General features: G+C 54.9%; 47 protein-coding genes, 1 tRNA gene and 3 pseudogenes (2 of these 51 only partly in view). 19 read left to right on the forward strand and 32 right to left on the reverse strand.

What is annotated here, in order from left to right; all coding sequences use genetic code 11:
* A protein-coding gene (locus tag L881_RS0102270) for a glycoside hydrolase family 13 protein (RefSeq protein ID WP_025732106.1) crosses the window boundary here: on the reverse strand, positions 1-388 show its start. The gene continues 1,310 nt to the left of window position 1, outside the view; 388 of the gene's 1,698 nt are visible here — the first part of the coding sequence; it begins with the start codon at positions 386-388; its stop codon lies beyond the left edge, outside the window.
* Between the two features lie 310 nt (positions 389-698).
* Here L881_RS0102270 and L881_RS0102275 point away from each other — a divergent pair, with 310 nt between their 5' ends.
* Positions 699-1,052, forward strand: a complete 354-nt coding sequence (locus tag L881_RS0102275; protein ID WP_051464763.1) for a YnfA family protein — start codon at positions 699-701, stop codon at positions 1,050-1,052.
* Positions 1,053-1,191: 139 nt separating this feature from the next.
* Positions 1,192-2,478 carry an MFS transporter gene (locus L881_RS0102280; protein ID WP_025732108.1) on the forward strand — a complete coding sequence of 429 codons (1,287 nt, stop codon included), beginning with the start codon at positions 1,192-1,194 and terminating at the stop codon, positions 2,476-2,478.
* Between the two features lie 66 nt (positions 2,479-2,544).
* On the opposite strand, the gene L881_RS0102285 is transcribed toward L881_RS0102280, so the two are convergent.
* Both L881_RS0102285 and L881_RS0102290 read right to left on the reverse strand, forming a co-directional pair.
* Entirely contained in the window at positions 2,545-2,856 is a 312-nt protein-coding gene (locus L881_RS0102285) for a hypothetical protein (RefSeq protein ID WP_025732109.1), read from the reverse strand.
* A 91-nt stretch (positions 2,857-2,947) separates the two neighbouring features.
* Positions 2,948-4,273, reverse strand: a complete 1,326-nt coding sequence (locus L881_RS0102290; protein WP_025732110.1) for an NCS2 family permease — start codon at positions 4,271-4,273, stop codon at positions 2,948-2,950.
* A 245-nt stretch (positions 4,274-4,518) separates the two neighbouring features.
* Between L881_RS0102290 and L881_RS0102295 the strand changes: the two genes are divergently transcribed.
* Positions 4,519-5,334, forward strand: a complete 816-nt coding sequence (locus tag L881_RS0102295; protein WP_034578192.1) for a sulfurtransferase — start codon at positions 4,519-4,521, stop codon at positions 5,332-5,334.
* Between the two features lie 425 nt (positions 5,335-5,759).
* Positions 5,760-6,629 carry an archaetidylserine decarboxylase gene (gene asd, locus L881_RS0102305; RefSeq protein WP_156926475.1) on the forward strand — a complete coding sequence of 290 codons (870 nt, stop codon included), beginning with the start codon at positions 5,760-5,762 and terminating at the stop codon, positions 6,627-6,629.
* A 35-nt stretch (positions 6,630-6,664) separates the two neighbouring features.
* Here asd and L881_RS0102310 read toward each other — a convergent pair whose 3' ends face one another.
* Complete coding sequence (locus tag L881_RS0102310; RefSeq protein WP_084055369.1) at positions 6,665-7,798, reverse strand: mechanosensitive ion channel family protein; 1,134 nt, start codon at positions 7,796-7,798, stop codon at positions 6,665-6,667.
* A 287-nt stretch (positions 7,799-8,085) separates the two neighbouring features.
* Here L881_RS0102310 and L881_RS0102315 point away from each other — a divergent pair, with 287 nt between their 5' ends.
* Positions 8,086-8,943 (forward strand): hypothetical protein, encoded by an 858-nt coding sequence (locus L881_RS0102315; protein WP_025732115.1) that lies wholly within the window; start codon positions 8,086-8,088, stop codon positions 8,941-8,943.
* Positions 8,944-9,065: 122 nt separating this feature from the next.
* On the opposite strand, the gene epmA is transcribed toward L881_RS0102315, so the two are convergent.
* Positions 9,066-10,058: an EF-P lysine aminoacylase EpmA gene (epmA, locus tag L881_RS0102320; protein WP_025732116.1), complete on the reverse strand. Its 993-nt coding sequence runs from the start codon at positions 10,056-10,058 to the stop codon at positions 9,066-9,068.
* 101 nt (positions 10,059-10,159) lie between these two features.
* Complete coding sequence (gene efp, locus L881_RS0102325; protein ID WP_025732117.1) at positions 10,160-10,726, reverse strand: elongation factor P; 567 nt, start codon at positions 10,724-10,726, stop codon at positions 10,160-10,162.
* A 282-nt stretch (positions 10,727-11,008) separates the two neighbouring features.
* Here efp and epmB point away from each other — a divergent pair, with 282 nt between their 5' ends.
* From epmB to L881_RS0102340, 3 genes and pseudogenes are all read left to right on the forward strand, one after another.
* Positions 11,009-12,046, forward strand: coding sequence for an EF-P beta-lysylation protein EpmB (gene epmB, locus L881_RS0102330; RefSeq protein ID WP_025732118.1), 1,038 nt, complete (start codon positions 11,009-11,011; stop codon positions 12,044-12,046).
* Positions 12,047-12,274: 228 nt separating this feature from the next.
* On the forward strand, positions 12,275-14,677 hold the full coding sequence (locus L881_RS0102335) for a glucose/quinate/shikimate family membrane-bound PQQ-dependent dehydrogenase (RefSeq protein ID WP_025732119.1): 2,403 nt from the start codon (positions 12,275-12,277) through the stop codon (positions 14,675-14,677).
* Between the two features lie 59 nt (positions 14,678-14,736).
* Positions 14,737-15,078: pseudogene (locus L881_RS0102340) on the forward strand (hypothetical protein); the annotation flags it as partial.
* Between the two features lie 9 nt (positions 15,079-15,087).
* Here L881_RS0102340 and L881_RS0102345 read toward each other — a convergent pair.
* The 8 genes from L881_RS0102345 to pgi all read right to left on the reverse strand — a co-directional run bounded on the left by L881_RS0102345 (position 15,088) and on the right by pgi (position 28,561).
* Positions 15,088-16,311 (reverse strand): MFS transporter, encoded by a 1,224-nt coding sequence (locus L881_RS0102345; protein ID WP_025732121.1) that lies wholly within the window; start codon positions 16,309-16,311, stop codon positions 15,088-15,090.
* Positions 16,312-16,473: 162 nt separating this feature from the next.
* Positions 16,474-18,177 (reverse strand): 2-isopropylmalate synthase, encoded by a 1,704-nt coding sequence (leuA, locus tag L881_RS0102350; protein ID WP_025732122.1) that lies wholly within the window; start codon positions 18,175-18,177, stop codon positions 16,474-16,476.
* A gap of 480 nt (positions 18,178-18,657) precedes the next feature.
* Entirely contained in the window at positions 18,658-20,841 is a 2,184-nt protein-coding gene (gene fhuE, locus L881_RS0102355; RefSeq protein WP_025732123.1) for a ferric-rhodotorulic acid/ferric-coprogen receptor FhuE, read from the reverse strand.
* 214 nt (positions 20,842-21,055) lie between these two features.
* Positions 21,056-21,970, reverse strand: coding sequence for a phosphoserine phosphatase SerB (serB, locus tag L881_RS0102360; protein WP_025732124.1), 915 nt, complete (start codon positions 21,968-21,970; stop codon positions 21,056-21,058).
* Positions 21,967-24,240 carry a DNA topoisomerase IV subunit A gene (parC, locus tag L881_RS0102365; protein WP_025732125.1) on the reverse strand — a complete coding sequence of 758 codons (2,274 nt, stop codon included), beginning with the start codon at positions 24,238-24,240 and terminating at the stop codon, positions 21,967-21,969. The genes serB and parC overlap by 4 nt, the downstream gene beginning before the upstream one ends.
* On the reverse strand, positions 24,241-26,121 hold the full coding sequence (gene parE / locus L881_RS0102370; RefSeq protein ID WP_025732126.1) for a DNA topoisomerase IV subunit B: 1,881 nt from the start codon (positions 26,119-26,121) through the stop codon (positions 24,241-24,243).
* 21 nt (positions 26,122-26,142) lie between these two features.
* A complete protein-coding gene (locus L881_RS0102375; protein WP_025732127.1) occupies positions 26,143-26,739 on the reverse strand; it encodes a YqiA/YcfP family alpha/beta fold hydrolase in 597 nt (198 codons plus the stop codon).
* Positions 26,740-26,920: 181 nt separating this feature from the next.
* On the reverse strand, positions 26,921-28,561 hold the full coding sequence (gene pgi, locus L881_RS0102380; RefSeq protein ID WP_025732128.1) for a glucose-6-phosphate isomerase: 1,641 nt from the start codon (positions 28,559-28,561) through the stop codon (positions 26,921-26,923).
* Between the two features lie 268 nt (positions 28,562-28,829).
* Here pgi and cmoA point away from each other — a divergent pair, with 268 nt between their 5' ends.
* Positions 28,830-29,594, forward strand: coding sequence for a carboxy-S-adenosyl-L-methionine synthase CmoA (gene cmoA, locus L881_RS0102385; protein WP_025732129.1), 765 nt, complete (start codon positions 28,830-28,832; stop codon positions 29,592-29,594).
* Entirely contained in the window at positions 29,594-30,586 is a 993-nt protein-coding gene (gene cmoB / locus L881_RS0102390) for a tRNA 5-methoxyuridine(34)/uridine 5-oxyacetic acid(34) synthase CmoB (protein WP_025732130.1), read from the forward strand. Before cmoA ends, cmoB begins: the two co-directional genes overlap by 1 nt.
* A gap of 325 nt (positions 30,587-30,911) precedes the next feature.
* Here the strand turns inward: cmoB and L881_RS0102400 are convergent, their stop codons facing one another.
* Positions 30,912-31,628, reverse strand: coding sequence for a hypothetical protein (locus L881_RS0102400; protein ID WP_025732131.1), 717 nt, complete (start codon positions 31,626-31,628; stop codon positions 30,912-30,914).
* Between the two features lie 468 nt (positions 31,629-32,096).
* Here L881_RS0102400 and L881_RS13940 point away from each other — a divergent pair.
* Together L881_RS13940 and L881_RS14085 are read left to right on the forward strand one after the other, a co-directional pair.
* A pseudogene (locus tag L881_RS13940) lies at positions 32,097-32,295 on the forward strand (DUF1698 domain-containing protein); the annotation flags it as partial.
* 44 nt (positions 32,296-32,339) lie between these two features.
* Positions 32,340-33,293: pseudogene (locus L881_RS14085) on the forward strand (helix-turn-helix domain-containing protein).
* Here L881_RS14085 and L881_RS0102425 read toward each other — a convergent pair.
* A complete protein-coding gene (locus tag L881_RS0102425; protein WP_156926477.1) occupies positions 33,269-33,841 on the reverse strand; it encodes a hypothetical protein in 573 nt (190 codons plus the stop codon). The pseudogene L881_RS14085 and the gene L881_RS0102425 sit on opposite strands and share 25 nt — an antisense overlap.
* A gap of 159 nt (positions 33,842-34,000) precedes the next feature.
* Here L881_RS0102425 and L881_RS0102430 point away from each other — a divergent pair, with 159 nt between their 5' ends.
* Entirely contained in the window at positions 34,001-34,987 is a 987-nt protein-coding gene (locus L881_RS0102430; RefSeq protein WP_025732135.1) for a ChuX/HutX family heme-like substrate-binding protein, read from the forward strand.
* Between the two features lie 219 nt (positions 34,988-35,206).
* Here L881_RS0102430 and L881_RS13340 read toward each other — a convergent pair whose 3' ends face one another.
* The 4 genes from L881_RS13340 to L881_RS12690 all read right to left on the reverse strand — a co-directional run bounded on the left by L881_RS13340 (position 35,207) and on the right by L881_RS12690 (position 39,032).
* Positions 35,207-35,428 (reverse strand): hypothetical protein, encoded by a 222-nt coding sequence (locus L881_RS13340; RefSeq protein WP_156926478.1) that lies wholly within the window; start codon positions 35,426-35,428, stop codon positions 35,207-35,209.
* Between the two features lie 120 nt (positions 35,429-35,548).
* Positions 35,549-37,006 (reverse strand): sulfate adenylyltransferase subunit CysN, encoded by a 1,458-nt coding sequence (cysN, locus tag L881_RS0102440; protein ID WP_025732137.1) that lies wholly within the window; start codon positions 37,004-37,006, stop codon positions 35,549-35,551.
* A complete protein-coding gene (gene cysD / locus L881_RS0102445; protein ID WP_051464766.1) occupies positions 37,006-37,950 on the reverse strand; it encodes a sulfate adenylyltransferase subunit CysD in 945 nt (314 codons plus the stop codon). The genes cysN and cysD overlap by 1 nt, the downstream gene beginning before the upstream one ends.
* Positions 37,951-38,300: 350 nt before the next feature.
* On the reverse strand, positions 38,301-39,032 hold the full coding sequence (locus L881_RS12690; protein WP_025732139.1) for a metallophosphoesterase: 732 nt from the start codon (positions 39,030-39,032) through the stop codon (positions 38,301-38,303).
* 136 nt (positions 39,033-39,168) lie between these two features.
* On the opposite strand from L881_RS12690, the gene L881_RS0102455 reads away from it, so the two are divergent.
* Both L881_RS0102455 and L881_RS0102460 read left to right on the forward strand, forming a co-directional pair.
* Positions 39,169-40,305 carry a carboxynorspermidine decarboxylase gene (locus tag L881_RS0102455; protein WP_245587910.1) on the forward strand — a complete coding sequence of 379 codons (1,137 nt, stop codon included), beginning with the start codon at positions 39,169-39,171 and terminating at the stop codon, positions 40,303-40,305.
* Positions 40,306-40,407: 102 nt separating this feature from the next.
* The gene (locus tag L881_RS0102460) at positions 40,408-41,622 is read left to right on the forward strand and encodes a saccharopine dehydrogenase family protein (RefSeq protein ID WP_025732141.1); all 1,215 of its coding nucleotides are present in this window, start codon (positions 40,408-40,410) and stop codon (positions 41,620-41,622) included.
* A 283-nt stretch (positions 41,623-41,905) separates the two neighbouring features.
* Here L881_RS0102460 and L881_RS0102465 read toward each other — a convergent pair whose 3' ends face one another.
* From L881_RS0102465 to L881_RS12695, 6 genes are all read right to left on the reverse strand, one after another.
* A complete protein-coding gene (locus L881_RS0102465) occupies positions 41,906-43,480 on the reverse strand; it encodes a ribulokinase (protein ID WP_025732142.1) in 1,575 nt (524 codons plus the stop codon).
* A 9-nt stretch (positions 43,481-43,489) separates the two neighbouring features.
* Positions 43,490-44,182: an L-ribulose-5-phosphate 4-epimerase AraD gene (gene araD / locus L881_RS0102470; RefSeq protein WP_025732143.1), complete on the reverse strand. Its 693-nt coding sequence runs from the start codon at positions 44,180-44,182 to the stop codon at positions 43,490-43,492.
* A gap of 59 nt (positions 44,183-44,241) precedes the next feature.
* Positions 44,242-45,183 (reverse strand): ABC transporter substrate-binding protein, encoded by a 942-nt coding sequence (locus tag L881_RS0102475; RefSeq protein WP_051464767.1) that lies wholly within the window; start codon positions 45,181-45,183, stop codon positions 44,242-44,244.
* A 62-nt stretch (positions 45,184-45,245) separates the two neighbouring features.
* Positions 45,246-46,229 (reverse strand): ABC transporter permease subunit, encoded by a 984-nt coding sequence (locus tag L881_RS0102480; RefSeq protein WP_025732145.1) that lies wholly within the window; start codon positions 46,227-46,229, stop codon positions 45,246-45,248.
* A complete protein-coding gene (locus L881_RS0102485) occupies positions 46,226-47,797 on the reverse strand; it encodes a sugar ABC transporter ATP-binding protein (protein WP_025732146.1) in 1,572 nt (523 codons plus the stop codon). The genes L881_RS0102480 and L881_RS0102485 overlap by 4 nt, the downstream gene beginning before the upstream one ends.
* 10 nt (positions 47,798-47,807) lie before the next feature.
* A complete protein-coding gene (locus L881_RS12695; RefSeq protein WP_034578197.1) occupies positions 47,808-48,575 on the reverse strand; it encodes a DeoR/GlpR family DNA-binding transcription regulator in 768 nt (255 codons plus the stop codon).
* Between the two features lie 534 nt (positions 48,576-49,109).
* Between L881_RS12695 and L881_RS0102495 the strand changes: the two genes are divergently transcribed.
* Entirely contained in the window at positions 49,110-49,499 is a 390-nt protein-coding gene (locus tag L881_RS0102495; RefSeq protein WP_025732147.1) for a NirD/YgiW/YdeI family stress tolerance protein, read from the forward strand.
* Positions 49,500-49,599: 100 nt separating this feature from the next.
* Here L881_RS0102495 and L881_RS0102500 read toward each other — a convergent pair whose 3' ends face one another.
* Both L881_RS0102500 and L881_RS0102505 read right to left on the reverse strand, forming a co-directional pair.
* Positions 49,600-50,058 carry a DUF1249 domain-containing protein gene (locus tag L881_RS0102500; RefSeq protein WP_025732148.1) on the reverse strand — a complete coding sequence of 153 codons (459 nt, stop codon included), beginning with the start codon at positions 50,056-50,058 and terminating at the stop codon, positions 49,600-49,602.
* Complete coding sequence (locus L881_RS0102505) at positions 50,055-50,690, reverse strand: NUDIX domain-containing protein (RefSeq protein WP_034578422.1); 636 nt, start codon at positions 50,688-50,690, stop codon at positions 50,055-50,057. Before L881_RS0102505 ends, L881_RS0102500 begins: the two co-directional genes overlap by 4 nt.
* 302 nt (positions 50,691-50,992) lie before the next feature.
* Between L881_RS0102505 and L881_RS0102515 the strand changes: the two genes are divergently transcribed.
* Positions 50,993-51,538, forward strand: a complete 546-nt coding sequence (locus L881_RS0102515; protein WP_084055374.1) for a GreA/GreB family elongation factor — start codon at positions 50,993-50,995, stop codon at positions 51,536-51,538.
* A gap of 155 nt (positions 51,539-51,693) precedes the next feature.
* Here the strand turns inward: L881_RS0102515 and L881_RS0102520 are convergent, their stop codons facing one another.
* The gene (locus tag L881_RS0102520; RefSeq protein WP_034578200.1) at positions 51,694-52,830 is read right to left on the reverse strand and encodes a zinc-dependent alcohol dehydrogenase family protein; all 1,137 of its coding nucleotides are present in this window, start codon (positions 52,828-52,830) and stop codon (positions 51,694-51,696) included.
* Between the two features lie 398 nt (positions 52,831-53,228).
* Here L881_RS0102520 and L881_RS0102525 point away from each other — a divergent pair, with 398 nt between their 5' ends.
* Complete coding sequence (locus L881_RS0102525) at positions 53,229-53,837, forward strand: DUF4136 domain-containing protein (RefSeq protein ID WP_051464768.1); 609 nt, start codon at positions 53,229-53,231, stop codon at positions 53,835-53,837.
* A 78-nt stretch (positions 53,838-53,915) separates the two neighbouring features.
* Here the strand turns inward: L881_RS0102525 and L881_RS0102530 are convergent, their stop codons facing one another.
* Positions 53,916-54,935, reverse strand: coding sequence for a methyltransferase (locus tag L881_RS0102530; RefSeq protein ID WP_025732154.1), 1,020 nt, complete (start codon positions 54,933-54,935; stop codon positions 53,916-53,918).
* 137 nt (positions 54,936-55,072) lie between these two features.
* Positions 55,073-55,834, reverse strand: coding sequence for a methyltransferase domain-containing protein (locus L881_RS0102535; protein ID WP_025732155.1), 762 nt, complete (start codon positions 55,832-55,834; stop codon positions 55,073-55,075).
* 125 nt (positions 55,835-55,959) lie between these two features.
* Between L881_RS0102535 and L881_RS0102540 the strand changes: the two genes are divergently transcribed.
* A tRNA-Arg gene (locus L881_RS0102540) sits at positions 55,960-56,036 on the forward strand.
* A gap of 450 nt (positions 56,037-56,486) precedes the next feature.
* On the opposite strand, the gene L881_RS0102550 is transcribed toward L881_RS0102540, so the two are convergent.
* Positions 56,487-57,671, reverse strand: partial view of a sodium:solute symporter family protein gene (locus tag L881_RS0102550; protein WP_025732157.1) — the 3' portion only. The gene runs 186 nt beyond the window's last position; 1,185 of the gene's 1,371 nt are visible here — the last part of the coding sequence; its start codon lies off the right edge, out of view — the gene reads right to left on this strand; it ends in the stop codon at positions 56,487-56,489.

Genomic DNA, 57,671 nt, shown 5'->3' on the forward strand with positions numbered 1-57,671 from the left:
CGCGATAGGGGTTATCCTTTGACTGGCGGCTCTGCTCAAACCATTCATGCTCATCGCTGGAATGATTGACCACCAGATCAATCACCAGACGCATATCGCGCTGCTTCATTTCACTGAGCAACTGATCGAAGTCGGCCATGCTGCCGAACTCCTTCAGTACCTTGCGATAATCACGGATATCGTAGCCGTTATCCACGTTGGGCGAATCAAAGTGCGGACTCAGCCAGATCACGTTGATACCGAGCGTACTCAGGTAATCCAGCTTCTCGATAATGCCGGGAATATCACCCAGGCCGTCGCCGTTGCTATCCTTGAACGAGCGCGGATAGATCTGATAAACGGTCGCTTCTTTCCACCAGGTGGGATGCTCGGGTGATGCGGTGCTCATATGGTTCGTCCCTGCGATTGCTGATAACACATGCTTGATGGTTGCCATCGCCTTCAACAAAGCGACATGACGAATAAAGGTAGTGTTTTAGGGAGCGCTTGATAAGGTGGTGAGACCTCCTCTTTGGTCTAAGAGCCTGTTCAACGGCTGCTGCGCACCGGCTCCACTGCTTACCGAATCGCTGCGTTAACGCATCATGGTTTCATATATCAGCGTGCACTTTTTTTACCGGCCAGCATCAGTTTTACCGGCCCGCACCAGAGCTATCTCACGCCTCAATCGGTGTCCCAACCACGGAGCCTTTCGCCCCATGAACGTGTCATTGCATGGCATAACGCATCTGACCACTACATTTTTGCTGTTTGCACTTACCGCCGTGCTGGAAATTGTCGGCTGTTACTTGCCGTGGCTGTGGTTACGCCAGGGGGCCAGCAGTTGGCTGCTGTTACCGGCGGCGGCGTGTCTTGCGCTTTTTGCCTGGCTTCTCACTCAGCACCCTGATGCCGCAGGCCGCACCTATGCCACCTATGGGGGCATCTATGTCGTGGTGGCACTGCTGTGGCTGTGGTGGATCGAGGGCATCAAGCCCAGCGTTTGGGATATCACCGGTGCAGTCGTTATATTGATCGGCGCAGCGATCATCGCGCTTGCCCCTCGTTCATAGCCGGCTCCCCCTTCTAACCGATGCCTCTTCATACAAAGACAAGCGCCAATCCGATACACTGAGCGTTATTCGCGCCCCGAGAGTGGGTGCACCATGCCTTAATTATCGCGTTCCGCGCTTTCTAACCAGAGCCGTTCTTGTGTCCAGCAGTGTTTCTTCCCTGACCCCCTCTTCGCGCGTAGCGCCTCGTGATGTAGCCGCCGTAGCCGCTGGCGCAGCGGTCGAATTTTTCGATTTCAGCGTTTACGCCACTTTCTCGGTCATGATCGGCCACGCCTTCTTTCCCTCGGAAAGTGCCGTTGCCAGCTTGCTGCTGTCGCTATCGGTCTTCGGGCTGGGGTTTCTGGTGCGTCCGCTGGGTGCGCTGCTGATCGGCAGCTACGCCGACAAGGCGGGCCGCAAACCGGCGATGCTGCTGACCATGGTGCTGATGGCGATAGGTACTGGCGGGCTGGTGGTGCTGCCCGATTACGCCACTCTTGGCATTGCCGCGCCCATTCTGCTGGTCGTGGTAAGAATGATTCAGGGGCTGGCGTGGGGAGGAGAAGCAGGCCCTGCCACCACCTTTATCATGGAAGCCGCACCGCCCCATCGTCGCGGGCTATTCACCAGTTGGCAGATTGTCGCCCAGGGAGCGGCTGGCATTAGCGCAGGCGCCATCGGCTACCTGCTGAGCGTGGTGCTGAGCGATGAACAGCTTGCCAGTTGGGGCTGGCGCATTCCGTTCGCTTGCGGACTGCTGATTTTGCCGATTTCGATCTATCTGCGCCGCCATCTGCGTGACACCCTTGTGCCCCACGACGAGAGTACTGAAACCTCGCAGCGCGCCTTGATCAAAGAGGTGTTCAGCCAGCATTCACGCTGGATTGTAGTAGGTATCCTGATTATTTCAGGCAGCACCATCTCACAATATTTCCTCAACTACATGGCAACCTACGCGCTGCACGATCTGCACTACCCGACCCGCGTTGCCATGCTCGCTCCGGTGCTGATTGGCATTGGCGTGATGGTCTTTTCGCTACTGGGCGGATGGATGGCTGACCGTTATGGTCGCGTGCTCACCATTGTGGTGCCGCGCCTGCTGCTGACCCTGGCCCTGTGGCCTGGGCTTGTGCTAATCAACCGTGTGCACAGCGAAGTGCTGTTCTTCTGCATTGTGGCGCTATTTACCGCGCTGCAATGTATCAGCGGTGCCGGCCTGCTGGTGGCCGTGTGCGAAGTATTCCCAAAACAGGTGCGGTCAACCGGCTTCTCACTGGTATATGCGCTGGGCATTACCCTGTTCGGCGGCAGCGCTCAGCTGATCTTCTCATGGCTCAGCGATATTACCGGCGACCCGGTAAGCCCCGCCTGGTATCTGATTGCCACTAATATTCTCTGTATGCTCGCCGCCCTGACGCTAGGAAAAAAAGAGGCGCGCCGCTAATCGACGCGCCTGCTGAAAGCGAGCGGGAGAATGACTTCCCCGCATCGCAATAATGCACTTGGCGAGCTACAGCCCGAAGCCTACCGGCCCCAGCCCCACGCCTACTCCGCTTCCCCAGCCGTGGCGGCTACCGTATCCGACAGAAGGGTACACCCGCACACGGCGCGCATTGTTGTAGTACGAACGGCGCTCAGGGTACTGACGGCTCTCGAATACCGGACTATTGACGGCATCTTCGGTAATCGCCTTTTCGCGCGCACGCTGCTCAGGTGTTTCGCTGGCGGTGGGTGGATTGGCCCCCTGACCGGTGTAGGCAGGGCCGGCACAGCCAGCAAGCAGCAGCACAGCCACTAGCGGGCTAACCTTGATAAGCTGCATGACTTCCTCCTTGCGACTCGCGCGCAGGCATTCACCCTGCACGCCATTGCTCGCATGATAACAAACCTGCCCCTCCTCCTCAGCGGCCCCCTTAGTCGATAAACAGCAGCAACAAAGAGAGCAGCGCCAGAATCCACATGGTCAGGCGAATTTCGCTCGCCTTGCCCACCGCCAGCTTGCACACCACAAAGGCCAGGAAGCCGAAGATAACGCCATGGGTAATCGAGTAGGTGATCGGAATCAGCATCATCGCGATAAAGGCAGGAATGGCTTCATCATAGCGATCCCACTCGATGGCGCGAATCGGTGAGAGCATAAAGACGCCCACCATGATCAGCGCAGGTGCCGTGGCAATGGCAGGTACCAGCGCCAGCAGCGGCGACAGAAACAGGAACGGCACAAACAGCACGGCACAGGTCACTGCCACCAGGCCGGTACGACCGCCCTGGCTGATGCCCGCGGCGGATTCGACGAAGGCGTTGGCGGGGCTGGTGCCCAGAAATCCAGAGATCAGTGACGAAGTAGCGTCGATCACCATGGAGCGCCTGATATTGCGCGGATCGCCGTTTTCATCAAGCAGATTGGCCGCCTGCGACAGCCCCATAAAGGTAGAGAGCGCGTCGAAGAAGGCGGTAAACAGCAGAATAAAGATAAACGGCCAGTAGATATGTTGCAGCGCCCCGACAATATCCACGCGGAACAGACCGCGTAAATCGGGCAGCGCAAAAATACCGTCGAAGTTGACCAGCGTATGCAGGCCGGGCGCGTAGGCAGAACCATCGCCCCACCAGCGTCCAATCGGCGTTGCCATCACGGTGGTCGCCACAATGCCAAGGATCAAGGCTCCCGGCACTCGCCGCGCAACCAGCGCCGCCGTTACCGCCAGCCCCAGCAGGAAGGTAACGACCGGCGCTGTCAGATCGCTCATTCCCAATACAGTAGCCGGATTACTGACCAGAAAGCGGGCATTGACCAGACCGACCACGGTAATGAACAGCCCGATACCGCAGGCAACCGCGTGACGCAGCGACGCAGGAATGGCGTCGATCACATATTGACGCACGTTCAGCACGGCCAGCACCACAAACAGCACCCCCGCCCAGAACACACAGCCCAGCGCGATCGGCAGCGGTACATTGCCGCCCACCACCATGGTGTAGGTGAACAGCGCGTTGATCCCCATACCCGGCGCCAGTAACACGGGGCTGCGCCCGTAAAGACCCATCGCCAAGCTACCGAAGGCACTGATCAGCACCGTCGCGGTCAGCCCTTGAGAGAAAGGAATATGGGCGCTGCTCAGGATGGTGGGGTTCACCACAATGATATACATGGCCGCCAGGAAGGTACTGACTCCCGCCACAATCTCGCGGCGCGGGGTACTGCCTTCCCGGGATATTCCGAACAGTCGGTCCAGCACGGGCTGTCTCCTTCGACACGCGCACAAGGCGGTGCCCTTTACTTTATTGGTAAGCGGCTTTGATGACGTGACTGCAAGGTGGGATAGAGCGAAGGCACGTCGCTGAAAGGTGCGCATTATAGTCATTTTTCCCGCACTACCGACAGTCCAGCGCACGACAGCCATTGTATCGCGCACGCTGGGCCGCTAGTCTCAAGGCATTATTGACCACATTGCCCGATTGACACTCGCTTGCGGAGCCTCTGATGTCGAACTCACCACTGCTGCCATTGATTGCGGAACCTTCCCGGCTGAATGACGTGCTGGGCCATTCGGATCTGCTGATTATCGACGTACCGCTCAAACAGGAGAGCTACAGCGAAGGCCATGTGCCGGGGGCGATCTATCTTGATCACACCCGACTGTTGCGCGGTAGCGGCGCGGTGCCCAACGATGTACCCAGCGAACAGCAGCTATCGGCACTCTTCTCGTCACTGGGGCTAACGCCCAATACCCATGTGGTGGCCTATGATGATGAAGGCGGTGGCTGGGCCGGACGCCTGCTCTGGACGCTTGAGCTGCTGGGCCACCGCCACTACTCCTACCTGAATGGCGGCATTCATGCCTGGCGCGCCGAAAAGCACCCGATCGAAACCACACCGAACCGTGCCACGCCAAGCGACTACCGCGCCAGTATCGAGCATCCCGAGGTCGCCGTTGATCGCGAAACCCTGCTTCAGCGGCTGGATGACGTGGTGGTGTGGGATGCGCGTTCCGCCGATGAATATAACGGCCTGAAGGGCAACAACCAGCGGCTGGGGCATATTCCCGGCGCAATCCATCTTGATTGGGAAGAACTCAAGGATCAGCAGCAGCATCTGCGCCTGAAACAAAATGCCGAGCTACTCACACTGCTGGAAGAGCGCGGTCTTACTTCCGAAGGAGAGATTGTCACCCACTGCCAGAGCCACCATCGCAGCGGCCTGACCTGGCTGGCCGGACGCGCGCTCGGATTGAACATTCATGCCTACCCCGGTTCGTGGAAGGAGTGGGGCAACCGCGACGACACTCCTATCGAATAGACTCGCGCATCACTGGAAGCCGCATCGAATAGCGCGGGTATCATTGAGGGCGTGTGCTGTACCGACCGAGGCAACGCCTTCTCTTTGGCTCTCGCTCTTGAGAAATCCGCTGGTCAGCAACTCGGGGCGCAGCGGCTGGCCGATGCTCTTCCGACTCTTCTTGCGAGCCGGCAGTGGAGCTTGCCACGGTGGACAGTTACACTGGCGCTGGCTGATCTCCAGCGAGAAGAGCGCCCGCCCACGTTGCTTATAAAGCAGCGTACGCGCTGATGTTCTTATTGGGCACGCGCTCATAGGCGGCTCTCTCCTGGCAGCACGCTCTTTGGCGGCTTGATGGCAGCGAAGGCGGAAGTACCCGTTACCCTGTCAGCCATCCCGGGCAGTGACCCTGCCTTTCTTTAACGCTCCCTTCGTGATTCGACGCTATGTCCAACTCTTTGCGCGACCGCTTGTTTATTGCACTTCAGCACTCGCTACCGCAGGCGCTGCTTTCCCAACTAGCGGGCAAACTGGCGGATGCGCGCACGCCATGGCTGAAATCGCTGCTGATCCAGCAATTTGCGCGTCACTACCGCATTGATATGAGCGATGCTGTCGAACCCAGGCTCGATGCGTATCCAAGTTTCAACGAGTTCTTCACCCGTGCCCTTGCTCCTCACGCAAGGCCGCTGGGCGAGCATCTGGTCTCCCCTGCCGATGGTGAAATCTCGCAATTGGGCGCAATAACCGCGGGTCAACTGCTGCAGGCCAAGGGCCGCCACTACAGCATCGACGCGCTGCTCGGCGGTAGCGGCCAGTGGAGCGCCCCCTTCCAGCAGGGGCAGTTCGCTACAGTTTATCTATCGCCGCGAGATTATCACCGCGTGCATATGCCGTGCGCTGGCACGTTGAAGCGCACCGTCTATATTCCCGGCCAGCTCTTTTCGGTCAACCAGACCACCGCCGCCAACGTGGACCAGCTATTTGCACGCAACGAGCGACTGGTGTGCCATTTCGATACAGAATCCGGCCCCATGGCGCTGGTGCTGGTGGGGGCGATGATCGTCGCCGGTATCGAAACCGTCTGGGCCGGTCAGGTGGAACCACACGCGACACGTATTCAACGCCACGATTTCAGCGCTGGTATTCGTCTTGAAAAGGGTCAGGAGATGGGGCGCTTTCGCCTGGGTTCCACGGTGATCACATGCTTCGGCCAGGGCGTAGCGCCGCTTGCAGGTCTCAGTGCAGGCGACGCCATTCGCCAGGGCAACACGCTGTTTACGCCCGACGCGCCTGGCCCTGTGGTGCCCGCCTAGCATTGATCCCGTGTGAAGAGAAATGCCCGCGCGCCCTAGCGGTCAGGCAGCGACGCCTTGTTCAGTAGCTGCGGCATATGGCTGTCACCCTGTACCCGAGTCCGACTGGTCGGCAGATACTCAGGATAGTGCGTCGCGACCCACGAAATCATCGCCTCACGCACGAAGCAGCAGGTATTCCACCAGTTATCCAGCCCATCGGCAGAGACCAGAATACGCAGCTGCATGGCGTGCTCATTCATGTCGCACACTTGCAGCGCACGTTCACGACCGTTGTAGTCGGGCGCCCGCTCCAGCACGCGGGCAAACTCTTCACGCAGTTCATCCAGCGGCAGGCGGTAATCGAACCAGAGGAAAATGGCACCGATCAGATTGGTATCGGTGCGCGACCAGTTGGAGATCGGGTTCTCAATGAAGTAGGTCAGCGGAATCACCTGACGCCGATCATCCCAGCTACGCACCACAATGTAGGTGGTGGTGATCTGCTCGACATAGCCTGGCTCGCCGTTGATTTCGAGCAAATCATCAATGCTGATCGGCTGGGTCATGGCGATCTGTAACCCGGCAATCACGTTGGAGAGCACTGGACGCGCTGCAAAACCGACCGCCAGGCCCGCCAGCCCCGCGGAAGCCATCATACTCGCACCAAACTGCCTGACGGCGGGAAACAGCATCAGCATACCGGCCAGTCCAAACAGCGTCACAATTACCATGGCCGTGCGGCTCAGTACGCGAATCTGGGTCAGCATGCGGCGCGAGCGCTGCGAGCGATCCCCCACCTTGTCGAAGCCGATGGTATAGATGGACTCGATGCCGCTGATAATCCCCACCAGCAGCCAGGTGGCGGCACCGATCATCGCGCACACCAGCAGGCGTTGCAGAGGAACCATCCATGAGAGGCCATCCAGCAGCGGCGCTGAATTGACCATCACCGCGAAACAGAACAGCGGCACCAGCCAGCGCATCGGCGCTGCGATATGCTCCTTGAGCGAGTTAAGGCGCGGTTTGCCCTTTGCCAGCCGGCTGAAGAGCAGACTGGCGATCAGCGAAAGAAGCAGCGACACCACCATGGCCACCACCGCATAGACGGCCAGTCTGGTCAGCGGTGACTCATTCCATAGCGCAAGCATATCGAATTCCATCAGACACTCCTTTTTACGGATGTTCATGTAGATGGTCTTCGCTCAGGAGATTCCGGTAACGCTCCACCTGAGCGTTATTTGTTGTTCTTGCCTTGCGGTTCAGGTCCGGGAGTATTCAAGCCGACGATAAGTCAGCATGTACGAAAAATGCCCTGGTTACGATAGGGAAAAGCGCTGTACTGCGTCAAATGGTCGGGAGAGCACGGCGCGCCAGGACTATCGGGCAGCGCGACGATCGCGCTATCATGGCGCGGAAAATCGGCCATATGCGCCCGTGTTTACTACCTGATGCTCGCTCATCACAGGGAATAGCCTTGACCTCCAAGCCACGCTCCAAAAGCACCGCCAAACGCAAACCGGCGTCTTCCTCACGCGCCAAAAAACCGGCACCGGCCGCGCCGCGCTCCCGCTATAAAGGACTCGCCATCGTATTCATTCTGGTCGCTGCCGCCACCGCCTATCTGAACAGCGGCTCAGGCAGCCATGGCTGGCAGCAAGGGCTGGAGAACATGCTGGGCTATCTGCCGCGCTATGTCATTGCGGCCCTGATCGCAGCGGCAGGGGGCTATCTGGCAAGTCTGATCGGCGGCAAGGGGCGCGCTGACAAGACCTTCTCCATCAGCGCCGTGATTATATTTTTGCTGGTGGCGGCGCTGCTGGTATTTAAAAACGGTTGGGTCAACGATCAGCTCAACGGTGGTCACAATGGGCTGTCGCGCTGGCTGGGCGGTTCATCGTCGAGCACTACACATGAGAGCACCCCGAGTAAACCTGCACCGCAAGCCAAACCGAATGCCGGCTCCGAGCGCCCTACTGCCTCTAAACCCACGCCGCCTGCCTCCCATAACGTGGACTTGGGCGGCTGGGCACAGCAGGTCAACAAGCGCCTGCCCAGCAAGGTGGATCAGTATACGCAGCTATCAAAAGTCATTTATGCGCCCAAAGCCAATAAGGTCAGCGTTAATTACGATGTTGATAACTTCGATTCCCTTGGCGTCGATGAAAATGACTTTGTGGCAAAAATGGCCGTCAATATGAAGAAGGAGTACTGCCAGGGCGCTTTCTTCAAATCCGCGCGTCAGCAGGGAGCCAGTGTCGAAGCCAATTATCGCTACCATTATGGCGGCATTATTGGTTCGCCGATCACGGTCAAGCCCAGCGAGTGCCGCTGATAGCCACGCTCCAAATAGTGTCTGCCATGACTGAAAAACGCGCCGCCCTGATTACTCAAGGCGGCGCGTCTTGTTGATTGTGCTGCGAGTAGTAAGCTCGATATAGCGATAACCAGCGCTATCTAGGCACGTTCCGTGGGGAAGGCGATTACCTTATCAAGACGGCATTCACCGGCCGCCAGCATTATCAGCCGATCCAGCCCCAGCGCGACGCCGCTGCACGCAGGCATACCGGCTTCCAACGCTGCCAGCAGGCGCTGATCGCTATCAACCCGGGGCTTGCCCAACTGAGCACGCTGCGCATTGTCTTCCTCGAAACGGGCCGCTTGTTCGGCGGCATCGGCCAGCTCATCATAGCCATTGGCCAGTTCGACGCCCTGCCAATACAGCTCGAAACGTGCAGCGACTTCAACGCCATCCACGGGGTCACGGCGCCTTTTAGCCAACGCCGCCTGACTGGCAGGATAATCCACCACCGCATCAAGCAGTGCCACTGCCCCACCGCTATCCTTGCCGAGCTGCGGCTCAATAACGTGACTAAACAACAGATCGAGGCAATCATCGCGGGAAAAATCAGCGGTATCCATCCCCCCCACTTCAGCCGCCCTTGCCGCGAGGTGGGAGGTTTCGGCAGTAAAGGGGTCAAGCTCAAGCCACTGCTCGAAGAGCGCGCGATAGCGATGCACGCTGAGAGAGATCGGCTTGCCCAGCACCCGCTCGATCAGCTCGACGCACTCCTCCCGCAGCAGATCAAGCCCGTAGCCGGGTTGATACCACTCCAGCAGGGTAAATTCGATGTTATGGCGCTGGCCCACTTCGGCATCACGAAACGCATGCGCTATCTGAAAGATGGGGCCACTGCCAGCCGCCAGCAGCCGCTTCATATGAAACTCGGGCGAGGTTTGCAGCCACAGTCGCTGCCGCTGGCCTGACAGTCGCGCTTCTACCTGAAGCGAATCGAGCAGCGGATCAACACTCCCCCCCTGTCCCAGCACCGGAGTCTCGACCTCCAGCACCTGCCGTTCGGCAAAAAACTGCCGGACTGCGGCCATACGTTCGGCACGAAAGCGCAGCGCATCCAGCGACGCGGTAGGCGCCCAATCGGCCACGGACATAAGGATCTCCTTCAAAACGCAACAGCGCCGGCATAATGCCAGCGCCTGTGCCCTGCGCGATCAGCGCGCCGGAGCCAATGTTGCTGCGAGACAGCGCACCGTCAGGCGCGGCTAACGTATTCGCCGCTACGGGTGTCGATCTTCAGCACTTCGCCCTGATTGATAAACAGCGGCACGCGCACCACCGCACCGGTAGAGAGCGTCGCGGGCTTGGAGCCACCCTGCGCAGTATCACCCTTCAGGCCGGGATCGGTTTCGGTGACTTCAAGCTCAATGAAATTGGGCGGCGCAATCGAGATGGGGTTGTCATTCCACAGCGTTACCACGTAGGCAACCTGCTCTTTCAGCCACTTCTCGTTGTCGCCAACGGCCTTCTTGTCCGCAGCAAACTGCTCGAAGGAGCCGTCGGTTTTCATGAAGTGCCACATCTCGCCGTCGGTATAGAGATACTCCATGTCCAGCTCAAGCACGTCAGCGCCTTCAAGGGATTCACCCGATTTGAAGGTACGTTCCCATACGCGGCCGGTATTCAGGTTACGCAGTTTAACGCGGTTGAATGCCTGGCCCTTGCCGGGTTTTACAAACTCGTTTTCAACGATCGAACAAGGATCGCCGTCGAGCATTACCTTGAGTCCACCCTTGAATTCGTTGGTAGAATAACTTGCCATGAACACCTCGTGATTAGCGGGCAGCAGCGCTGCCTTCTGACATTGCGGTCTGACACCACAATCATCAATGAAAAAAACCGATGGATTCCTGTTTGACGCGCCGAAAAGCAAACGCCAGCCAATGTCTGGCGGGCAGAGTACGGTTTGCACTCGCCATTCCCCCACGACAAATACGGGCAAGTAAAAGTGGCGAACTCTGCGTGACATATCGCCTTTACTCGACCTTTACTCGTAGAAGCATTGATAGCGCGCCGTCGGCAGCAATCATCAGGACATAGGCAAATGATAACCCGAAGTACCCCTCAAGTGCAGGCCATCGCTACCGACATTCATACCGCGCCCCATCGTGACTGGAAATCGCAGCTCGCAGGCGCCGTGCGCGATCCTTTGGAACTGTGCCGCCTGCTCGGTCTCAGTGATGAGTGGCAGGCAGGTGCCCTGGCGGGCGATGCGCTGTTCAAGGTGCGTGTCCCCCATGCGTATTTATCACGTATTGAACGTGGCAACCCCGATGATCCTCTGCTGCGTCAGGTGCTGCCGATCCAGCGTGAAACCGACAGCGTGGCGGGCTTTGTCAGCGATCCGCTGGAGGAAGCCGACCATCAGCCGCTGCCGGGGCTGATCCACAAATATGGCAATCGTGTACTCCTGATTACCAGCGGTGCCTGCGCCATCAATTGCCGCTACTGCTTCCGCCGCCACTACCCCTACGCCGACAACACCCCTTCGCAGCACGCGCTGGACGATATTCTGCATTATTTGAACGAGCGACCTCATATCAATGAAGTCATTCTCTCTGGCGGCGACCCGCTAGCTTCAAGCGACAAACGGCTTGAGCAGATGGCCGAGCGCTTGACTGCGCTCGATTCGATCACCCGGCTGCGTATTCATACCCGACTGCCGGTGGTGATTCCTGACCGTATCGACGAACATTTACTGGGTTGGCTGGCACCGTTAAACGTACACAAGGTGATGGTGCTGCATATCAATCATGCACAAGAGATTGATGACCATGTGATCGCGGCCTGCCAGCGGCTGCGTGAAGCGGGGGTGATGCTGCTCAATCAAAGCGTGCTGTTACGCGGCGTCAACGATAGCGTCGCAGCGCTCGCCCGACTCTCCGAGCGTCTGATGGATGCGCAGGTACTGCCTTACTACCTGCATGTTCTCGACCCTGTGGCGGGAGCGGCCCATTTTGATATCAGTGATAGAGAAGCCGTTGCGCTGGTGGAACAGTTGAGAAAGCAACTCTCGGGCTTTCTGATGCCGCGGCTGGTCAGAGAAATTCCCGGTGAAGTCAGCAAGACCCCGCTCTACTAAGTATCTGTTTTTCCCTTTATTACGCGGTTTATGGCCCCTGTTTCCTCATTGCATTGATATTTTTCTCGATATTTCCTTAATGATATTTTCATGGCGTTATGGTAATAATCCCCCTGCTTTAGTCGGGTAAGAACCTTCGCTCAGATCGACGGGTACCCGCTACCCATGAGCAACACTACCTGCATATCTCCTGCCATGTCCGATCATGGCTTTAGCTAGGAACTCACAATGTCTTCTTCTCCTCACTCATTACCATGGAGGCTACCCGCGTTTATCGCTGGTGCCATCATTGCCCTTTTGGGGCTATTTCTTGTTATTGCTGGCGCTTGGCTGATGAGCCTTGGCGGCTCCTGGTACTACCTGATTGCCGGTATATTCGCACTGGCCAGCGGTATCGCCGTCTGTCGCCGCAAGATCATCGGACTGTGGATCTACGCTCTGCTGCTGGGCGGCACCCTGATCTGGGCACTCTGGGAAGCGGGCCTCGACTGGTGGTCGCTGGTACCTCGTGTCGCCATCCTGTGTCTGTTTGGCATCATTCTGCTGCTCCTCTGGTGGCGTCAAACGCTGGCTCCGCACCGTAACAGCGGCAACGCGGTACTGTCCGTGGCAGTGATTGCCTGCGCAGTGGTCGCGGTCATTTCCCAATTCAAGGATCAGGAAGCCATCCAGGGAAAAATTCCCGCGCAGCAGGACACTCGCGAGGTTCCTGCTACCGAAGCTGCCGGCGACGACTGGACCTCCTACGGAGGCACCAATGCGGGCACGCACTACTCTTCCCTGAAGCAGATTACGCCGGACAACATCTCGCATCTGAAGGAAGCGTGGCGCATTCATACCGGCGATGCACCGCGTCCTGATGCTCCGCCTGAAATCACCAACCAGAACACGCCGCTGAAGGTTGGGGACAACCTCTATATCTGTACCTCGTACAGCAAGGCCAAATCCCTTGATGCAACTTCTGGTCAGGTCAACTGGACCTTCGACCCCAAAATCAGTACGCAAGGGGCCGACAATTTCTCTGACTGGGCACACATGACCTGCCGTGGTCTGGCCTATCACGATGAGAATGCCTACGCTGACCAGAATGCCAGCAACAACACGGATCAGAATGCTCCGCAGCAGTGCCGCCAGCGTCTGTTCCTGACCACTGCCGATGCACGTCTGATTGCGCTCGACCCGAAAAACGGTCAACGCTGCGCCGACTTCGGCAACAACGGTGAAGTCGATCTGACCAAAAACATCGGTCACTTCACACCGGGCGGTTACTACTCTACCTCTCCGGCCATTACTACCAGGGATCTGGTGATTGTTGGCGGTCACGTTACCGATAACGAATCTACCGATGAGCCTTCTGGTGTGATTCGTGCCTACAATGTCAGAACCGGCCAACTGGTATGGAACTGGGATGCGGGCAACCCTGATGCCACCGCGCCTATCGCCGAAGATGGCACCTACTCGCGCAACTCTGCCAACGTGTGGGCACCGATCAGCGTTGATGAGAAGCTCGGTCTGGTCTATCTGCCCATGGGCAACCAGACGCCCGACCAGTTCGGTGCTACCCGCTCGCCCAGCAACGAGAAGTACAGCGCTGGTCTAGTAGCGCTGGATCTGGCAACAGGCAAGGTACGCTGGAATTATCAGTTTGTTCACCACGATCTGTGGGACATGGACGTACCGGCACAGCCTGTGCTGACCGACGTTCGTACACGTGACGGTATGCGTCAGGCGGTCATTCAGCCGACCAAGCAAGGCAGTCTGTTTGTGCTTGATCGTGCGACTGGCGAACCGATCGTGCCCATCGACGAGCTGCCTGCCCCGCAGGGCACAGTGCCGGGTGATCACTCTGCGCCGACTCAGCCTCGTTCGCAGCTGAATCTGATTCCACCGCCGCTCACTGAAAAGAGCATGTGGGGAGCATCACCGATTGATCAGCTGATGTGCCGTATCAAATTCAAGTCACTGCGCTATGAAGGTCAGTTCACACCACCTTCCGAGCAGGGTTCGATTGTCTATCCCGGCAACGTAGGGGTATTCAACTGGAGCGGCATCGCTGTTGATCCTGCACGCCAGGCAATCTTCACTTCACCGAACAAGCTGGCCTTCGTGTCACGCATGGTGAACAAGGAGAAACTGGGCGGAGATCTGCAAGGTTCTGCCAGCGAGTCAGGCTTGCAGCTGAACAACGGCAGCCCATGGGCAGTGGAACTCGGCCCCTTGATGTCGATGTTTGGTCTGCCGTGTCAGGCTCCGCCGTGGGGTGATGTTGCGGGCATTGACATGAGCTCGCAGAGCGTTACTTGGAAACACCGTAACGGCACCACTCGTGACCAGACACCGGTTGTCCAGATGCCTCTCGGCATGGGCGTACCTGCACTGGGTGGCCCGATGACGACAGCAGGCGGTGTATCGTTCCTCGGCGGTACTCTCGACTACTACCTGCGCGCTTATGACATCAACACCGGTGAAGAGATCTGGAAATCTCGTCTGCCTGCCGGCGGCAACGCCACTCCGATGACCTACATGGGCAAGGATGGCAAGCAGTACGTTGTCATTACCGCGGGTGGTCACGGCACCTTCGGTACCAAAATGGGTGACTACGTGATTGGTTATACTCTGGAAGACGACTAATCAATCCACGGTAACACCCGTAACGCAGCCGCCCCGCTCGATATCGAGCGGGGCGGTTTTTTATTGCCTGTCTCACTACAGATACCTTCCTTCGCGCTGATAACATCAACACTGGTGAGAATATCTGGACGTCTCGTCTGCCTGCCGGTGGCAACGCCACTCCGATGACCTACATGGGCAAGGATGGCAAGCAGTACGTTGCTATTACCGCGGGTGGTCACGGCACCTTCGGCACCCACATGAGTGACTACGTGATGAGGTATATGCTGGAAGATATCTCATCCTTCCAGAGCAGTACCTATAACGCAGCCGCCCCGCTCGATGTCGAGCGGGGCGGTTGTGCTTCTTGCCTCTTCGTCAATTACAGCAAAGGGATAATCTATCTATCGGGCAGCGCTTAAGGCGATGTTTTACTCGGCGTGTGCCGCCGCCAGACGAGCGCGCTTGCGCCGCAGCGAACGACGCAGGGCAAGTGCATAAACGGCCAGCCCCACCAGAGCCAGAATAGCGCCTGACCAGCCAGTCATCGCCCAGCTACCGGTAACGGTTGCCGACACGCCGCCCAGCCACGCACCCAGTGCATTGGCAAGGTTGAATGCAGAGTGGTTAAGCGATGCCGCCAGGGTTTGAGCGTTTTTCCCGACATCCATCAGACGTACCTGGAGCGGTGGCGTAAGTCCCATGCAGGTACCCACCAGGAACACAGCCGGCAGCACCGTCCATGACGAATAGGAGAGCGGCGTAAACAGCACCATCACCACCAGCGTCCATACCAGGAAAATACCCGCAGCACGCATGGTGCCCTTGTCGGCCATCGCGCCGCCAACCTGACTGCCGATGATAGTCCCCACCCCAAAGATGGCCAGCGTTGCCGGTACCCAGCTAGCGGAGAGATGGCTCACATGGGTAATGGTCGGGGCAATAAAGCTCAGCACGCAGAACATGCCGCCAAAACCGGTGGAGCCGATCGCCAGCGTCAGCCAGATATCGGGGTTCTTCAACGCACCCAGCTCCTGCAACGGCGAACTTCTCGGCATATGGTGATCATTCGGCACAAACAGCACGATAAGCACGGCGCTGATAGCGCAGATAACGCCCACCATCACATAAGCCATGTGCCAATTGGAGAGCTGCCCGATCCATACAGAGAGCGGGTTGCCTAACAAAGTGGACAGGGTTAGTCCCAGCATCACCCGCCCTACCGCTTTGCCGCGATGACGCGGTTCTACCAGCGAAGCACCGGTCAGGGCTGCTACGCCAAAGAAGGCACCATGGGGCAGCCCTGCGATGAAGCGCACCACCATCAGGCTGCCAAAATGGCTGACAAAGCCAGTCACCACGTTGGCGATAACGCACAGCACCAGCATCAGAATCAGCAGCAACCGGCGCGGCAAGGCGGCACCGCACACCGCCAGCAGCGGTGCGCCTACCACCACGCCCAGTGCGTAGATACTGATCAGATAACCTGCCTGCGACTCGCTGCTGCCGGTACTACTGGCCACCTGGGGCAGCAGCCCCATCAATGAAAATTCACCGGTACCGATACCAAAGGTGCCCAGCGCTAGCGCAAACAGCGCCAGTATGGCGCGCCCTTTGGACAAGGCAGGCATCGTGGGGGGTTGAGATGCGGTCATTGGAGTTGTCACCTTTTACGCAAAAAAACGTGCGCAAACAGTGAAGTTCGCGCACGCTTAAGAAAAAATTTCGTTAAAACTATATGACCTGCTGGCTAACGTCAATGACGAGGCGAGAAGTAATCGCCGCCGCGCCAGAACCGCCGCTCTACCTTGCTGATATCAAGCCATCGCTGCCGCTTGAGGGCGAGCATGACTCACTCGCGAAATGGCAGAGAGTGCCGCAGCCAGCGTCGCTGTGGTGGTGTTGAAGTTAATGCCTACGCCGAATACGGATTTTCCTTCGGCACGCAGCTCGACAAAGGCCACCGCTTCGGCTTCCGCACCCCGCCCGCGAGAGCTTTCCTGATAGTCGATGACATCGACATCAAAGCCCTGCTGATTCAGGCCATCAATCAGTGCAGAAAGCGGGCCATTACCCTTGCCATTCAGCGTCAGTTCACCGTCTGGAGTAGCCACCTTCGCCGCAATACTGACCTGTTCGGCTCCCTCTTCTATACGCTGGGAGAGCAACCGGTACGGCGCATCGAGGCAGTATTCATCGAGGAAGGCGCGATGAATCATTTCAGAGGTAATTTCATGCCCGCTGTCATCCGCCACGCGCTGCACGACCTGACTGAACTCGATCGACAGCCTGCGCGGCAGTGCAATACCGTGATCCTGCTCCAGCAGATAGGAGATGCCCCCCTTGCCCGACTGGCTATTCACACGAATGACCGCTTCATAGTTGCGCCCCACATCCATGGGATCAATCGGCAGATAAGGCACGCTCCACAGCGGCGACTCGCCCTGCTCGACCAGCGTCTGGCGCTTGTTCATGCCTTTTTTGATCGCATCCTGATGCGAGCCTGAGAAGGCTGTAAATACCAGATCGCCGACATAGGGGTGGCGAGGATGTACCGGCAGCTGGTTGCAGTACTCTACTTCGCGCATGACCGGCGTCAGGTTCGAGAGATCAAGCCGTGGATCAACGCCCTGAATGTAGAGGTTCATGGCCAGCGTCACCAGATCGACATTACCGGTACGTTCACCATTGCCAAACAGCGTACCTTCGATGCGATCAGCTCCCGCCATGACGCCCAGCTCGGCAGCGGCAATACCAGTACCGCGATCATTGTGCGGATGCAGGCTGATAATGGCCCGCTGACGTTCACTCAAATGACGGCAGAACCACTCGATCTGGTCGGCATATACATTGGGAGTCGCCACTTCGACCGTGGCCGGCAGATTGAGGATCACCGGCGTGGTGGTGGTTGCACCCCAGGCGTCCAGCACCTCTTCACACACCTCCAGCGAATACTCCAGCTCAGTAGTAGTGAAGTGCTCGGGGGAGTACTGGAACGTCCACTGGGTCTCGGGCTGCTCATCCATCAGCTCACGTATCAGGCGAGCATGACTGACGGCCAGATCCTTGCAGGCATCCTTGTCAAGATTCAGCACCGTATCGCGGAACAGCGGCGAGGTCGCGTTGTACAGGTGCACAATCACACGATTGGCCCCCTTGAGCGCTTCCATGGTGCGCCGGATCAACGGCTCACGCGCAGGCGTCAATACCTGTATCGTCACATCGTCAGGCACGCGCTGGTTATCAATCAGGTCGCGCAGAAAGTCGTAATCAGTTTGCGACGCCGAGGGAAAGCCGACTTCAATCTGCTTGAAGCCCATCCCAACCAGCATCTCAAAGAAGCGCCATTTACGCTCGCCGTCCATCGGATCGACCAACGACTGGTTACCATCACGTAGATCAACACTCGCCCAGATGGGTGCCTTTTCGATGCGCTTGCCCGGCCACTGACGATCAGGCAGATCGACGATATCAAAAGGGCGATATTTACCTTGCGGCGCGGTGAACGAGGTTGAACTCATGATGACAACTCCACAAACATGGGCTGCGGGCTTATCGCATTAGCGATGACATACAGGCAGCGGGGAAAAATAACAGCACGAAGGGAAGGATCACTCGCCTTCGTGCTCATAAGTGACAGAGATCACTAAAACATGACTACAGGAGATAACCCGTAGCATGAATATGCTTCTCCAGCCGTTAATACCTCAGAAGCATATATCACTTGTCTTGGAGCACCACATTAGCAGCAAGATGCGAACAACTCAACATTCAAAGCAACAATATTCTACTTTTTGATAGATATAAAGCAGCCTTCAACAAGCATCTTCATCCCACCACAATCTGCGCTCTACTATCTCCCCCATGACGCAAAAAATCGCCACCCGACAGGCCGGAAGACGATTTTTTATATCAATTCACACACGTAGCATGACGGACAGCGGCCAATAGAGGGCTAGTGCTCAGTCGCAGCTGTCAGCCATGTGATGCAATCTGGGCCGCTAGAAAGCGTACCTGGCAGTCACCGACAGATTGCGCGGCGCGCCATATACACCATAGCTATTCATATAGCTGTAGTACTTCTCATCGAGTGCATTATTCAGGTTAGCCTGAAGCTCGAAGTCAGACGTGACCTGATAGCGCGCCAGCAGATTAACAACCGAGACACTGCCCTGCTTGGCGCGAGCGCCGGGGGCATCGTAATAGGTACGGTTATGCCAATTGAGGCCGCCGCCAAGCGTTAGCTTGTCCCACTGCGGTAGACGGTAGGAACCGAACAGCTTGAACTCGGTACGGGGAAGGAAGGTGTTGTAGCCCTGACCGTCGGCGGTGCTGGCAATGAAACGGGTCAAACCAGCAGTCAGATTGAAGTTCTGTGTTATGGCGCCGTTAAGCTCCATATCGACACCTTTGCTGGTAACGCCCTTTACCGCGCGATAAGCCTGCTCATCACCGCCGTTTACCTTCTCCTGCCCATCCTGCTGTGCGGCATTATTTTGCTCTATACGGAATACCGAGAGTGTTGCCGTCAGCTGATCGTCGTTCCAGCTGCCTTTAAGACCTGCTTCATAACTTTTCCCAGTGATCGGATCGAGTGTCTGGCCCGTAACATTGCGATAGGACTGCGGTTCGAAAATACCGGTATAGCTGGCAAATAGCGTGTAATTCCGCGCCACATCATAGGTCAGCCCCACATAGGGGATCGCCTTGTTGTTGCTCATATCGCCGTTGTCGCCATGTTTTTGATACTTCACATAACGACCGCCTACCAACAGATGCAGGGGTTCGAGCAAGGTAAAACGCGCATTCAGATAGGCTGAGCGCTGGATGGTAGTATCGCTGGTAGACAAGTCACCGCCACCTGGGCCGTTAGGGTCGATCGGCTGATCGTCGTGAATCACATAGCTGGAGGGATCTGTTGCCATCTGCTCAACGCCCGCCTCATCAAGATTGCCCCAACGGCCATCTCGGCTCTCCTTCTGATGCAGATAGCCCACTCCTGCCACCAATTGGTGTTCACGCCCAAAGAGCGTGAATGGACCACTCATATTGGTGTCGATACCCTGGGTTCGACGTACATTGTGATACGCACTCCAGCCGCCATTGATGACCCCACCCGAGCCAGGTTCTGGGTAGCTCAGATACGCAGTGCGGCTATCACTGCGCATACGCGCCGTGTCGGCAACGGTACGCCATTCCCAGCCGTTGCCCAGCTGTTGGGTAAGGGTGGCAAAGAGCTTGGAAGAAGCATACTCGTAAAAGGAGTTTTCAGGCGCAAAGCTGTAATGACGGCTGTAGTGAGTCTTGTTGCCATTTTCATCGAACAGCGGCACACCGCCCCACGTTACCCGAGAGGGGTGAGTATTCTGATAGGAATATCCCACCGATGCCTGGGTAGAATCGCTTAAATCGGCATCTACCACGCCATACAAAAACTTCTTGCGCGAGTGATAGCGATCCACCCACGAATCGCCGCTGTCATAGCCGGCAATAACCCTGCCGCGCACGGCACCTTCACGATCAAACCTCGTGCCGGCATCAATCACTGTGCGACGCTTGTCGTGGCTGCCCAACTCTCCGCTTAAGGTAGCGTGAGGGTCAGCGCGATCAGCGTGCTTATAGTGAAAGTTGACCGAAGCTCCGGGACTTCCTGTGCCATTAAGCATGCCGTCAGCGCCACGTACTACATCGACGCGCTCGAAAATGGCAGCATCCTCCGCCCCATCGCCCATGTACCACTGCGGCTCAGTGCCTACCGGAAGCCCTTCATAGGTAAGATTGCTGATGCGAAATCCGCGTGCGTAGAAGTTGCGTCGCGTGTTATCGACACTCTGCACATTGACCCCCACCGCCTGCCCCAGCACTTCATCCATCGTTTGCAGGTTTTGGTCAGCAATACGCTGCGAGGTTATTACGCTGACCGGCTGAGGAATCTGCCTGATCGGCAGATTGATCTTGCTGCCCGCGGCGGTCGATTTCGTCGCATAACGATGGTTCCACTCATCCTCCCAGCGCGTTTGGGCAGCACTCACGCTGATGGTGTTCATGCGGTATACAGGCGTACCGTCATCACTGTCGGATGTCTGGGCATGGGCGCTGGCGGAGTAACCAAGCATCAGTGAAGAGGCGACATACAAGGAGGTACGGAGAGAAGTAACGCGGTGAAAACAGAAGGAGGCAAACATGGGGTTCCCAGTGAGTGATATGCACGGTCATTTTTATGTTAATGATAATTACTATTTTTAAGATTCATGAAAGATTAAGATCACTCACCGCATAACGCAACCACATGCGCTCAGAGAAATGCCAATCCTGTTCCTGACATGACCGCTGTTACTGCCTTCAGCCCACAAAAAAACCTCGCCACTAGGCGAGGTTTGATCGGAATCGAAAGCACGGCTACTCGTCGAGCAGGTAGAGCAACGCATCCAGCCCAAGGGTTGAAATCGACTGTCGCGCCTGCTCGCGTACCAGCGGCTTGGCATGGAAGGCGACCCCCATGCCAGCAGCGGCGAGCATACGCAGATCGTTGGCGCCATCCCCTACCGCCACCGTTTGCCCCATGTCGAGTTTTTTACGCTGCGCGATACTGGTCAGGATTTGTGCCTTGCGCATCGCATCCAGAATAGGCTCCCGCACTTCACCGGTTACTTTTCCATCACTGATCACCAGCTCATTGGCGTGAACTTCATCGAAGCCGAGCTTATCTTGCAGATAGCGCGCGAAGTAGGTGAAGCCGCCGGAGATAATCGCGGTGTGATAGCCGCGCTGACGCAAGGTAGCCAGTAGCCGCTCGACTCCCGGCATCAGCGGTAGCTGTTCGGCAATTGATGCGAGACGCGCTTCACTCAAGCCGCCCAGTGTCGCCATGCGGCGCCGGAAACTTTCCTTGAAGTCGATCTCGCCGCGCATCGCACTGGCGGTTACCGCAGCCACCTCGTCATATACGCCGTGCTCGCGTGCCAGTTCATCAATCACTTCCGCCTGAATCAGAGTCGAGTCCATATCGAAGCACACCAGCTGACGACGGCCTCGCCATGGATTTGGCTCCTCAACCACCAGATCAACGCCCAACTCTGTCGCCAGGGAAAGCGCTTTATCGCGCAGCCCAGCGCTCTCATCACAGGAAAAAACGCCGGCATCCAGATCGAAGCGCAGGCATTCGCCATACTCAGGCTGCCACTCCGGCTGTTCAGAATGAGAAAGCCAGCGGCGTTCGGCTATCTCTGCATACCGGACATCGAATAACTGCTCGACACGGGTTACCACCTCTGGTGTCAGACGCGATGCCATCAACGTTAAACGCACACTCATGCTTCGCTCCCTTCCAGCGCCAGATGATTCACTCGCTGTAATCCTTGTGGCAGTTTGGTGCCGCGCTTGCCGCGTTCGCTCTGATAGGTATCAAGATCCGCCGGCTTCAGCGTCAGCTTGCGTTTACCCGCATGTACCACCAGTGAAGCGCCTTCCGGCACCACCAGCAGATCACGCACAAACTCTTCGCGCGCGGCCGATGCCTTGCCGGGAATACCGATCATTTTGTTGCCCTTGCCTTTGGTCATCTCTGGCAGCTCGGCCAAATCGAAAACCAATAGCCGCCCTTGATTGGAAACCACCGCTACGCGCGCTTTGCCTTCCGCCAGACAGGGAGTGAGCACCGCACAGCCTTTTGGTAGCGTCAGCGCCGCCTTGCCGGAGCGCGAGCGCCCTACCAGATTTTCGAGTTCAGTCACAAACCCATAACCGCCATCGCTCGCCAGCAGATAGCGCGCCTTGGGCTTATCGAGCATCATCGCGACAATTTGTGCGCCAGCAGGCAGATTGATCTTGCCAGTCACCGGCTCCCCCTGGCTGCGCGCCGAGGGAAGCTGGTGCGCAGCCAGCGTGTAGCTGCGGCCGGTATCATCAAGCAGCACCAGCTGCTCGTTGCTCTTGCCGCGCACGCTGCACTGATAGCTGTCGCCCGACTTGTAGCTGAGCGAAGTGGGGTCGATGTCGTGGCTCTTGGCACCGCGAATCCAACCGCCTTTCGACAGCACCACGGTAATTGGTTCGGAGCCGACCAGATCCATCTCGGAGAGCGCTTTGGACTCTTCACGCTCGACCAACTGGCTGCGCCGCTCATCCCCGAACTTCTCAGCGTCTTCCTTCAGCTCCTGCTCGATGAGATTGGTCATCTCCTCTTCACTGCCCAGGATCTTCTCAAGGTACTGACGCTCTTCTTCGAGCTTGTCGCGCTCTGCGATGAGCTTGACCTCTTCGAGCTTGGCCAGATGCCGCAGACGCAGCTCAAGAATCGCTTCGGCCTGACGTTCGGTCAGCTGGAAGGCGGCGACCAGCGCTTGCTTGGGTTCATCTTCTTCGCGAATGATGCGGATCACTTCATCAATGTTCAGATAAGCGATCAATAGCCCGGCGAGAATATGCAGGCGGTCGTTGACCTTGCCAAGACGATGTTCAAGACGACGGCGTACCGTGGTGCGGCGGAAGGTCAGCCATTCACCGAGCAACTCGTTAAGTGCCATCACCCGTGGGCGACCATCAAGGCCGATCAGGTTGAGATTAACCCGCTGGCTCTTCTCAAGATCGGTGGTGGCAAACAGGTGATCCATCAGTTGCTGAATATCCACGCGATTGGAGCGCGGCACCACTACCAGTCGCGTTGGCTCTTCATGGGTGGACTCATCGCGCAGATCGACCACCATCGGCAGCTTTTTGGCCTGCATCTGGCTGGCGATCTGCTCCAGCACCTTGGCACCGGAGACCTGATAGGGCAGCGATGTGATGACGATATCACCCTCTTCGATCTTGAAACGCGCCCGCATTTTTACCGAGCCACGGCCGCTCTGATAGAGCTTGCGCAGCTCTGAACGGGGGGTAATGATCTCTGCGGCAGTGGGAAAATCGGGCGCAGGCAGATACTTGCACAGATCGGTGACGCTGGCGTCGGGATGACGCAGCAGATGTACCGTGGCCGTCACTACCTCATGCACGTTGTGCGGCGGAATATCGGTCGCCATGCCCACGGCAATTCCCGAACCACCATTCAGCAGTACATGAGGCAGCCGCGCTGGCAGCACCGATGGCTCCTGCAGGGTGCCATCAAAGTTGGGCGACCAGTTTACGGTGCCCTGCCCCAGTTCGCTCAGCAGCAGCTCGGAGAAGCGCGACAGGCGTGACTCGGTATAGCGCATTGCGGCGAAGGATTTGGGATCATCCGGGCTGCCCCAGTTACCCTGTCCATCCACCAGTGGATAGCGATAGCTGAACGACTGCGCCATCAGCACCATCGCTTCGTAGCAGGCGCTATCCCCGTGAGGATGGAATTTACCCAGCACATCACCGACGGTACGCGCCGACTTCTTGTACTTGGCACTGGCACTTAGCGCCAGCTCGCTCATCGCATAGACAATACGCCGCTGTACCGGCTTCAGACCGTCGCCGATACTAGGCAGCGCACGATCCAAAATGACGTACATGGAGTAATCGAGATAGGCCTTCTCGGTGTAGCGCTTGAGGGGCATCTGCTCGATATCCCCCGCGGCCACCGCTACCGGGGCTTCGAATTCATTGTGATCTGCCATTTATACCTCTACCTCAGCCTGATCCCCGTAGTGTTCCAGCCAGTGGCGACGATCAGCCGCGCGTTTCTTGGCCAGCAGCATATCGAGCGCTTCGATGGTGCCGTCGTCTGATTCTCGCGTCAGCTGCACCAGTCGGCGCGTATCGGCAGCCATGGTGGTTTCGCGCAATTGAATCGGGTTCATCTCCCCCAGACCTTTGAAGCGCTGCACGTTGGGGGTGCCGCGTTTGCCTTCCAGACGCTTGAGAATCTGCGCCTTCTCACTCTCATCAAGGGCGTAGTGCACCTCCTTGCCCAGGTCGATGCGATAAAGGGGCGGCATCGCAATGAAGACATGACCTGCATCGACCAGACTCGGAAAGTGGCGCACAAAGAGCGCGCACAAGAGCGTAGCGATGTGCAGACCGTCGGAGTCGGCATCGGCGAGCACACACACCTTGTTATAGCGCAGCCGCGACAGATCATGACTGCCCGGGTCCAGCCCCAGGGCGACCGCGATATCGTGAATTTCCTGCGATCCCAGTACCTCTCCGGAATCGACTTCCCAGGTATTCAGAATCTTGCCTCGCAGCGGCAGAATAGCCTGGGTTTCGCGGTCGCGTGCCTGCTTGGCACTGCCTCCTGCTGAATCGCCTTCGACCAGGAAAATTTCGCTGGCGGCAGGGTCCTGACTCGAACAGTCGGCCAGCTTGCCAGGCAGCGCTGGGCCTTGAGTGACCTTCTTGCGCACCACCTTCTTCGCCGCACGCAGACGCCGCTGGGCGGCACTGATCGCCAGCTCGGCCAGCTGCTCGGCTTCGGCAGTGTGGGAGTTGAGCCACAGCGAGAAGGCATCCTTGACCGCCGCCGCGACAATCGACGCCACCGTGCGTGACGAGAGCCGCTCCTTGGTCTGGCCTGCAAACTGCGGATCGTGCATCTTCACTGACAGCACGAAGGCGATCCGCTCCCACAGATCATCTCCGGTCAGCTTGACGTTCTTGGGAATCAGGTTGCGGTATTCGCAAAACTCTTTCAGCGCCTCGATCAGCCCGCTGCGCAGGCCATTGACGTGAGTGCCGCCCAGCGGCGTAGGAATCAGGTTAACGTAGGACTCCTGTACGCCTTCGCCTCCTTCGGGAAGCCATTGCAGCGCCCAATCCACATGGTGATCGTCATCCTCGGCATGGCCCAGTACCGGAGAGCTGGGCAGCAGCTCGAAGCCATCGAGCGCTTGCGACAGGTAATCCTTCAGGCCATCGGCATACTGCCACACGGTGTCGCTGCCATCGGTATCGAATAGCGTTACCTTAAGGCCGGGGCACAGCACCGCCTTGGCCCGCAGCAAATGACGCAGGCGCGTCACGGCAACCTTGCCACTGTCAAAGTAGCTGACATCGGGCCAGAAACGCAGCAGCGTACCGCTGGCACGCTTGGCTGTAGTGCCTATCTCGTGCAGCTCCTCAACCTTCTCGCCGTGCTCAAAGGCGATCGCCTGACGCACGCCATTACGCCACACCTCGATTTCAAGCCGTGTAGAGAGCGCATTGACTACCGAAACGCCCACACCATGCAGGCCGCCGGAGAAGCGATAGCTGTCGTTGGAGAACTTACCACCGGCGTGAAGTCGCGTCAGGATCAGCTCAACGCCGCTGACGCCATGCTCGGGGTGAATATCGGTGGGCATCCCACGACCGTTATCTTCGACCTCGACCCCGCCATCGTCGCGCAGGCGCACGACAATCGCATCGGCATGTCCGGCCAAGGCTTCGTCAACGCTGTTGTCGACGACTTCCTGCACCAGGTGGTTGGGGCGAGCAGTATCGGTATACATCCCGGGGCGTTTACGCACCGGGTCGAGGCCCGAGAGGACCTCAATGGAACTGGCGCTGTATTGGCTCATGTGGCTCAAATAATCAGGGTGTTAAGACAAATGGAAGTAGGCGAGCACATCGGGCAGATCGCCCACGTAACTTTCCAGCGCATGATCGCCTTCGGCATCAACCTTGATGGTGGCGCCCTGGTAATAGGCAAGCGCCTGACGATAGTCGAGTACCTCGTCAACGGCGCCCAGCATCACAAGATAATGTTCAGGGGCGCTGATCTGCGCGGGCTGCAACTGGCGCAGCTGATCGACAAAGTGCGGCTCAATGGTGACCTGTGAACCGTTGGTTTCATTCAGGTGCGTCTGCCCGACCCATTCACTGGCGAAAACAGCAGGATGAACCGCCGGATTGATCAACGCCACCGCCTCAATGCCGCGCTGTTCGGCGGCACAGGTGGCATAGAAACCGCCCATCGAGCTGCCAATCAGCCCAAGGCGTGCCGTGCTGTCATTGGCAACGCTGTCGATAATGGCGTCGATCTGGGCCATCGCTTTGGCAGGCTCCGGATCGAGCTGCGGCGCGATGAATTCAACAGGCTGCGGCAGAGCCGCCATGGCACGCTCGGTAGCCTGCGCCTTGAACGAATCGGGCGAGCTGTTGAAACCGTGTAAATAAAGAACCGTATTAATACTCATACAGCATCCATGACCAGTCATTAAGCAAAAAGTGCCTGCGCTGGTGAGAAACAGGTATTTCGTAAAAAAGCTGCATCAATCATGGCGACTGATGCAGCTTTGGCGGCTGTCATGCCTGACTCACTGCTTTAGATACATAATAACTGTATACGCAAACAGTAGTCAGGCTCAAGCACTATCGTTACGCCTTGCGCACGATATCAATCAGATGGCGAGTAGAGTCGTCGAGTTGATCAAGCCCTTCGCCAGTGATCAGATTCTGCTCGGTTTCAGTGGCAATTTTCTTGCCGAGCTGCACGCCCCATTGATCGAAGGAGTCGATATCCCAGATAACGCCCTGCACGAATACCTTGTGTTCATAGAGCGCTACCAGAGCACCGAGGGTTTCAGGGTTAACCGAGTCGATCAGCAGCGTAGAGGAAGGCTGGTTGCCCGCATAGCGCTGGTAGGGAGGCGGAGTCTGTTCGCTCTTGATCGCGTCGTCGCCCAGCATCAGTACACGAGATTGCGCGAAGCAGTTGGCCAGCGCCAGACGGTGCTGAACCTTGAAGCTTTCACGCAGCGCGTCGTTTTCGATTTCGTCGTAGCGATTGAGCGGCGCGATGAAATCACACGCGACCTTCTGAGTGCCCTGGTGCAGTAGCTGATAGAACGCGTGCTGGCCGTTCGGCCCTACTTCACCCCAGATAATCGGGCAGGTCGAGTAGTCAACGTGCTGTCCAGCATTGGTGACCGATTTACCGTTGGATTCCATTTCAAGCTGCTGGAAGTAGCCCGGCAGCGACTTGAGGCGACCGTCATAAGGCAGCACCGCCAGCGAGCGAATGTCGAGGAAGTCAACGTTCCAGACACCGGCCAGCGCGAACAGTACCGGCAGGTTGTCTTTCAGTTCGGTGGTGCGGAAGTGCTCATCCATTTTGTGAGCACCGGCCAGCAAGCGCTGGAAGTTATCCATGCCGACTTCGATGGCGATACCCAGGCCAATGCCGCTCCACAGCGAATAGCGACCGCCGACCCAATCCCAGAACAGGACTTGGTGCTCAGCGGCAAAGCCCCACTCGTCCATCTTGTCGGCCTGAGTAGAGACACCGATAAAGTGGTTGGCCTTGAGTTCAGGCTCTTGCGCGCCGGTGCCCAGATTCAGCCAAGTCATCGCGGTATCGGCGTTGGCCTTGGTATCGATGGTGGTAAAGGACTTCGACGAGTAGATAAAGATGGTGGTTTCAGGATCGAGCCTGGGCAGAATATCGGCAAGCTGCGTGCCATCAATGGTGGAAGCGAAGTGAACCGCCACTGGATTGGCTGCTTCAGCGCGGAAGCCGCTGAGTGCATTGGAGACCATCAGCGGGCCAAGATCAGAACCGCCAACGCCCAGATTCACCACGTCGGTGATGGTTTTACCGGTCGCCCCTTTCCAATTGCCGGCGTGCAGTTTTTCAACCAGCTCAGCCATGCGCTTGAGTGACTTGTGCACATCGGCGACGACATCCTGTCCTTCCACGACCAGCTCATCGCTGGCGGGCTTGCGCAGAGCGGTATGCAGCACGGCGCGATCTTCGGTGGCGTTGATTCTGTCACCGCGGAACATCTGCGGAATCGCCTCTTTTACGCCCGCTTCTTCAGCCAGTGCAATCAGCTTGTCGAGGGTTTCACCACGCAGACGCTGCTTGGAGAAGTCCAGGGTAATACCCGCTGCCTGACGGGAAAACGTGCTGAAACGATCGCCATCTTCGGCGAACAGCTCCTTGAGGTGAACGTCGCGCATGCCGCTGTCAAGATGTTCCTGAAGGGCTTTCCACGCCGCAGATTGTTTAATCGACATCAGTCGTCTCTCCCGTTTTGAATGTAATTGTGCCAGCGCCTGATGCACTGGCGTTGCAATCCCGCCAGGCCCCGCGCCGCGTAACGCCAGCGCAGAACGATATAATAGAGGCAAGCTCACCACTGGAGCAGTTTACCTGTTAAGAGGTAACATAGCGCCCGCTACGCCGAGATGACAATGTCGCCATTTCTGGCTGCCAGCTACCCAATGATAACGCGTTAGCATACCGCTTTACGTTGTCATCTTACGAAAGTTTTGGTCAACCGCAATGAACGATACTCAGCACGACAGAATTTACGCTTCCCCTCGGGGCCACGTCACCAATTTCTCGTTCGATGAGCGGGTGGCTCGCTGTTTTCCCGACATGATCAACCGCTCGGTGCCCGGCTACGCGCAGATTGTCTCGATGTGTGGGCTGTTTGCCGAGCGCTGGCTGCGCCCCGGCGGCCGCCTTTACGACCTGGGGTGCTCCCATGGAGCGGTCAGCCTGGCGGTAGCAGAGCGTCTGCCTGAACGCGCCTGGACGATTACGGCGGTTGACCTGTCGAATGCGATGGTGACGCATGCAAAACGTAATTTCACTACACATGTGCCCGCCGCGCGACAGCAGGATATCGAGCTGCTGGAAGCCGATGTGCTGGCGCTTGAGTATCAGCCTGCGTCGATGATCGTGCTCAACTTTACCCTGCAATTTTTGCCGCCCGAGCAGCGCGCGGGGCTGATTCAACGCCTGTTCGATGCGCTAGAGCCGGGCGGTGTTCTGGTGCTATCGGAGAAAATCACTCGCGAAAGCAGCGCCATTGATGCAGAAATCTTTGATCTGCACCACGACTTCAAGCGCGCCAACGGCTATTCACAGCTTGAAATCAGCCAGAAACGCACGGCGCTGGAAGATGTCATGATTACCGACACCCTCGCCACTCACCATCAGCGTTTGCAAGAGGCTGGGTTTGAGCGCCATTTCACCTGGTTTGAGTACCTAAATTTCGCGTCGATGGTGGCAATCAAGGCGTCAGCGGAGAATGCTTCCTGATGGCCTATGATCCTGAACACCGCGACCTTTACCGAGCCTTTATTGATCAGGGGCTGCATCGTTGGCTGGCGCTGCTTCCCGAACAACTGGCTTCGGGGCTTGACCGGAAGCGCTTCGGTGATCTGCCCGCCTGGCAGCGCGCTGTGGAAAAACTACCCGCCTTGCCCGAACAGCGCCGCGTCTCCCTTGATAGCGACACCCTGACGGTCGAGGTATCACTCAGTGACGCGGATCGAGCCAAAACCGAGAGTCTGCTGCGTCAACTCAAGCCGTGGCGCAAAGGGCCGTTTCAACTGGCCGACATTTTTATTGATACGGAGTGGCGTTCTGACTGGAAGTGGCAGCGCGTAGCGCCCCATCTCAGCAACCTGACCCACCGCCGCGTGCTCGATGTGGGCGGTGGCAGCGGCTATCACGGCTGGCGCATGGCTGGTGCAGGCGCGGCCTTTGTGCTGGTCATTGATCCATCACCGCGCTTCTTTTTCCAGTTTCAGGCACTGCGCCACTTTATCGGTCACGCGGATCAGCACCGCACCCACTTTCTGCCGGTCGGCATCGAATCCCTTCCACCCCAGCTGGAAGCCTTCGATACGGTGTTCTCAATGGGCGTGCTCTACCACCGCCGCTCCCCTCTCGATCACCTTCACCAGTTGCGTGAAGCGCTGCGCCCCGGTGGCGAGCTGGTGCTGGAGACCCTGGTAATCGAAGGTGACGAAAATAGCGTGCTGATGCCCGGCGAACGCTACGCGGCCATGCCCAACGTCTACTTTCTGCCCTCATCCAAAGCCCTCGCCCATTGGCTTGAGCGCTGCGGCTTCACCGATATCCGCGTGGTCGATGAAGCCGATACCAGCCTCGATGAGCAGCGCAGCACCGAGTGGATGACCTTTCAGTCACTCAAGGACTTTCTCGACCCCGAAGATCAGCACAAGACCATCGAAGGTTACCCCGCCCCACGCCGCGCGGTGCTCGTCGCGACCAGAGAGAAGTAAGCACAACGCTCGTGGAGAGCACATACGCCTGTAGGGGCTATTTCCGTTACATCGCCAAGCCCGCCATTCTGGAAACCGTGGAGCCCGTAGGCTCCGACGCATGTCACCCAGCTAGCGAAGTTGAAGAAGGCCGACATTACCAGCAAAGCCGAACGACTGGCGAACGGTAGGGACTGGATGCCTGCCATCTCCAAGGATAAAACGTCGAAAACCATGCAGGAGCAGGACGATACCCCGGCCACAATCGGGATGTTTCGCTTTATGCGATACATCAAGAGGCGGGAATAACGCGGCCTGCAAGCACCGCGCCCGGATTTAAAACAAATTATTGCTGAGAATTCGGAGTGTCAGATTGCGTATTCTTTGAAGAATTAACCTCTTGCTCTCTTTGCCACTGACGATGCATCCGATTCGCTTTGCGGCGCTCATGCAGCCTATCAAAGCCACTAAACACATCTACTTTTATGCGTTTTTGTCCTTTGGCAACCGGCCTCCAGTTTTCCTCAATTTTCTTGATATGTTTGGCGATCTCAACCAGTGGCTCATCTCCAACATAACTGACTCCCTCATAGTCGAGCATACTTAAGGTATATGAATTTTTCTGACGCTGTTGGCTGGACACATCACGCTTCCAGCTAATGTCAACTTTATAGGTCCTGCCCTTCAGTTGTCCAAATTCAGACAAATAACTCACCATACCTTGACCGGGTTTGAGGACGCTTATTTTCTGAAAAGGGATTTCGATCCTGTCTCCGCATTCCTCCCTATTTTCTAGTGCAGGATCTAGGGCGATAGAAATGTCATATGCTGTCGCATTTCCGGTGTTGTCGATGTGAATATCAAAATGCCGCATTGACCACCGATTAGGTGTAAGTGTCACGACGACATGTGGCTGAGCTGCAGCCTCAGCCATCCTTGTCGTTTCATGGGCAAGAGTCTTGGTTACGCGCCATAGAAAAAAAGTTGCGATAGCGGTAACGATCGTTCCTAGAACACCGCAAACGCCAATAACAGTATTAACCCAAGAGGGAATGCCATCCATAAGATATCCTCTAAATTCTCCGGTGACGTATTGCTTCATGGCAGTTTAGCGTGACCCAATAAAAATTATGAACGAGTCGGGCTTTCGGGCTATGCCCCGGCTTGCTGAGGCAGGTTGCGGAAAAGCATGCCGTCCTCGACGCTGGCGTTTCGTTGCCTATATGTCACTAAGGATGTTTCATTCCAATCGACAGGATGGCCGCCCAGCCTTGCAATGGAGCTTCCATGCCACGCCTCATGCATGAAGCCGCCTGCTATGTCAGAGGCACTTATGCCCTTATCGCCAGGTGTGACCTTGCCCGTGTCAGGGCGCGTCACCGTGATTTCTCTCCAGCCCGGCAAAGAACTGGTGACGGTTTCCGCTATCGTGCGCTGGATCGTCAGCGACACATCCAGCGGCATACTACCAACGAGTAGACCGAGCTTTACAACGTGGATCGCGTTTCTCGCTCTGAAGGACTCGACCGGAGCGCTTTGGCTTGAGCGCTGCGGTGTCACCGATATCCGCGTGGTCGATGAAGCCGATACCAGCCGATGAGCAGCGCAGCACCGAGTGGATGACCTTTCAGTCACTCAAGGACTTTCTCGATCCCGAGGATCAGCACAAGACCATCGAAGGTTATCCCGCTCCACGCCGCGCGCTACTTGTCGCGACCAGAGAGAAGTGAGCCTAATTGTGACTTTCAGGTAGGTTGTTCACTCGGGTCCAACCCTGAAAGACTCAAGGTGCCGAATCCACAACCTTCAGGAAAGGGAAACCCGAGTGAACAGTTACAAGAATGAAGGCCTGCGTCCAAGTGAAGAGGCCAGAGCACAGGGCGTCAGCGTGCGGACCATATACAAATGGCTACGCCGTTTCCGGGCAGAAGGTCCGGCAGGGCTTGGCAATCGCAGTTCCAGGCCCTTCACCTGCCTCCATGAATACGATCAAACAGTGCACCAAAAAGTGATTCAACTGCGTCGAGAGCGCCGTACCTATCGCCAAATCTCAATGACGTTGAAGGTAGGTAAAAGCACCATGGCTCGTATCCTGGCACGGGGGAACAACCAACTTGCCAACCAGGCACCGCCCACTGAATCGGTATGAATATGAATCGCTTGGCGACATGCTACCCCCGATATCAAGAAGCTGGGGCGGCTCGAGCATCCATCCAGAGCATCGAGTTACTGGGAGAGAACCGTCAACTCACACGGAGTAGATTGGGAATACGTCCATGTGGCAATAGATGATCATTCGCGCGTTGCCCTACCACAATACAGGAAGATGACGGGCATGAGTGCCTGCGGGGCGCTGTTGCAGCCGCTGATTCATTACACACGCTTAGATGGGCGTATCAATCCCCAGCTACCGCCCTCGTGAGTTTGCTCGTTTGTGCCATCAACTGGGACTTGAAGCAGCGCTTTACGCCTCCTTATACACTTCGAACAAACGGCAAGGCGGAGGGAGCGATTCACCCAGACCGCTTTGCGGAAATGAACCTATGCACAGAGCCATGACGGTTCGAATGAGCATGGTTAAGCTCTGAAAGAGTGGTTACGCCAATATAACTACCAGCGGCTACATGCGGGAATAAACGATCAACCTCCAGTCAAACGATGGGGGCCAATCGTGAACAACGTACTAGGTTTACATAGGAGCCTTTATCCACGCGGTGCTACAGAGTGAATGCCAAACCAAGAAAACAGAACAATAAAAAATACCGCTAATATAATAGAAAAGAGTCCAACCAGCATATTGTAAGGCAGCTTACTAGCAAATTTCACAAAAGAAGCAACAATAAGAAAAATAATAGAGACATGGCAAATAAATATCCCAACACCCATAACCAAGAGAAGGACCGGATGATATTGAATAGCAAAGTATATCTGTCGCCCACAAGAAATCATTACTGAGAACATAAAAGAGGCTAGCGCTTGATCACTTATATACTCTTTAAAATCATCAAATGTTAAATACTTCTGACGTTCGGATACTATACCACGTTTCTTCAACCATGTATCACCCCCAAGATGTTCCAACCAAACTCCAGAATGCACCCATAAAGATAGAAAAATCACTAAAGCACCGATAAATGAGCAAGTAAACCAAAATTCTCCCGACCGCCCATTTGCAGGTATACTGTAGAAAAAAAATAATTCAACAAAAAATCCTAATGCAAGTACTAATAGCATTAATATATTGTTTTTAAAATTAAATACTGTAGACTTTTCCATACTTACCCCTTTGCTATCAAGAACATACTCAACCAATAGTTTATAACTATTGCAAAATAAAAACCCATAACAAAATAGTCTAATCATTCATTACCATATGGTAATGTTCAATATCCTCCTGAAAATTATGACTCTGAGGGTATATTGCGAGGTATTCCCATGGATCAGACTGTCCCCATTCGCGAAGCCTACCGCGAAGCGTTTTCACGCGTTCCCGATTTCAATATTCAGGATCTGGCGCGCCAGCTCTCGATCAGTCACGGCCATATCCAGGCCGCGCGTATTGGCGAAGGCGTGACTGGCCTGGCGCTGACGCCCTGCGATCTGGTTATGCGTCTGCCGTCGCTCGGCGCATTGGAAATCACGACGCCATCGTCATGCTCGATGCTCTCAAGCCGCAGCGATCAGCTGAAAATTGCCAGCAGTGACTCCTCCACCGTATCGCTGCGCATGCTGCTCCCGCATTGGCATTGGGCGTGTCTGAATCAGGATGAATATCCTTCCATCGAGGTTTTTGACCGTTACGGCAGGCTGCTGCACCGTCTTGCCAGTCGCCCCGACAGCCCGGTAGCCGAGGGCTGGCAGCGTATTGCGCGGCTTCAGATTGAGCATCAGCCAGCCTTTACCGAGCTGGTGGATATCCACCGCGAACCGGCTGGTGCTACGGCTCCCGAACTTCCCTACCTCGCCGATGAGTGGAGTGCGCTACGCAGTGACAGTGATATCACGACGCTGCTCAACAGGCATCGCTTGCGCCGCGTGGAAGCCTACGCTGCACTGGAAAACCGCTTTACGCAGCGCATGACGCCGCAAGGCTTTATCGCTACGCTTGAACGAGCTGCGCAGGCACAGCGTCCCTTGTGTCTCGGTATCGCCAATACAGGCGCGATTCATCACCATACGGGCGTGTTTGGACATGTGGGGCGCCGTCAGCGTCATATCGAAGCGTGCGGTTCACGCGCTACCCTGCGCATCGAACGTGAAGCCATCGCCCATACCTGGATGGTCAGCTACCCCAGTAAAGGTGGTATGCGTACTCGCCTTGAAGCCTTTGGCGGCAATGGTCGCCTGATCGCGAGCCTTACCGACGCCGCGCCGATATGCATGCCGGCCAGCACCATGCGCGCGATGAGTGTGTTTGGCTAGCGAGGCGCCCTTCCGGATGAGAAGACAGGCGCTAAGGAAGGGGTTATTAGGCCAGTAACGCCCGGTCGGTTGCTCAAATAGCCACCCTCGGGTACGATTTTCTGACTTCCTGCTGTGCTTTTGCATGGAACGCCAATTTACCAACACTTTCCTAGCCTCGGCCTTGATTGACCGGGGCTTTTGCGGCTCAAGACCATGGAGCCGCCGATGAACAGAGCATTACGTCGCCACCACGAACAACGGGTAAAAGCCAACTTTCTGCGCCGAGAGCGTAGACACCCCATCTGGCTGAACGATACCACCGATAAAGTGACGCAGGATCAAGCAAGAATCACCATTAATGCAGGCCGATTTGCCCACCATGGCTGCATCTGCTCCTGCTGGATGTGCGGAAATCCACGCAGGCACCGCCATGAGCGCACCTTGCAAGAGCGTCGGCATGACGCGAGCTTCTCTTACTACGACTGATCCCGATGGCTAGATACGCGACGCCCCGTAGAGGTGTGTGCCTCTACGGGGCGTTGGTCTTGGCGCCGTTGGTATTGACGCGGTTGAACGAAACTACTTGAGCAGCGTCGGCAGATCAGCCGCTGACTTGCCCGGGAAGTAGCGTTCAATCAAGGCGGCAAGCTCTTGCTTGAAACCTTCCACATCCGTGTGACGCTCGATATTGGCATCCACCTGCGCATGGCGAATCATGCCAGCCCCAACCGTGACGTTGGTCAAGCGGTCGATCACGATAAAGCTGCCGGTGCCGGGAATGGTGCGATAGCTGTCGAGGGGCAGGCGCTGAGTGAGCGCTACGCGCACGCGAGCGATATCATTCAAGCCAAGCTGCTCGGCCTGATAGTACTCAAGATCGTTGACGTTGATGCCGTAGAGAATCTCGTTCACTTCACCGCTGGTTTCGCGGGTCGCCAGCTTGATATCGTACTGGCGGCCTGGAGTAAGCGGCGCTTCGCCCATCCACACCAGGTCAGCATCGAAGGCATCGCTCAGCACTACGTCATCATCTGCACCGACAATCCAGTCGCCGCGCGAAATATCAATTTCATCTTCAAGCGTAACCGTAATGGCCTGCTCGGGATAAGCGCGCTCAAGATCACCATCGAAAGTTACAATGCGCTCAACGGTGGATTGCTGACCGGAAGGAAGCGCCTTGACGGCCTGCCCCGGACGCAGCACCCCAGCGGCGAGAGTGCCCGCATAGCCACGGAAGTCGAGGTCGGGGCGCGTGACGTATTGCACCGGCAAACGCAGTTCGGTGAGGTTTTGCGCCAGCTCGGTATTGGTGGTTTCCAGCACTTCCAGCAGCGATTTGGCCGAAGGATCAGCAAAGTACCACGGCGTATGCTCGCTGCGATTGACGATATTGTCGCCTTCCAGCGCAGAGATGGGCACAAAGCTGATTTCAGGTACTTCAAGCTTTTCGGCAAAGGCCAGATAGTCGCGTTTGATTTCCTCGAAACGCTGCTGGCTAAACTCCACCAGATCCATCTTGTTGACCGCAATCACGAAATTCTTGATGCCCAGCAGATCGCAGATAAAGCTGTGGCGGCGCGTCTGGGTTTGCACTCCGTAGCGCGCATCAATCAGGATCACCGCCAGCGCCGCTGTCGATGCCCCGGTCGCCATATTGCGCGTGTACTGCTCATGCCCTGGGGTGTCAGCGATAATAAATTTGCGCTTATCGGTCGCGAAGAAGCGATAGGCGACATCAATGGTGATGCCCTGCTCACGCTCGGACTGCAAGCCGTCGACCAGCAGCGCCAGATCGACACGATCACCGGTGGTGCCCTGGGTTTTCGAATCGCGCGTAATCGCTGCCAGCTGATCTTCGAAGATACGCTTGGAATCAAACAGCAGCCGCCCGATCAGGGTCGATTTGCCGTCATCCACGCTGCCGCAGGTGATAAAACGCAGCAGACCTTTCTGTTCCTGCTCGCGCAGGTAGCGGTCGATGTCCGAGGCAATCAGCGTTGACTGTTCCTCGCTAAAGCTCTCATGTTGCTCTGCCATTAGAAGTACCCCTCACGCTTCTTGCGTTCCATCGAACCCGCCGAGTCCTTGTCGATAGCGCGCCCGGAACGCTCGGAGGTGCGAGCCAGCAGCATCTCCTGAATGATTTCGGGCAGCGTCGCGGCGTGCGATTCCACCGCGCCGGTCAGCGGATAGCAGCCCAGCGTTCTAAAGCGCACCCAGCGCTCCTCGGGCGTCTCGCCCTCTTCCAGCGGCATACGCTCATCATCCACCTTGATCAGCATGCCATCGCGCTCAACCACGGGGCGCGGCGCTGCATAATAGAGCGGTACGATGGGAATTTCTTCCAGATAGATGTACTGCCAGATATCCAGCTCGGTCCAGTTGGAGAGCGGGAAGACGCGGATCGACTCGCCCTTGTTGATCCGGCTGTTGTAAATGTTCCACAGCTCCGGACGCTGGCTTTTCGGGTCCCAGCGATGGTGCTTGTCGCGGAACGAGAAGACACGCTCCTTGGCGCGGCTCGCTTCCTCATCACGACGTGCGCCGCCAAACATGGCATCGAACTGATACTTGTTCAACGCCTGCTTGAGCGCTTGCGTCTTCATGATATCGGTATGCTTGGCACTTCCGTGATCGAAGGGGTTGATACCGGCTTCACGTCCTTCTTCATTGGTATAGACGATCAACTCCATCCCCGATTCCTTGGCCATACGGTCGCGGAATTCGTACATCTCACGAAATTTCCACGTAGTATCGACGTGCATCAGAGGAAACGGCGGCTTGCCGGGATAAAATGCCTTGCGCGCCAAGTGCAGCATTACCGAGGAGTCCTTGCCGATGGAGTACATCATCACCGGATTGGAGAACTCGGCCGCCACTTCACGAATAATGTGAATGGACTCGGCTTCCAACTGCTTAAGATGAGTCAACCGTTCAGATGACGGTGTCATCTCGACGGTAGAACGAGCGTCGGATGTCATGCAGAAACCTCATGGAGAAACGGTGCGGGATTCGATCTAGCCATCGTTGTTTAACGCGTACAGCGCCTTGCGTTGACCTTGCAACAGGCTATCGCGTGAATATAGAGGCAGCCACCCGAATGGTACTACGCATTGGCAGACGCGTGGGCCATGGGCAGTGCGGGATGCACACACCCTATAGCGGCGTCGCTATAACGTCAAAGAATCAGCGCCTATGTAGTATGAAGATCTGGTTATAACGACACCGAATAAACGGATAACGTTTTCGCTGCCAGAGATGCCAAGGAAGAGAGCAATTTCGTTTGGTTTCGCCCCTGCCCACGGTGCACGTCTTGGCGCTCAGAGCGCCCCTACTCCAGCGGAAAGCGCACGACCTGCCACTCGCGCAGCGTCTGTTCATCCAGCGTTACGACCAGATATCCCGGCAATAGGGTCGCATCAATCGTGAACTCATCCTGATGGGCATCAAACTGATCGACACAGCCGGGCGATGTCAGCACCTGCGCTGCGCCACGCTGCTGCGCCACCGGAGTATGAATATGCCCAGACAGCACCGCCGCAGGCGGCAGAGAAAGGCGATCAATGCAGGCCCAAAAGTCGCCCTTGTCGCGCAGGTCTATGCTGCCCATCCAGCGCGTTGGCGGCTCAATAGGGGGATGATGCAGCGCAATCAGGTAGGGCCCATCGCTCGCCTCGACACGGGATTCAAGCGCAGCGAGCTGTTCAGCGCCCACTTCGCCGCCATCCCAGCCTTCCACCCATGAATCCAGCCCGAACAGTCGCCACTGCCCAAGGCGCACTTCCTGCAACAGCGGTCTATGTCGCACCATCTCCGCAGGATCATCGTGGTTGCCGGGAATCCAGCCCCATTCGACACCCAGCGCATCACAGCCTTCAATAATCCGCTGGTAGCTGCGCGATGAGCCATCATCACTGACATCACCACATAGCAGCAGGTAGTCGAAGCGCTCGTTGCCCAGAGCGCGCAGTGCGGCCCGAAAGCGCTGCTCAGGGTTGCTGCCCCTGACCTCCGCGGCGGGATCGGCCTTTAGGTGAATATCGCTCAGTTGAATCAAACGCATGGTGAGTGATGTCTCGCTGAAGCAGTGGAAAAACCGTGTGCAAAGTTCACACATTTCGCGACAAAGTTCGCTATATTACGCGACTTGCCTCTATGTTGCGGCGCTCGCGCAAAATCGCCGCCGCATGTTTTCACAAGTGATTGATTTATTGCACCAGGTGGCCGAGTCCCTATTCATGCTGAAAACGCCCTACTATCTGATCGACAAGCAAAAACTGCTGCGCAATATGCGCATCATGGACCAGGTGCGCCAGAGATCGGGCGCCAAGACCCTGCTCGCATTGAAGTGCTTCGCTACCTGGTGCGTCTTCGATGTGATGTGCGACCATATGGATGGTACTACCTCATCATCTCTCAACGAAGTGCGCCTTGGCCGCGAGAAATTCGGCGGCGAAACTCATGCCTATTCGGTGGCCTGGGCGAAGCACGAGATTGATGAAGCGGTCAGTTACGCCGACAAGATCATCTTCAACTCGATTCAGCAGCTGGAGCGCTTCGATCAGGCGGCCAGCGGCATCAAGCGCGGCCTGCGTCTTAACCCCGGCATTTCGTCATCCTCGTTTGATCTCGCTGATCCTGCTCGCCCCTTCAGTCGGCTTGGCGAATCACAACCGCAACAGGTGCTGGAAGTTATCGACCGCATCAGCGGCGTGATGATTCACAACAACTGCGAAAACGCTGACTTCGCGCTGTTCAACGACATGCTCGACACCATCGAAACGCGCTTCGGCGCCATTCTTGAGCGACTGGAGTGGGTGAGCCTGGGGGGAGGAATTCACTTTACCGGTGAAGATTACCCGCTGGAAGCGTTCTGCACGCGCCTGAAAACCTTCTCCGAGCGCTTTGGCGTGCAGGTTTATCTTGAGCCGGGCGAAGCTGCCATCACCGATACGGCCACCCTTGAAGTGAGCGTGCTCGATACCCTGCATAACGGCAAATCGCTGGCAGTGGTCGATTCCTCCATCGAGGCACATATGCTCGATCTTTTGATCTATCGCGAAGATGCCAGCATCAAGCCCAACCAGGGGGAGCACGAGGTGATGGTGTGCGGCAAGTCGTGTCTGGCGGGCGATATCTTCGGCACCTTCCGCTTTCCGCAGCCGCTCAGGGTGGGCGATACCCTGTCGATCGCTAATGCTGCCGGTTACACGATGGTAAAGAAAAACTGGTTTAATGGCGTTGCCATGCCCGCCATTGCGGTGCGGGAGCTGGATGGCAGCATCACTGAAATTCGCCGCTTCGGCTATGAGGATTACGCGTCCAGCCTGTCGTGAGCGGACGTGTTCGGCGCATTCACTTCATTGTGAGTGCGCTACGGTTTTTTCACGATATTTATCTTCACAACCACGTTTATTAACGAGGGAATCCCTACTGAAATGAAGAAAAACGTCCTTATCATCGGCGCTGGTGGCGTCGCTCGGGTCGTGGCACACAAATGTGCGCAAAACAACGATGTCTTCGGTGATCTTCATATCGCCTCGCGAACGCTCTCCAAGGCAGAGGAGATCGTCACGTCGATTCACGACAAGCACTCGTTGAAAACGGCCGGCACTATCAAGGCTCATGCGCTTGATGCTCTGGATGTAGAAGCAACCAAGAAGGTCATTAGTGAGACTTCTGCGGCCATCGTGATCAACGTTGGCTCCGCCTTCCTGAACATGTCGGTGCTGACCGCCTGTATCGACACCGGTGCGGCCTATATCGACACCGCTATTCATGAAGATCCGCTCAAGATTTGCGAAACACCACCGTGGTACGGCAACTATGAGTGGAAGCGCCGCGAGGAAGTGGCAAAGGCCGGCATTACCGCCATTCTCGGTGCCGGTTTTGATCCCGGCGTCGTCAACGCCTACGCGCGGCTGGCGCTGGATGATTACTTCGATACGCTGGAATCCATTGATATCGTCGATATCAATGCCGGTAGCCATGGCCGCTATTTCGCGACCAACTTCGATCCTGAAATCAACTTCCGCGAATTTACCGGTCAAGTATGGTCGTGGCAGAACCGTGAGTGGGTAGCGAACAAGATGTTCGAAATCGGCCACGAATGGGACCTGCCGGTAGTGGGCAAGCAGAAAGCCTATATGACCGGCCACGATGAAATCCATTCGCTGTCACAGAACCTCGACGTGCCCAATGTGCGCTTTTGGATGGGCTTCGGCGATCACTACATCAATGTGTTCACGGTGCTGAAAAATCTCGGCCTGCTCTCGGAACAGCCGGTCACTACCGCAGAAGGTCAGGAAGTCGTACCGCTCAAGGTAGTCAAGGCGGTGCTCCCCGACCCCGGCTCGCTGGCGCCCGACTACACCGGCAAAACCTGTATTGGCGACCTGGTAAAAGGCACCAAGGATGGCAAGGCGGGAGAAGTGTTTATCTATAACGTGGCCGATCACGAACAAGCGTATCAGGAGACCGGTGCCCAGGGCATCTCCTATACCGCCGGCGTGCCCGCCGTGGCTGCCGCACTGCTGATTGCCAGCGGCGAATGGGACGTGAAGCGCATGGTCAACGTCGAAGAGCTGCCACCCAAGCCCTTTATCGAGGTGCTGGAGCGCATCGGCCTGACGACGCAGATTGAGGTGAGGTAGGTGGCAAGGGGCGATGCCTCTGCGCGCATACAAAGTACACATTAGATGCACTACCGTACCTTAATAAAGAAATATGCTTAACGCTGGTAAATCACCAGCCGCAACGAAGATCTTAAATCAAGGTACGGTAGACTATAAAATAATCCCTATCGGATCATCTATCCAAAAATGATTCATTACAGCGAACAAGTGATTCGGCTTTAAAGCTCTGATTAAAAGGCTGGATTAACTGTCAATATGCAGCGATGCTCTATCAATCCTTGACCCAGCTACCCTTACAAAATTAATCATGTCCTAAACGGAAAGCTTGCAAACGGGGTAAAACAGTCGCAAGATCCACTGCCTGCCCCTCCCCAAATCCAAAATATAGCTCCTTGAATAATCCATATAGTTTATCAGAGGCATTGCGATTGTTTTCATTAGGAGTAACGGTAACCAAGGGTGGACATAATGTTTGCTGAGCATCTTCAATATTTTTAAACAGACCAGCAGCTACAGAAGCAAAAATGCACGCACCTACCCCTGTCGGAGAATACTTAGGCACTAGAATTTCCTTACCCAACATATCTGCATATATCTGATTAAGGACGCTATTCTTCTGTGGAATCCCCCCACCATTTATAACCCGCTGAATAGAGAGCCCATGCTGGGACATGCGATCATGTATCACTCTGACATGCATTGCCATACCCTCCAAGGCAGCATGCATTTCATCTGCAGCTGTATGCCCAAGATCCCACCCCAAGGTGACACCCGAGAGATCTGAGCGGGCCAGTACAGTACGATCGCCATTATCCCAAACCAAGCGCAACAAGCCTGTATGGCCCGGTCTTCTACCTTCCAGTTGGTCACATAGAGCGGCTACTGATGTCCCGGCACGGCGCGCAATGGCATCGAAGATATCACCTGTCGCGGATTGCCCAGCCTCTACTCCCAGCATGCCAGGCACAACACTACCAGGAACTACACCACAGATCCCTGGTACTGGTGACAGCGCATTGTCCCCCAGGGCAATAATACAAGTTGATGTTCCGACGACATTAACAATATCACCGGCTTTACACCCACAACCGATAGAATCCCAATGACTGTCAAAAGCACCAAAGGAAATTGGGATCCCAGGTTTTAAGCCTAATTTGTCGGCCCATTCAGGCGATAATGTTCCAGCAATATCTCCCGCTGTGCCATAGTGTCCGTCAAGTTTGTCGTTAATATCATTAAATAGAGGATCTACTCTAGACAGGAAATCCTGAGGTGGTAACCCTCCGAATTCCTCCCTCCACATCCATTTATGCCCCATGGCACACACAGAACGCGGAAGCTCTTCCCGTGACTTCAAGCCACATAATGTGGCAACCAGCATGTCACAGTGTTCCATAGCCGTATATAAGCGATTACGTTTGTCAGGAGAATGACGTAAAAAATGTAATAGCTTTGCATATCCCCATTCATGAGAATATGTCCCACCACACCACTTCAGGACTTCCAGTTTTTCTTCATTTCCTAGGGCTGTAATTTCTTTTGCTTCTTTATGTGCGCGATGATCACACCACAGGTAATAGTCATCTAACGGACGTAGTTTTTCATCTACCATGACTACGCTTGAACCAGTAGTATCTGCGGCAAAAGCAGCAATAGAGCGTCCATCTACCCCCCCTTTTTGGCAGGCATTACGCATTGCTCCAACAAGAGCCATCATATGGTCATCATGGCTTTGTTGCGCACAAAGAGGGTCATTTGGCGAACGTTTGAGAGGATACTCAGCGATTTCAGTTGCAACTGTTTTTCCTAAAGCGGTGTCCATAATAGTGACACGCACGCTAAGTGTTCCAAAGTCAGCCCCAGCTACAAGTGTCATACTGGCTCCTTATTGCCCATAAGTCGCATGAGCGCCATGTTTACGTAGAAAATGGCGATCCCTATACATAGAAGAGATTGGTGCCACCTGGGGATTAAGCTGCATGGTATGCCATGCCATACGAGCACACTCCTCAAGTATCAAAGCATTCAGAGCGGCTTCTTTTGGTGTTCGGCCCCACACAAAGGGGCCATGGCCTGCTACTAATACAGCAGGGATTTCCAACGGGTCACTATTACTAAAAGTTTCAACAATTGCCTCACCAGTAGCGGTTACATAACGCTCACCTAACTCTTCAGAACGAAGAGAACGCGTAACGGGTATCTCTCCTCTAAAGTAGTCAGCATGAGTGGTACCAAAACATGGAATTGGGACCTGTGCCTGGGCAAAAATTGTTGCGTAGGTGGAATGAGTGTGGATGACTCCGCCTATATCATCGAAGGCTCGGTACAATACCAGATGGGTATCAAGATCAGACGATGGTCGTAAATGATGATCAATCAGAGAACCGTCGATATGAACAGTAACCATATCTTCTGACTTCATGGTTTCAAATGAGACACCAGAAGGCTTAATAACTATATGATTATTATTTCTATCAATCCCGCTAGCATTACCGAAGGTAGCGACAACCAACTTATCCCTGACAATATCAAGATTAGCCTGTAATACAGATTGTTTAAGGCCAGCAACCGAAGACATAGGGATCTCCTTTATCAGGTAAGGATAAATATAGTACTTTTTATTACATCATATCCAAATTAGTGATCATCCCAACCAATGTAGTCATTTGCATTATTTTCAGTAATCAACTGCGGATCGAGCAATATGGTTTTTTCCTGAGGCTCTTTCCCCTCAAATAACTGATAGGCCAGGTTAAGTGCTTTCTCAGACATCCCATAGGGATCCTGACTCGCAGTAGCCTTGATCAATGAATTACCAGATTTTAGTGACTGCACAGTATCAGGCGCACCATCAACACCCGTGATAATAAGTTTGGAGCGATTAAATTGACGCGCAGCCAATTGTGCCCCTTGGGCCATGGGATCATTTGCGGCGAAAACAGCATCAAGATTATCGTATCGAGTCAGTAGCCCTTGCATTACATTTAAGCCACCATCGCGACTTCCTTGCCCATTTTGATCTTTAGAAACAACATTGATCCCTGCTGTGTTAGAGAATACCTCCGAGCAACCTTCAAATCGGTCATTAAGAGAAGAAGATGAAGGTCCCTTAATAATCGCTACATTCCCTTCGCCTTTTAACGTATCCACAATATACTGACATGCCTTGCGACCCGCTGCCTTGTTATCTGTCATTACGGTAACTTCAGCACCTGGGGCGGAAACATCAAATGCTGCAACAGTAATACCGGCATTTTTTGCTCGCAGGACTGCTGGAGCTATAGCCTTCTCATCCACAGCATTCAGCATAATAATATCTACACCTTTTGCAATGAAATTATCTATCTGACTGACTTGTTTGTTTAGGTCATAATCAGCTGAAACTGATGTAACCTTGACATTGGGGTTTATTTTCTTGGCAGCGTTAGTAACGCCTTTGACTGTAGCGACAAAATAAGGATTGCCTAATAAAGCTACTGAGATACCAACGTTCTCTAATTTCTTTTCCTGTGCAGCAGCAACACCAGAGGTAGCTATCAATGCACTTGACAAGATAATAGTAGTAATTTTGTTGAACATTTTATGTCCTCTCACAGCATTTAGAAAATAATATATTAATTACAAGACCAACATCCTGAGTTCTAAGTTCTGGCTCCGCCCTTCATTCTGTAACGATCCAAAGCTACTGCAACTATAATGACAAGCCCTTTAATAATAAACTGCCAAATATCAGAGACTCCCATAAGAATTAGACCATTTGACAATACAGCGATGATAAGTGCCCCTACCAACGTCCCCCAAATAGACCCCACCCCTCCCACTAAACTCGTACCGCCAAGAATAACTGCAGCGATTGCATCAAGTTCATTAGATTGACCAAGTTGTAACCCATTCGCTGCATACAAGCGGGCTGAGGACATTACGCCACCAAGACCAGCAAACAGTCCAGAAATACCATACGCAAACAAAAGGACAAGCCATACTTTAATACCAGCTAGCCTTGCAGCCTCTTGATTGCCTCCAGTCGCATAGATCCATGTACCAAGGACAGTTGCACGGAGAATAAACCATGAGAGCAGTACCACTACCATGGCAATAATAGCCAGGCACGGAACTCCTAAAATATTGCCATTCCCGATGAAGGCAAAAGGTAAGTCAGGATTAAATATGGTGGTGTCATCCCCCATAAGACGGGCCATGCCACGTACAGCGGTTAGCGCCCCAAGAGTGACTATAAAAGGCGGTAATCTCAGGAAAGAAATAAGCACACCATTGAACAAACCAAACGCAAGTCCTGTAAGGATGCCTGCTGGAATACCCAATAACCCTAGTCCAGGCCAAAGAGATATCTTCACAGCCACTATTGCCGAAGCAGCCAATATAGATCCTACAGAAAGATCTATGCCCGCCGTCAAGATAACGAAAGTCATACCAGCCGCAAGTACAATATTAATTGATGCCTGCTGCATTACAATTGATAAATTGTTCCCTGTTAAAAACTTGCCGGTCATTAACTGGAAAGCAATAGCCAATAGAATGAGTACCGGGAGCATCCCGAGGGCCACAAATGTCGAACGCATACGAGTGGCAACTCTGGATTGGTCTCGCAGAGGTGTTGATGTCATATCAAATTCTCCTGAATCACTTCAGATGCTTTGTGCACGGTGTTAGAACGATTCAATCCTGTGGATAGTGTCATTAGTGCTTCTTGGGTAATTGGGTGTTCTGAAGTAGCTGTGACTTCGCCAACAATCTCTCCTTCACTCATGACTAAGCAACGATCCGCAATACCAATAATTTCTGGCAATTCACTCGACACAACGACAATAGCAAGACCATGAGAAGCCAGTTCATCAATCAGCTTATAAATTTCTGACTTAGCGCCAATATCTACCCCTCTCGTGGGTTCATCCAATAAAATAACTTTAGGATTTGCTTCAAGTAGACGCGCTAAAAGAACTTTCTGTTGATTCCCACCAGAAAGAGATCCTACTTTCTGTTTTATTGACAGTGTGCGTATGGCTAGATTTTTTATTGCTCTATCTGTTCGCTGGGACGCCATAGAAAAATGACGAATGCCGCCCAGAATGGCGTCTCTAATAGACACCATCACATTTACATTGTCAGAGATTGTCATATCCAGGAAAAGACCAAGACCTTTACGGTCCTCCGTGAGATAGACTATCCCCTTGTGTAGCGCTTCTCTGGGGGATTTGGGAGATACATTCTCCCCCTCAACATGTACATTTCCCCGTACGGCTGTGTCAGCGCCATAGATCAGTCGTAATAATTCTGTGCGTCCAGAGCCTACCAGCCCTGAAATTCCAAGAACTTCTCCGCGATGTACCTGAAATGAACACCCTTTTACCAATTTTCCATCAGAGAGATCATCTACCGACAATACAATATCACGAGATGAATCACTCGCTTTATGCTCTTTCTTGTAGAAAGATGATATATCACGCCCAACCATCATCGTGACTAACCGCTCGGCATTAATCTCATTTTTATCAAGTGTTCCTACATAAGTACCATCCCGAAGAACGGTACAGCGGTCAGATAACCGGTAGATTTCCTCCATGCGATGGGAAATATATATGACCGCAATACCCTGAGTTTTAAGCCTTGCAATTACTTCAAAAAGTTTTTCTGTCTCACGACCTGATAGTGAAGTGGTAGGCTCATCCATTACAATAATACGCGCATCAAGCGATAAGGCCCTGGCAATCTCCACTAACTGGCATTCACCTAATGACAAGTTTCTTACCAGTGCATCCGGTTCGAAACTGACTCCAAGCCTGTCAAGCACAGGCTTGGCCGAAGCCAGCATTGCCTTCCGGTTGATCACTCCACCTCGTGACTTCTCAACACCTAAAAATATATTTTGCGCCACAGACAAGTTAGGGGAAAGAGACAGCTCTTGATATATAACAGCAATGCCATAAGACCTTGATGCACGAGTATTGCCAGTAGGAATAGTTTGTCCATCTACCAGGATTTCCCCGCCCTTATCCGGTGTTAATGCACCAGAGAGAATCTTCATCAAGGTGGATTTTCCTGCGCCATTCTCTCCCATCAAGGCATGAACCTCTCCACTCCACGCAGTCAAGGACACGTCTTGCAATGCCTTGATCCCATCAAATGTTTTGGAGATATGATTCATTTTCAATAGAGGTATATTAGGTTCGTACATATATTCCCCCTTAGGAGTCGGCAATCGTGTAATGGATATTCTGGCTTTCCAGCATTTTTGCATCAGCATCAGATAATCCACTGTCAGTCACTACTTGGGATACTCGCCCTAATGGCAAGACAACTAAGGGAGCCTCTTCCTTGAACTTACGACTATCAACCAGAAGTACGACCTCATTGACTCGATCAGCAAAATGTCTGGCCAAATGTGCCAATAAAGGCTGGGACTCCATCATTCCCTGTGCACCTACACCAAGCGCACCTACAAAAAACTGGGAAGCAAAAAAGGTATGGTCCTCAAGCCCAGGGTCGTGAAGGATGCCTGGCTCGCGATGCAAGTCACCACCACCAACGGTCAACTGACAATGACCAAATTCAGATAGATAGGCCGCCAGTGGCATTGAATGCGTCAAAATACGGACATTTCTATCAGCAATATGCATACCGAAATGAAAGCAGGTAGAGCCACCATGAATAACGATCAAACTACCTTCCCGCACCAGCTTACTGGCTTCTCTACCTATAGCTCGCTTAGCTTCGACAGCTATATCTCTATTGTCTGTGAAGGGGAGAGCGATAGCGCGGCGCCGGTGTGCGTCATTTATTGCAGCGATTCCTCCATATACTTTTTGTACACATCCATCGTCATCGAGCTTATCTATATCCCTCCTGACAGTAGCCGCTGAAACACCCAGGATATCTGCCAGCTCATTCACGGTAATAAATGAACGTTGCTGAAGTAGATACTCGATTTGGGTATGGCGGTCGAATTCACTCATTACGGAGCTCTTTTGGTTATGGGCAATCACACACATGATTAACCTTAATCACGTACGGGCAATACTCTCCCCTTTTTGAAAAAATTGCTTCAATAATTTAGTATTATAGACCAAGGTACATCATGTTATTTTGGCGGGAAATGTCGATCAGAATCAGAGATTCCATCCTCAATACTATACTTTAGGATAAAGCTGGTTTCGGCGCATACTAGCCAATTGCATTCGGGCGCTAAACATCATATTTGGAGGTACTTCTATCAGAAGAGAAATGGACAAAGGATAGATAACCTCTTACTTTCAAAGGACATATCAAGCTTACAAAATAATTAACATTAATTTTTCAGAATTCTAAAAATCACTTGAGTAAAGATGCCTATATTGAAAATTTGGTCAGCACAGCCTCTCCAATCCGCTATTTTCTTTCTTATCCGACTTTCGTCATACACCCCCATTTTTCAGCCTGCTGCCGGAGGTGGTGCGCTATAGTCATCAACGTCTTAACAATCATGTTAACGACGTGCTTGAGGAATACGTATGAAAATGCTCCCTCTCTCTTCCATGGCGTTGATCGCCATGATGTTCAGCATGAGCGCAGCGGCTCAGCAGGGTGGTTTTATCGGTCCGGGCGGGGCGCAAAAGCAGGATATGAATGAGTCCCGGGCGATATCTACTGTCAGCGAGGCGCTGAAACAGGAGGACGATACGCCGATCATCCTGCAAGGGAACATTACCAGGCAGCTATCACACGAATACTATGAGTTCAAGGATGCCAGCAACAAAACCATCACTGTCGAGATTGATGACGATGATTGGGAAGGGATACAGGTAACGCCGCAGGATAAGGTGCAGTTGGAAGGGGAAGTAGAGCGACATCGCGATGGTCGAATCGACGTTGATGTTGATCGCGTGACGCTCATTAGATAAGCCGCCATAACAATCGGCCATCTGCTCTACACATTAACGCCCAGCCTGTTGCTGGGCGTCTGCGTATGATGCTTTGACAAGCCTTGCGAACGCTGCGCTATCAGGCGCCTAACGAACCGGCACTGCGACCGTGCTCCAGCGCGTGATCCAGCCATTCGCCCAGAAAGCGGTTGAGCTGGAGCTTTTCATCGGGCTGATGCATATGTGCATTGGGGTAGCGGTAGCGCCCCTGAAAATGGCGCTTGCGCTGGAAATCGACCACTTCCGCCATGCGAACATCATGATAAAGGTGCACCCGCATACGCGGTGAATCCACCAGCGCCTCCAGCATGCCGCTTTGAGTAACGTTCAGACGGGTTGTGTAAGGCGCCTGCTCTTCGACCTCGACATGCAAGCAGCCGAACGAACGATCGCTTTCGCCCAGCGCAATATCAATGCGCTCCCCCTCGGCACGCCCGCTAACCAGCCGCGACAGCCGCAGAAAGTTACTGGCGCACTCAGCCTGCAAACTCTTGAGGTCTGTCACATAGGCACGTTTGGCGGGCGTAGAAAAACTCATCCATTACTCCTGGCACGCAATGACGCACGCTCTCGCGCCAGCCACTGCATTGCAATAACCATCATGCCATTGTCCAGCTTGCCTTCCTCCAGCAGTTGCATTGCTTTAGGGAAGGGAATGACATGCACTCGAATATCTTCCTGCTCTTCTGCAAGACCATGAACGCCGCCCACCGCACTGCTGTCGAGCAGGGCACAGTACAGGTGTACCCGCTCGGTATAGCACCCCGGCGAAGGGTAGAAGGAGTAGAGCGGGATCATCTCATCAATGTGGCATCCCGCCTCTTCCCATACCTCGCGACGCCCCACCTGCTCCGGCGTTTCATCGGTATCCATCAACCCGGCAACAACTTCCAGCACCCACGGAGTAGTGCCATCTCGGCGCGCCACGATACCCGCACGCACCTGCTCGACCAGCACCACTGCATCCGCCGCAGGATCATACAAGAGCACCCCGACGGCATCGTGATGCTCATGCACTTCACGGATTACCTCTTCACTCCAGCTCCCATCAAAGCGACGGTGCTTGTACTTAAGCTTCGAGAAGGTAAAGAAGCCCTGATATACCGGTGTATCCGCAGTGAGTTCAACATCACCCGCAGTAAACTCGACGTTGCCGTCACCTCGCTTCACTTGCCTGGCGTTATCTACCACTACAGCACCCCGTCATCCAATACGCTATGCGCTTGCGTTTCGGCCCTGAGTTTCAGAAGACGAAACACGACTCTGCCAATGGCAAAAAAGCGCGACTAAACACACGATTCTGCATCAAGATGGCGCTTACTGACGGCAAATTCAAGCACCAGTGCGGTATGAAGCCCTTGTCTTCTGCTCCTTCCACGGGTTGGTAGAAGCCAATGGCATCCGCATAATGGATACTTTCCGTTATCTCAAAAAACACCATTCGCTTCAGAATCAGCATAGGCATATTACCGATGAAAGGCCGCTACATGACACATTGGCGAGACCCCGCCAAGGACCCGCGCCAGGAAGCCAAAAGCAATGTCATTACGCGTGCAGGCTTCGAGCGTATGCAGGGCCTGTACCACCACCTGACCAGCGTGCGTCGCCCCGAACTGTCGCGAAAGACAGGGGAAGCTGCCGCCCAGGGCGACCGCAGTGAAAACGCCGATTACACCTATAACAAACGCGAACTTAACAAGACCATTAGCCGTATTCGCTATCTGGGAAAACGGCTGGATGAACTGACAATAGTGGATCGCGCCCCCGACGATCCCAACCGGATATTCTTCGCCGCCTATGTGACCCTCGAAGATGACAACGGTGAGGAGCTTGAGCTGCGTATTGTTGGCCCCGATGAAACCGTGCCTGACAAACGCTGGATCAGTGTGGATTCTCCCATGGCCCGTGCACTGCTGGGCAAGCGTCTCGACGATGACGTAGATGTTGCCGCGCCTGCGGGCGTTACTCACTATATTGTGACGGAGATCCGCTACGATAATGCAGGGGGGACGAGTTAACGTAACGCCATATGCACCCCATAGGTGACATGTTGCATCTGGGGCAGTCGATGAATCCCTTTACGGTGCCAGGTGACTATTCATCTGCCTACCCCAGGTACGGCGCTCTTCTTTTGGAAGACGTTTGTGGTGAGCACAGCTATATAAGGGCTGACTTAATCAAACAGGATAATTTGCCGGATGGCCTCGCCGGCAGCCAACCGCTCAAAGCCTTCATTGATCTGATCCAGCGTGATGCGGTGGGTAATCAACTGATCGACGGGCAATCTACCACTACGATAAAGCGCCATGTATTCAAGCGTATCCAGTGCTGGCACATGGCCACCAAGATAAGAACCCAGCAGCTTTCGCTCTTGAGCCACCAGTTGACTGGGGCTTAGCTGAATACGCGCATCAGGATGAGGAAGTCCAGCAGAAACCGTAGTTCCGCCTTGCCGCGTACACGCATATGCAAATTCCAGAGCAGCAGCCACGCCTGCATAATCAGCGGCAATATCCACGCCGCCCTCACTTTCGGTCAACACATGCTCAATGGCATCAGCCTGGGAGGATAACACCCCAATATCCGCCCCTAATGCCAGCGCTTGGTCAATCTTGCTTTGCTGGATGTCAGCGACAATAACCCGACGCGCACCAGCGGCAATGGCTGCCAGCACTGCCGATAGGCCAACGCCGCCCAGCCCCACGATCAAAACACTCTGGCCTGCACGCAGTTTCGCTGTTTGAAGCAAGGCCCCTGCCCCGGTCAGTACGGCACAGCCAAAGACCGCCGCTACATCAAAAGGCATCTCCTTATCAATCTTTACTGCCGAGCGCTCGGACACTACTGCATATTCGGCAAAGCCCGACACACCCAAATGATGGTTGATTGCAGTATCTCCCTGGAACAGGTGACGCCCACCATTGAGCAGTACCCCTTCCCCGTTGGCCCGCGCACCTGGAGCGCACAGGGCTGCGTGCCCATCCAGACAGGCTGCACAGCTCCCACAGCTGGGTACAAATGACAGCACTACGTGATCGCCTGCGGCGAAACGAGTGACATTTGGACCGACCTCAACCACTTCTCCGGCTGCTTCATGCCCCAGCACCATCGGCAGGTCCCGCGGACGATCACCATTAATCACCGAAAGATCCGAATGACACAGCCCCGCTGCACGTATCTTGATCAGTAGCTCGCCCTGATCGGGAGGCGTCAGGGTAAATTCTTCGATCGCTAACGGCTGATGTTCGGAATAAGGACGTTCGGTGCCCGTTTTACGGAGCACTGCTGCACGCGTGGTGATAGGGGGCATATCGAATCTCCTTGATTAAAAACAGCGGTCATCTCTTCTGCTATTGACGGCAGTGATGCCAATCACATGAGCTTGCTCACACATTCATCATATCGAGCGGCTTTTCGGCACTTGTAGTCTCACAACGTCTTATTGCGCCAGGACGCTACAGTGGCCCCTGTCTTGAGAACATCCGTCCATGAGAGATGTATCGCTACCAGCCACGAGATGCGCAGAAAAATCTCACTTGAGTAACAAGCTTCTTTCCCCATTACGCGATACACTTGAGAAGTATTCTCGGTTAACGATCAGGGCCAGATAGCTCACGCAAAAAACTGGCCTTCCAACTACCCCGGTATTCCGCTGAGAGCTGCACTGGCTCACGGTTTGTTCGCTCTATTGTGCAGGAGTTTCCTGTTATGCCGCTGCGTTCTCTCTCGCCCGTGAACTCTCTGAGGATCACATTGGTTGCTGTTGCGCTCATGGCGCTAAGCGCGTGCAGCAGCGTAGTCACTCAGCGCGATTACGATCCCACACGCGATTTCGCTGCCTATCATCGCTGGCAGTGGGCAACGCCGCATGTTGTCTTTACTCCCGACAATACGCTGGCCCGCAGCAGCCTGACGGCTGAGCGCATCAATCAAGCGCTTAACGAACAGTTGCCCGGCAAGGGGCTAATGCCTGCGAACACTGCGCAAGGTGCCGATGTGCTGCTTCAGGCAACCGTGGCATATACCCAGCGCATTCAGGAAGATCCGTTCTATGACGGCCCGTGGGGGCCTTGGGGGCCGCGTGGCTATTATGGCCGACCCTATGGCTGGGGCGGCCCGAGCTTTTATGCACCGCGCGTGCGCAGCTTCCCCGTTACCATCCTTCAGCTTGACATGTATGACCGTCACGACGGGCAACTGGTGTGGCGCGGACGAGTCGCACGGGATAGCAACGACGGTGCATCACCCCAGCAGCGTGCCCAGATCATTGCCGGACTGGTAGAAGAAGCCTTGAAACAGTATCCGCCAGCCCCCTGATTGCACGCCTTCACATCACCAGCAGCCCCAATGCGGGGCTGTTGTCATGATGAGAGAAGCAGCAGCCCCATACCTCCATTAACGTTTGTAGCTGCGGCGCGGTGAGGAAGCGCGATAGATGCGGTAGCGCCCGTCTTCTTCCAGCGTATCGACACGCTCAAAGCACGCTTCCAACGACGCGCGATAGGGAAGAAATACATTCGCGACGATATAGAGCTTGCCACCGGGACGCAGTCGGCTGGGGGCCTGCTCGATCAAACGCCGCGCAGGCCCGATATCAACGTCACGCGCCTGATGAAACGGCGGATTCGAGACAATCAGGTCAAAGGAGTCATCCACGCCTTCGAGCATATCGCCGATCGAGACCTCGCCCTCAAGCCCGTTCAGCGCCAGCGAGCGCTTGGTGGTCTCAACAGCGAAAGCGTCAACGTCCAGCGCCGACACCTTGGCCCCCGCACGCGCCAGCCACAGGCTGATAATGCCATCGCCGCACCCCACATCCAGCGCGCTGCCAGAAATTCCCTTGGGAAACTCCTGCGCCAGACGCGCCAGCAGCATATCGGTTCCTGCATCCAGACGACCATTGGCAAACACGCCCGGATGGGTAGCCAGTTTCAACTCAAGCGCGGAGTATTCGCCCCATTCAGCCTCGTCAAAACTGACGGGGCGGGCGTGGGTGGCAAACAGCGAACAGCGGCGGGCGTTATCCAGTCGAATGCAAGCAAGCCCTGCTGCTTCCAGCACCTTGGGCACACGTTTGATTCCCCCCTGATGCTCACCGATGATTTCAATCGGTGCTCCTTCCGGCAGCCAATGACATAGCTGCTGAAGCCACCACAGCCCCAGCGCATGACTTTTCGGCCAGAACAGCAGCGCCCCTTCGCTACGTTGGTCAGGGGCAGCAAGCCCCAGATGCACCTGCTGCCCCCGCTGGTTCAGCACATTGGCTACCGCCAGATCAGTGACCCAGGTGTGGCCGGTGTGCGGCAAAAACGGAGCCGCTGACAGCGGCACTGCTACCTGGCATGCATCGCTGCTCAGCTGCGACGCCTGGCGCTCCAGCAGTTGGCAAACAGGAGGAATAGTATGAGAAGCCATAAAGAAGTTCAGATCCGATCAAACGGTGGCAGCACTCGACTGCCGAGAAGAGATGAGACGCGCTATCAGATAGCGGTAACAACGATAGGATAATGCAATGCTGGCGGTGATGCCCTTCATCGGACGCGCTGCCAGCATTATAACGGGCGATAGAGGCTATAGTGCAGATAACGGCCCATGCGCCAGAAGGGATCGACGCGGCAGTGCGCAAATTCGAGCTGGCGAAGCTGAGCCAACTGCTCTTCGCTGGGAAACTTCTCACGCAGATAATCGTGAAAGACCCGAATGCCGGTGATGCCTCGTATTTCAAGGCCCGCTTCCGTACACCACTGCTCAATTTCACGATGCGTCAGCGGTGAGATAGGCGTGAGCCGCGTACCGCGCCCCTTGCCCGCCAGATCATTTCTGAGCGCCTTGTCCAAATTGCCCTTTACTACATTGGACATCAGCAGCGCATCACGATTGAAGACCATCAGCGACAGCCAACCGCCCGGCGCAAGCTGACTTACCAGCGCGTCGAACCCCTCACGCGGCTGCGCCATCCACTCAAGCACCGCATGACACAGCATCCGCGGCCATGGCCCCGGCGCGACCGTCGCCAGCGACTGCAAATCACCCAGTACCAGCGTGACATCCAGCCCCTGCAAACGCTCGCGGGCAAACTCAAGCATCTCGGCTGCCGGCTCTACCAGAGTAACCCGATGGCCCCGCTCGGCAGCCCATGCCGACATCTGGCCCAGCCCTCCCCCTGCATCCAACAGAGGCTCACCCGCCCATGGAATATCTTCCGCCAGCGCCTGCTGCACCAGCGCCAAGCGCAAGCGCCCCCGCGATGCACCGTATAGGCTGCGCCCGAACTTCGCCGCCATCGCACCGGTAAAATAGCGATCCCCCGCCATGCAAAGGCACTCCACTGCCACTATAAAAGGGCAGCAAGTTTACTCGCCCCGGCAGCCAACCCCAAGCGCACCCTTTCCCTCAACCGCCAGATTCCCTATAATTCGGGCCTTCACCTTCCGCATATGCCCTTATAGCTCAGCTGGATAGAGCGTCCCCCTCCTAAGGGGAAGGTCGCAGGTTCGAATCCTGCTGAGGGCGCCAGATAAACATTAAGCACTTTATATACGCCATGAGTGGTGCAGCTTTCCTGTTTGCCTAGCCACCCAATGGATGTCACTTAAGTACAACCACCACGGCGAATCTTGCCCAAGCCCTTTCTGCTTCCAAAAACTGTATGGTCCAGGTAGCGTTCCTTTCCTCACAGTCCAACCCAATGATGATCGCCTCCCCCTGCTCTGGATTGTGCCGTATAGAGTCAATCGTTTTCTGTACCAGCCCATTTATATTGAACAAGTCACACGGAAGACCAGGGTGTGAATATGGTCGGTCAAGATCGCGTATCAATTCTTTGGTTCCAACAATCAGGCTCATTGGTCGGCATTGAGAGAGCACTTCGAAGCTCCGGAAGAATGCACCTTAGGACTACTGAAGAGTGCAGTATCCGCTTCATATCAAGTAATTGGGCCTATCTGTGAACCATAGTCTGAGATATCACTCGTAGACCCTTTTCTTGAACAGGTGACTGACAGTCATCACTACCAGTGGGACCAAGAAGGCAATATACGTGCTATTAATTCCGAATGGATTTTCAGCCAGAAACCATCCAATAGTCCCTATCACCGATATAATAATTCCAGCCAACGCGCCTGTGTTACTCCCAAATCTAGGAGCATAGAACGATAGTATAATTAATACTGCGAGCGACGCTCTTAATGCTTTTCCCAAAAAGGCTATAGCCAGAATCTGATCAGCAAAAATAGCCAATATCAAAGGGGCAACCCCCAAAACAATGGTAGCCGCTTGGGCACATCTCAGTGACTTCTTCTCACTGCCTGAGGTGTTAACGAAGACATCATAAAAATCCTTGGTGAATAGCGTTGCACATGCCATTGTATTTGCCGAGACAGCCCCAAACATAGCTCCTGCAATACCGATAACGGCAATACTGGCCGACCAGGCTGGCATATGAGCAATCACTTCAGGAAATGCGTTAATTGATTGAATTTCTGGATATAGGTATGCGGAGCAGACCCCGATCATCGCCAGAGCTAGACCGAAAGGTATCATTAAGATAAAAGTGTAATTACAAGCTCGCCTTGCTATTTTAGGCGACGGTGTTTGGACAATGGCTTGAATAAGATATTGTGTCGCAAAAATTGACCCTACACCCGCCAATACCCAAGCAATAATTTGCCCACCTCCCACTGATGTTATATTCAGCATTTGAGAAGGAAGGTGCTGCTGGAGGTGGGAAATACCTCCTGATTGTTTAAGCGCCCATACAAGAGCCAGGGTAACGCCAAGTGCTTTCAATAAAGTGTTAATAAAATTACTGTAAATAACTGAGCGTAACCCTCCCATTATCACCAAGATAACCGTCACAGCACCACATATCAAAATTGCCTGAGTTCTACTAATTCCTATGGCAGAGGCCAGGACGGCTCCCCCTCCTGCATAAAGCGCCACTGTCACAATACTTAGAGCTATAATAGAGAGCGCGGAAGCCGCATATCTAACACGCGATCCATAGGCATCACATAATACTCCAGAAACAGTGTTATGCCCACTGGACTTATAACGGCTTGCCATAATCATTCCAAACAACAAAAATCCCAAGGCAAAACCAAATAGAGCCCAGGCTGCTGAAATACCAGATAGAAATCCTGCCTGTGCAGT

Source organism: Carnimonas nigrificans ATCC BAA-78, from assembly GCF_000526695.1.
Lineage (GTDB): Bacteria > Pseudomonadota > Gammaproteobacteria > Pseudomonadales > Halomonadaceae > Carnimonas > Carnimonas nigrificans.

What these genes read in the sequence shown, in the direction of transcription:
- L881_RS0102275 (WP_051464763.1), top strand. Translation starts at nt 699, where the DNA reads ATGAACGTGTCATTGCATGGCATAACGCATCTGACCACTACATTTTTG.
- L881_RS0102285 (WP_025732109.1), bottom strand. Translation starts at nt 2,856, where the DNA reads ATGCAGCTTATCAAGGTTAGCCCGCTAGTGGCTGTGCTGCTGCTTGCT.
- L881_RS0102295 (WP_034578192.1), top strand. Translation starts at nt 4,519, where the DNA reads ATGTCGAACTCACCACTGCTGCCATTGATTGCGGAACCTTCCCGGCTG.
- asd (WP_156926475.1), top strand. Translation starts at nt 5,760, where the DNA reads ATGTCCAACTCTTTGCGCGACCGCTTGTTTATTGCACTTCAGCACTCG.
- L881_RS0102310 (WP_084055369.1), bottom strand. Translation starts at nt 7,798, where the DNA reads ATGAACATCCGTAAAAAGGAGTGTCTGATGGAATTCGATATGCTTGCG.
- epmA (WP_025732116.1), bottom strand. Translation starts at nt 10,058, where the DNA reads ATGTCCGTGGCCGATTGGGCGCCTACCGCGTCGCTGGATGCGCTGCGC.
- efp (WP_025732117.1), bottom strand. Translation starts at nt 10,726, where the DNA reads ATGGCAAGTTATTCTACCAACGAATTCAAGGGTGGACTCAAGGTAATG.
- epmB (WP_025732118.1), top strand. Translation starts at nt 11,009, where the DNA reads ATGATAACCCGAAGTACCCCTCAAGTGCAGGCCATCGCTACCGACATT.
- L881_RS0102335 (WP_025732119.1), top strand. Translation starts at nt 12,275, where the DNA reads ATGTCTTCTTCTCCTCACTCATTACCATGGAGGCTACCCGCGTTTATC.
- L881_RS0102345 (WP_025732121.1), bottom strand. Translation starts at nt 16,311, where the DNA reads ATGACCGCATCTCAACCCCCCACGATGCCTGCCTTGTCCAAAGGGCGC.
- leuA (WP_025732122.1), bottom strand. Translation starts at nt 18,177, where the DNA reads ATGAGTTCAACCTCGTTCACCGCGCCGCAAGGTAAATATCGCCCTTTT.
- fhuE (WP_025732123.1), bottom strand. Translation starts at nt 20,841, where the DNA reads ATGTTTGCCTCCTTCTGTTTTCACCGCGTTACTTCTCTCCGTACCTCC.
- serB (WP_025732124.1), bottom strand. Translation starts at nt 21,970, where the DNA reads ATGAGTGTGCGTTTAACGTTGATGGCATCGCGTCTGACACCAGAGGTG.
- parC (WP_025732125.1), bottom strand. Translation starts at nt 24,240, where the DNA reads ATGGCAGATCACAATGAATTCGAAGCCCCGGTAGCGGTGGCCGCGGGG.
- parE (WP_025732126.1), bottom strand. Translation starts at nt 26,121, where the DNA reads ATGAGCCAATACAGCGCCAGTTCCATTGAGGTCCTCTCGGGCCTCGAC.
- L881_RS0102375 (WP_025732127.1), bottom strand. Translation starts at nt 26,739, where the DNA reads ATGAGTATTAATACGGTTCTTTATTTACACGGTTTCAACAGCTCGCCC.
- pgi (WP_025732128.1), bottom strand. Translation starts at nt 28,561, where the DNA reads ATGTCGATTAAACAATCTGCGGCGTGGAAAGCCCTTCAGGAACATCTT.
- cmoA (WP_025732129.1), top strand. Translation starts at nt 28,830, where the DNA reads ATGAACGATACTCAGCACGACAGAATTTACGCTTCCCCTCGGGGCCAC.
- cmoB (WP_025732130.1), top strand. Translation starts at nt 29,594, where the DNA reads ATGGCCTATGATCCTGAACACCGCGACCTTTACCGAGCCTTTATTGAT.
- L881_RS0102400 (WP_025732131.1), bottom strand. Translation starts at nt 31,628, where the DNA reads ATGGATGGCATTCCCTCTTGGGTTAATACTGTTATTGGCGTTTGCGGT.
- L881_RS0102425 (WP_156926477.1), bottom strand. Translation starts at nt 33,841, where the DNA reads ATGGAAAAGTCTACAGTATTTAATTTTAAAAACAATATATTAATGCTA.
- L881_RS0102430 (WP_025732135.1), top strand. Translation starts at nt 34,001, where the DNA reads ATGGATCAGACTGTCCCCATTCGCGAAGCCTACCGCGAAGCGTTTTCA.
- L881_RS13340 (WP_156926478.1), bottom strand. Translation starts at nt 35,428, where the DNA reads ATGCCGACGCTCTTGCAAGGTGCGCTCATGGCGGTGCCTGCGTGGATT.
- cysN (WP_025732137.1), bottom strand. Translation starts at nt 37,006, where the DNA reads ATGGCAGAGCAACATGAGAGCTTTAGCGAGGAACAGTCAACGCTGATT.
- cysD (WP_051464766.1), bottom strand. Translation starts at nt 37,950, where the DNA reads ATGACATCCGACGCTCGTTCTACCGTCGAGATGACACCGTCATCTGAA.
- L881_RS12690 (WP_025732139.1), bottom strand. Translation starts at nt 39,032, where the DNA reads ATGCGTTTGATTCAACTGAGCGATATTCACCTAAAGGCCGATCCCGCC.
- L881_RS0102460 (WP_025732141.1), top strand. Translation starts at nt 40,408, where the DNA reads ATGAAGAAAAACGTCCTTATCATCGGCGCTGGTGGCGTCGCTCGGGTC.
- L881_RS0102465 (WP_025732142.1), bottom strand. Translation starts at nt 43,480, where the DNA reads ATGACACTTGTAGCTGGGGCTGACTTTGGAACACTTAGCGTGCGTGTC.
- araD (WP_025732143.1), bottom strand. Translation starts at nt 44,182, where the DNA reads ATGTCTTCGGTTGCTGGCCTTAAACAATCTGTATTACAGGCTAATCTT.
- L881_RS0102475 (WP_051464767.1), bottom strand. Translation starts at nt 45,183, where the DNA reads ATGTTCAACAAAATTACTACTATTATCTTGTCAAGTGCATTGATAGCT.
- L881_RS0102480 (WP_025732145.1), bottom strand. Translation starts at nt 46,229, where the DNA reads ATGACATCAACACCTCTGCGAGACCAATCCAGAGTTGCCACTCGTATG.
- L881_RS0102485 (WP_025732146.1), bottom strand. Translation starts at nt 47,797, where the DNA reads ATGTACGAACCTAATATACCTCTATTGAAAATGAATCATATCTCCAAA.
- L881_RS12695 (WP_034578197.1), bottom strand. Translation starts at nt 48,575, where the DNA reads ATGAGTGAATTCGACCGCCATACCCAAATCGAGTATCTACTTCAGCAA.
- L881_RS0102495 (WP_025732147.1), top strand. Translation starts at nt 49,110, where the DNA reads ATGAAAATGCTCCCTCTCTCTTCCATGGCGTTGATCGCCATGATGTTC.
- L881_RS0102500 (WP_025732148.1), bottom strand. Translation starts at nt 50,058, where the DNA reads ATGAGTTTTTCTACGCCCGCCAAACGTGCCTATGTGACAGACCTCAAG.
- L881_RS0102515 (WP_084055374.1), top strand. Translation starts at nt 50,993, where the DNA reads ATGAAAGGCCGCTACATGACACATTGGCGAGACCCCGCCAAGGACCCG.
- L881_RS0102520 (WP_034578200.1), bottom strand. Translation starts at nt 52,830, where the DNA reads ATGCCCCCTATCACCACGCGTGCAGCAGTGCTCCGTAAAACGGGCACC.
- L881_RS0102525 (WP_051464768.1), top strand. Translation starts at nt 53,229, where the DNA reads ATGCCGCTGCGTTCTCTCTCGCCCGTGAACTCTCTGAGGATCACATTG.
- L881_RS0102530 (WP_025732154.1), bottom strand. Translation starts at nt 54,935, where the DNA reads ATGGCTTCTCATACTATTCCTCCTGTTTGCCAACTGCTGGAGCGCCAG.
- L881_RS0102535 (WP_025732155.1), bottom strand. Translation starts at nt 55,834, where the DNA reads ATGGCGGGGGATCGCTATTTTACCGGTGCGATGGCGGCGAAGTTCGGG.